A 57,379-nucleotide genomic window follows, 5' to 3' on the forward strand; every position below is an offset into this window, starting at 1 on the left:
CGCCTATGCGAGCCTGGACGTATTCGTTCACCCCGGCGAGCACGAGACCTTCTGCCAGGCGGTCCAGGAAGCCCTCGCGAGCGGTGTGCCTGTCGTCGGACCGGACGCCGGCGGACCACGTGACCTGATCTCGCATTGCCGCAACGGCTACCTCCTGCCGACGGACAGGTTCACCGAACTCCTGCCAAGCGCGGTCGACGCACTTCGTCAGCGTGATCTGCGGGTGCAGTTCGGCTCCGCGGCGAGGCGCTCGGTGCTGCACCGGACCTGGCCGGCAATCTGCGAAGAGTTGCTCCGTCACTACGAGGACGTGCAGGGCCTCGGGCGGCGAACGGGTGCCAGAGCAGCCTGAACGCCCTCGCTGCCCGAGGGTTGGTAGCGTTTCGGGTGTGGCCACTACACACGGAACCCGAGCAACTCTCGAGAAGCAACCGCACGAAGTCGCGTCGATGTTCGACGACGTCGCGGAGCGATACGACCTCACCAACACCGTGCTGTCCTTCGGCCAGGACAAGGGTTGGCGCAAGGCCACCCGCGAAGCCCTCGACCTCAAGCCGGGCGAGAAGGTACTCGACCTCGCCGCCGGAACCGGAGTCTCGACCGTCGAACTGGGGCGCTCCGGTGCCTGGTGCGTCGCCACCGACTTCTCCAAGGGAATGCTCAAGGCTGGAATCTCGCGCAAGGTCCCGATGGTCGCAGGTGACGCGATGTACCTGCCCTATGCCGACAACGTGTTCGACGCCGCGACGATTTCCTTCGGTCTGCGCAACGTCTCCGACTTCGAAGCCGGACTGCGTGAGATCGCCCGCGTCACCAAGCCGGGCGGACGTCTCGTCGTCAGCGAGTTCTCGACGCCCGTTTTCGGGCCCTTCCGCACGGTCTACATGGAGTACCTGATGAAGGCGCTCCCGCAGGTCGCACGCACCGTCAGCAGCAACCCCGACGCCTACGTGTACCTCGCCGAATCGATCCGCGCCTGGCCGACCCAGGAAGAGTTGGCCCGCAAGATCGAGGCTGCCGGCTGGAAGAACGTCAAGTGGCGCAACCTCACCGGCGGCATCGTGGCGCTGCATTACGCCACTGCCTGAACTGCTGTGCGCCTTTATCAACCCCCGGCGGTTAATAAAGGCGCACAGCACTTGCTCAACCGAACAGCGGTCGGGAGTCGATCTTTCTCGACGCGGCCCCCGACGCACGCCATGCCTTCGCCGTCAGATCGGCGTCGGCGTCGGTGACGAGGTTCCCCATCACCCGAACGGCGACCGTCATCAGTGCCCGTGAGCGCATCGCAATCGGGCCCGAGGCGGGCAGGAATTGCGGAACCGTCAGCAGGCCTGCGAGCCGGCGCGCGACCGAGAATGCCTGCCCGTAATGCTCCCGAAGCACGGTCGGCCACAGCTCCGTGAGGTCGTCGGCGCCGAGCTGTTCGACCACCAGACGTCCGCCTTCGAGGCCGTAGTCGATGCCCTCACCGTTGAGCGGGTTCACGCACGCTGCGGCGTCGCCGATCACGGCCCAGTTGCGTCCGGCGATGTTGGAAACTGCTCCACCCATGGGTAGCAAAGCCGAAGCGACGGAATGTATTTCGCTGCTCCACTGCCACTCGCTTCGGCGCTGATCGGTGTAGAGGTCGAGCAAGGGGCGCAGGGCACCTGGAGCCGGGCGCTTGGACGTCGCCAGTGTCCCGACGCCGATGTTCACCTCGCCGGTGCCGAGCGGGAAGATCCAGCCGTACCCCGCCTGCAACGTGCCCTCGGTGTCCCGCAGTTCCAGATGCGAGGTGATCCACGGGTCGGCGCTGCGCGGCGTCGCGACATACGCGCGTGCCGCGACGCCGTACGCGGTGTCCCGGTGCCACTGCCGTCCCAGCTTCTTGCCGAGCGTCGAGCGAACGCCGTCGGCGATGATCAGCGTCCGACAACGAAGGGTGCTTCGTCCCGAGGGGCCGGCGAGTACGACGGCGGCTACTCGATCACCGTCGAGTTCGACGTCGACGGCCTTGGTGCCCTCGACCATGACCGCGCCCGATTCGACGGCGCACCGGCGAATGGCGTCGTCGAGTTCGGTGCGGGGGATCGCACTGCCGATCGGCGGGAACGACGTCCCTGGCCACTCGAGTTCGAGTTCTTGTCCGAAGCCGGACAACCGTAGTCCCTTGTTCGTCGTGTGTGACCGAACCCACTCGCCGAGGCCGAGGAGATCCAGTTCGGCCACGGCGCGCGGAGTGAGTCCATCACCACAAGTCTTGTCTCGCGGGAACACGGCAGCGTCCACCAGCACGACGTCTCGGCCACTGCGGGCGGCCCATGCCGCGGCCGAAGAACCCGCGGGACCTGCGCCGATGACCACAATGTCGGTTTCGGTCGGAAGCGTATCGACGACGGGGGACTGCTCTTCTACGGACACACTCACATCTTCCCAGGCTCGCGATCGCCACCGTGGCGAGGCCGTCCCGAGTGCGAACCGCTAGGTTCACTACCGTGGGAACCGAGCCGTCACTGACGACAGGAATGGGTACTGACATCGTGAGCACCGAAAAGACTGCTGCCGACGCAACCGCATCGAGCACCGTCGTTGCAGGCATCGACCTGGGCGACGAACAGCTCGCCGCAGTAGTGCGTGGTGGACTCTCCGATGTCGAGGAGTTGTTGGTCAGCGAGCTGTCCGACGGAGAAGACTTCCTCACCGAGGCCGCGCTGCATCTCGCGCGAGCTGGTGGAAAGCGCTTCCGTCCGTTGTTCACGATCCTGACCGCGCAACTCGGACCGGTGCCGAACGATCCGTCGATCATCACCGCAGCGACTGTCACCGAACTCGTTCACCTGGCGACGCTCTATCACGACGACGTCATGGACGAGGCGTCCATGCGGCGCGGAGCACCCAGCGCCAACGCCCGCTGGGGAAACAGTGTGGCGATCCTGGCCGGCGACTATCTGTTCGCGCACGCATCACGACTGGTGTCGACGCTCGGACCCGAGGCCGTTCGGATCATCGCCGAAACATTCGCCGAACTGGTCACCGGCCAGATGCGCGAGACGATCGGTGTCAAGAAGGAGCAGGATCCGGTCGAGCACTACCTCAAGGTCGTGTGGGAGAAGACCGGTTCGCTGATCGCTGCTTCGGGACGCTTCGGCGGCACCTTCTCCGGCGCCGACGCAGCTCACATCGAGCGCCTCGAGCGCCTGGGTGACGCCGTCGGCACCGCGTTCCAGATCTCCGACGACATCATCGACATCTCGTCCGTCTCGGCGCAGTCCGGCAAGACTCCGGGCACCGACCTGCGCGAGGGTGTCCACACCCTGCCCGTCCTGTACGCGTTCCGCGAAGAAGGGGCCGACGCAGATCGCCTGCGGGAGCTGCTCGCGGGCCCGGTTACCGAAGATGCCCTGGTAGAAGAAGCTCTCGAACTGCTCGAGCGTTCGCCGGGCATGGTCAAGGCGAAGGCAAAGCTGGGCGAGTATGCCGTCGCGGCGAAAGCTCAGTTGGCTGAGCTCCCGCAGGGACCGGCCAACGAAGCGCTCGTGCGTCTCGTCGATTACACGATCGAACGAGTCGGCTGACACCTCGGCGAATCGGGGCTACCGGGTGGAAACCCCGACAGTCACTGGGTGGGAACCCTGATGACCCTGTCCTTCGTTGACTGAACAGAACCGGTGCATACACCGGGGAGTTCGGGTGAGCCTTCGGCTCCAGCGAGGCAAGAGGTGAGCGGTTTGCACGGCTACGCGAACGGTGCGAAGACATTCGGCTTGTTGGTGGGGATGTCGGCGCTGATCGTCTTCATCGGCTCGCTGTTCAACAGCCCGTTCCTTCTGTGGGGATCCGTTCTGTTTGCCGTCGGCATGAATGCCTACGTGTACTTCAACAGCGACAAGCTGGCGCTTCGATCGATGCGCGCCCAGCCCATCACCGAGGTCGAGGCACCGGCGATCTACCGGATCGTGCGCGAACTCGCCACGACGGCGCACCAACCGATGCCCAGGCTGTACATCAGCCCCACGAACGCCCCGAACGCGTTTGCCACCGGTCGCAGCCCTCGGCACGCCGCGGTGTGCGTGACCAGCGGCATCATGCAGATCCTGAACGAACGCGAACTGCGTGCCGTGCTCGGGCACGAACTCTCCCACGTCTACAACCGGGACATTTTGATCTCGTCCGTGGCCGGCGCGATGGCCAGCGTCATCTCTGGCCTGGCCAACTTCGCGATGTACGCGAGCATCTTCGGCGGCCGAGGGAACGGGCAGGGAAGCAATCCGATCGCGCTGCTGCTCGTCTCCCTACTGGGACCGATCGCGGCAACCGTGGTCAAGCTGGCCGTCTCGCGCTCTCGCGAGTACCAGGCGGATCAATCGGGAGCCGAGCTCACCGGTGACCCGCTGGCGTTGGCGTCGGCGCTGCGCAAGCTCGAGTCGGGCGTGGCAGCCGCGCCGTTGCCGCCTGAGCCCAAGCTCGCGGCGCAGTCACACCTGATGATCGCCAACCCCTTCAGAGCGGGGGACAAGGTGAGCAAGCTGTTCTCGACGCATCCGCCCATGGCGGATCGTATCGAGCGTTTGGAGAAGATGGCGGGGATGTAGGGGCCTTCGGCCCCTGTGAGCCTTTCTGGTCGTCGGAACTACCAAAAAGGCGCACAGGGGCGCAGCCCCTACTACCGGTAGTTCACGAACTGCAGGGCGATCCCGAAGTCCTCACCCTTGAGCAGGGAGATGACGCCCTGGAGGTCGTCGCGCTTCTTGCTGCTCACACGAAGTTCCTCACCCTGGATCTGCGCCTTGACGCCCTTGGGGCCCTCGTCGCGAATCTTCTTGGTGATCTTCTTCGCGTTCTCGCTGCTGATGCCCTGGACCAAGGTTCCGGACAGCTTGTAGATCTTTCCGGACTGCGCCGGCTCGCCGGCATCGAATGCCTTCAGCGAGATGTCGCGACGGATCAACTTCTCCTTGAACACGTCGAGGGCGGCCAGCAGTCGCTCCTCGGTGTCGGCGTTCAACGTGATCGTCTCTTCACCAGACCACTCGATCGACGCTCCCGTGTTTCGGAAGTCGAAACGCGTGGTCAACTCCTTGGCAGCCTGATGCAGGGCGTTGTCCACCTCTTGACGGTCAACCTTGCTCACCACGTCGAAGGACGAATCAGCCACTTCACACTCCCGCTTTCCGGTAGTTCACGAACATCGAGTTCCGCCCACCTTCCATACCGGTGGACACCTCGACGTTATCGGGTCGGCACCGCCCGTTACCACCCGGTTTGCAAAATGGGGGTGTGTTCGTTGTATTCTTCTCACCGCACCGAGGAAGCCGTTTTCGGCCGCCGCACGTCGCGATATACTTGCGAATGCGCCGGATCGAAGCCTGGTGCAAGCACGGCAGATTGCCCGAGCGGCCAATGGGAGCGGACTGTAAATCCGTCGGCTTATGCCTACGTAGGTTCGAATCCTACATCTGCCACACCAAGTCAGCCCCGATTCTCTTCGCGAGAGTCGGGGCTGACTTTTTTGTGCGTGTACCGAGGTCGAACGCGCGTTGGCGACGCAGGCGCCGGCTTCGGCTCAGGGGTGTCGGGGGCTCAGGGGCCTCGGGATGGGCCCCGGGGGATGGTTTCAGGGGGAGTGCAGGGTCGAGCTGGTTCCCGCAAAGCCCTCGCCAGCGGCCCCGATCGGTGCAACAATGGGCTCCGGCACCATTTTTGCCCCGATGACCAGCGGATTTGGTGCTGGCGCTCGTTCGTGTGTAATCTTTCGGAGGCTTCAAGAGAGCGGCAACGCGCTCCTGAGCCACGCCCCCTTAGCTCAGTCGGTAGAGCGTTTCCATGGTAAGGAAAAGGTCAACGGTTCGATTCCGTTAGGGGGCTCGCTGGATTGTGGTGCCGTGCTTTCCGCGCGACACTCGACACCGAGGCGGTGTAGCTCAGTTGGTAGAGCAAACGACTCATAATCGTTGCGTCGCCGGTTCAAGTCCGGTCACCGCTACACAATATGCATGATCCACCCTGATTGCTCGTAATCAGATACACCCGAAAGAAGGCATCCCGTGGCCTCCTCGACCGACGTTCGGCCCAAGATCACCTTGGCCTGCGAGGTATGCAAGCACCGCAACTACATCACCAAGAAGAATCGGCGCAACGACCCCGATCGCCTGGAGCTCAAGAAGTTCTGCCCCAACTGCGGAACCCATCAGTCGCATCGCGAGTCGAAGTAGTAAGTCCTTAACAGGACGACGATTTTCGCGGAAGACCCTCTCTGGGCCTGCGTCTTCGGGTCCTAGCTAGAAGAGAGTCTCACCGCGTGACAGATTTGCAAGAGAACCAGGCAGCGGCCGAGGTCCCTACGGACCCGGCCGCTCATGCCGTCCAGATGGTCGGTCACCACTATCGTGTCGAAGACTTCTACGAGGTCGGACGCGAGAAGGTGCGCGAGTTCGCTCGCGCCGTCCAGGACGCCCATCCCGCGCACTACGACGAGTCGGCAGCCAAGGGCCTCGGATACGACGGCCTGATCGCTCCCATCACGTTCGTCGCCATCGTGGGTGCCATTGCTCAGCGACGTCTGTTCGAAGAGATCGTCACAGGCTACGACCTGAGTCAGATTCTTCAGACCGATCAGCGCTTGGTGCTGCACAAGCCCATGCAGGTCGGTGACCGACTCTTCTGCGACGTCTTCCTGGATTCGTTCAGGCAGGCCGCAGGTAGCGACATCATCGTGACCAAGAACATCATCACCGATCAGAACGACGAAGCCGTCGTCACCACGTGGACGACGCTTGTTGCTCGAACGGGTGGGGAAGTGGACGAGAACATCGCCCACGCAGTCAAGGACGTGATGATGCATGTCGCTTCGTAAATTTTCCGACGTGAGTGTCGGCGAACTTCTCCCCGAGAAGTCCGTCACTCTGACGCGTGGAAACCTCGCCAACTACGCGGGTGTTTCGGGAGATCCCAATCCGATTCACTTCAGTGACGAGGTCGCACGACTTGCCGGCTTGCCGGACGTCGTCGCGCACGGCATGCTCTCCATGGGCATCGGTGCCGGCTACGTCACCGAATGGCTGGGAGATCCGGGCGCAGTGACCGAGTACAACGTACGGTTCACGAGCCCGGTGATCGTGGCAGCCGACAAGGCTGCCGAGATCGAGTTCACCGCCAAGGTGAAGTCGATCGACGAAGAAAGCAAGACCGCAGTACTGGCAATTGTGGCCAAGTCCGAAGGTAAGAAGATCTTCGGTCGTGCCACTGCCACGGTCCGTCTAGCCTGATCGCAGGGCGGATTGTGTTTGTTCCGGGGCTTTGAAGTACACTGAGATTTCTGGGATTCCTCAGCGCTGCGCGCTGCCCTGAATGTTGCAAGACATTCACCTCGGGTAGCGCGTATGTTGTGTGATCGCAGAACGGTTGATTCAGGCAGGGTCTACCTGTCGAGGTCAACCAAAGGGGCGTAGCTCAACTGGCAGAGCAGCGGTCTCCAAAACCGCAGGTTGCAGGTTCAAGTCCTGTCGCCCCTGCCCCCGGATGCCAGCGACTGAGAGGAACGACGTGAGCGAGGAGCGCGCCAAGCGCGACGCCGACACTTCGGATGCGGAGACTTCACCGTCTGCCGATTCGACCGGTGTCGACGACACTGCAGCTGACGCGACTACGCGTTCCGATCTTTCGTTGGACAAGGACGGTGCCGAGAAGGCTCCCTCCGCATCCAGTGGGGTTTCCAACAAGCCGACCGGCAAGCGCGCTGCACGCGGCGCCTCGGTCAGCGCGTCCACCGTGAAGACTCCGGCCCGGACGGCATCCCGGACATCTTCGGCCAAGCCGACTGCACCGAACCCCGGCAAGAAGCCCAAGGCGAAGAAGGACAACATCTTCAAGCGCCTGCGCAAATTCTTCCGCGAGGTCATCGCAGAACTCCGTAAGGTCATCTGGCCGAACCGCAAGCAGATGATCACCTACACCAGCGTCGTGCTGACGTTCGTGGTCTTCATGGTCGCTTTCATCAGCGGCGTCGATATCGCTGTGATCAAGGGTGTCACCTGGCTGTTCGGCTGATCGCCGTAGCAGTCGGGCGTCTTTGCCTGCGAGCGCGACAAGACCCGACCCGGGTCCGAGTAACGAGAGGAAGCGAGTGCCCCAGTGAGCACCCCCGAGAACGACACGAATGAGGCTTTGGCCGAAGAGCGTGTTTCTGCCGAGGCGGCAGCCGAAGTAGACGTCGTGGTTGCCGAAGGCACCGATGCAGACGTTGCCGAAGGCACTGATGCAGACGCTGCAGCGACCGAGGACGTCATCTCCGACGATGCCGAGAACTCCGACGAGGCCGCTCCCGCCGCCGAGCTCGAGGTCGAGGATCCCGTTGCCGAACTCAAGGCTGCGCTGCGCCGCGCCCCGGGTGACTGGTACGTCATCCACTCGTACGCCGGTTACGAGAACAAGGTCAAGACCAACCTCGAGACTCGCGTTCAGAACCTCGATGTCGGCGACTACATCTTCCAGGTGGAAGTTCCCACCGAAGAGGTCACCGAGATCAAGAACGGCCAGCGCAAGCAGGTCAACCGCAAGGTTCTGCCCGGATACATCCTCGTTCGCATGGAGCTCAACGACGAGTCGTGGGGCGCCGTGCGCAACACGCCTGGTGTCACCGGTTTTGTCGGTGCCACGTCGCGTCCCTCGCCGCTGACCCTCAACGAGGTCGTCAAGTTCCTGCTCCCGCAGCAGGAGCAGAAGAAGCAGCAGGCTGCAGCGGCCGCCGTCGCAGCAGGCGAGGCACCGTCCGAGTCCTTCGGCAAGCCCCTCATCGAGGTCGACTTCGAGGTCGGCGAGTCGGTCACCGTCATGGACGGCCCGTTCGCAACCCTTCCGGCCAGCATCAGCGAGGTCAACGGCGAGCAGCAGAAGCTCAAGGTTCTCGTGTCGATCTTCGGTCGTGAAACCCCGGTTGAGCTCAACTTCAACCAGGTCGCGAAGATCTGACCACCCCAAAACTTGCAATTTGTTCGACGCAAGACACACACCCAAGCTAGAAACTAGGAACTAGAGATGCCCCCAAAGAAGAAGAAGCTCGCCGGGCTCATCAAGCTGCAGATCCAGGCAGGTCAGGCTAACCCTGCACCTCCCGTGGGTCCCGCGCTCGGTCAGCACGGCGTGAACATCATGGAGTTCTGCAAGGCCTACAACGCGGCGACTGAGTCCCAGCGCGGCAATGTTGTGCCGGTCGAGATCTCGGTCTACGAAGACCGGACCTTCGATTTCAAGCTGAAGACCCCTCCCGCCGCCAAGCTGCTCCTCAAGGCAGCCGGCGTCGCCAAGGGCTCCGGCGAACCGCACAAGACCAAGGTTGCCTCGGTGACCATGGATCAGGTGCGCGAAATCGCGAAGACCAAGGCTGAAGACCTCAATGCCAATGACATCGAGCAGGCCGCGAAGATCATCGCCGGCACCGCTCGTTCCATGGGCATCACGGTCCAGGGCTGATAGTCCGCTCCACAGCATTACGTGGGAGGGCCGGCCAGGCCCCGACCACAACTGAACCATTCACCACTGCACAGGTAATTCGCTGCAGTGACAAGTAAGGACAGAACAAATGGCAAAGCGCAGCAAGGCGTACCTCGCCGCCGCTGAGAAGATCGACGCAGACAAGCTCTACAGCCCGCTTCAGGCTGCAAAGCTCGCCAAGGAGACGTCGTCCACCAAGATGGATGCAACCGTTGAGGTTGCAGTTCGTCTGGGCGTCGACCCCCGTAAGGCTGACCAGATGGTCCGCGGAACGGTCAACCTGCCCCACGGCACCGGTAAGACCGCTCGCGTCATCGTGTTCGCTGTTGGCGAGAAGGCAGCAGAAGCCGAGGCTGCAGGCGCTGACGTAGTCGGTGCAGAAGACCTGATCGAGCGCATCCAGGGTGGATGGGTCGATTTCGACGCCGCAATCGCGACTCCTGATCAGATGGCCAAGGTCGGCCGCATCGCCCGTGTCCTCGGACCCCGTGGCCTGATGCCGAACCCGAAGACGGGCACCGTCACGGCCGATGTCACCAAGGCTGTCAACGACATCAAGGGTGGAAAGATCAACTTCCGCGTCGACAAGCAGGCCAACCTGCACTTCGTCATCGGCAAGGCATCGTTCGACGATGAGAAGCTGGTGGAGAACTACGGCGCAGCCCTGGACGAGATCCTGCGTGCGAAGCCCTCGTCGGCCAAGGGCCGCTACGTGAAGAAGATCACGGTCTCGACCACCACCGGTCCGGGCATCCCGGTGGATCCGAACCGTACTCGCAACCTCCTCGAGGATGCTGCAGACGCGTAAGCAGTCCGCATACGAACAAGAAGGCCAGCAGGGATCACTCCCTGCCGGCCTTCTTGTCGTTTCGGGAGAGGGTGATCCCTGCCGGTGGTATCGGTCCAACGGTGGTATCGGTCCAACGGTGGTATCGATCTAACGGTGGCATCATCGGGGTATGCACGAAGCGTTCCAGTTCCTCGGAAACTTTTGGTGGCTGATCTTCGTTTTCGGCGGCACCATCGGTGGGGCGCTGAAGGGTGTCGCGGTTGCCAACGAAAGGCGGATCGAGCGCCGGCAAGAGCGCTTCCGGCTCAAGCAGCAGACCAAGGTCGCCATCGCGCAGGCCAACGCGCAACATCACGCCGACGAAGAAACACAGCGCCGAGAGCTGGCCAAGGCCATCGAGCAGCACGATGCGGTCGACGTCCGATGGTTCGCGTACGAGCTCGACCCGGTCACACTGCTCGACACCCCGATGATGACGGACATGCGCGAGCCTTTGACCGCCGAGTTTCATAGAGCCAAATATCGTGCCGATCTGCTTCGCCCAGGCAATCCGGAGACGATGATCGGCAACCAGCAGGCACAAACCGAGTACCGCGAGGCGGTGCACGCTTACGCGATCGCCTTCGAAATCGCGGAAGCTGAGACGAAGCGCCGCCGACGGAGCGGATTCACCCTCGACGAACAAGAGCGCCTGGTAAGGGCGCAACGTCTGCTGCGACTGGCCATGGACGAGGGCGCGACGCCACAGGAACGTCAGAGTGCGTATCGGAAGGCCCACAAGGAACTCGATGGACTGCTGGTGTTGCCGGACCGAGCTCGGGCAGCAATCGAACACAAGATCGCCAGGGCCATCGGTGCTTGAAGAAACCGGGTGCGTGACGAACCCGATTTGGTTATGCAGCGAGCAGTCAGGTAGTCTTCGACGCGGAGTTCAGTGCTGGATATGAACTTCACCCCAAAATCATGTTCTACCCAAGACCGTTGGTGATTGCACTCAGTGATGGGTGTGGTTGAAAGTCCGGGAGTGCCCGGCGGCCCACGTAGGTGAACGAGGTAGGGGGATAGCTTGATGTAGTGGTTCTACAGTTTGCCTGGTTATGCACTGCCTCGCTTTGCATCGTTACGCTGATTCGTAAGCCTCTTCTTCATGTTTCCTCTGTACGCCCCGTGCGCTTGCGCCGGGGCGTTTTGCATGTCGCGGACTGTGTCTTCTCGGGTTCACCCCGATGAGGTGCAGCGGTTCCTGAGTGGGACAACGACTGTCACGAGAGGAGGCGAAGTATGGCAAAGCCTGAGAAGGTTTCCGCAGTTGCGGAAATCACCGAGCAGTTCAAGGGTTCGACCGCCGCTGTGGTCACGGAATACCGTGGCCTTTCGGTTGGCAACATCACGACACTGCGACGCGCTCTCGGAGAAGGTGCCACCTACTCCGTCGCCAAGAACACCCTGGTCAAGCGTGCCGCCGCAGAGGCTGGCATCGAGGGCCTTGATGACCTGTTCGTTGGTCCGACCGCCATTGCATTCATCAAGGGCGAACCGGTCGACGCTGCGAAGGCTCTGAAGAACTTCGCTAAGGACAACAAGGCGCTCATCATCAAGGGCGGCTACATGGACGGCGCTGCGCTGTCCGTGGAAGAGGTCAACAAGATCGCGGATCTCGAATCCCGCGAAATCCTGTTGGCAAAGCTTGCCGGCGCGATGAAGGGCAACTTGGCAAAGGCCGCAGGCCTGTTCAATGCTCCCGCTTCGCAGATGGCCCGTCTGGCCGCTGCCCTGCAGGAGAAGAAGGCTGCAGAAGGCGGAGCCGCAGAGGCCCCCGCAGAGGCTGCCACCGAGGCTCCGGCCGAGGCCGAAGCCGAAAGCTGATCCGCACCCGCGCATCACTGCTATAACCCCGCCCGGTCGCGGATCAGCGACATGGGACTTACAGGAAGGACCGCCACAATGGCGAAGCTCAGCACCGAAGAGTTGTTGGACCAGTTCAAGGAGCTCACCCTCCTCGAGCTCTCGGAGTTCGTTAAGGCATTCGAGGAGACCTTCGAGGTCACCGCTGCTGCTCCCGTCGCCGTCGCCGCTGCAGGCGCACCGGCTGCCGGCGCAGAAGCTGCTGAAGAGCAGGACGAGTTCGACGTCGTCCTCGAGTCGGCTGGCGACAAGAAGATCCAGGTCATCAAGGTCGTCCGTGAGGTCGTTTCCGGCCTCGGCCTGAAGGAAGCCAAGGATCTCGTCGAGAGCGCTCCGAAGGCCATCCTCGAGAAGGTTGCCAAGGACGCCGCAGAGGCTGCCAAGGAAAAGCTCGAAGCTGCCGGCGCAAAGATCGTCATCAAGTAAGACGGTTTTCCCGCTGCTCTTCGCGAGTAGTAACGAAGAGGGCCACTCCCCAGGGGGAGTGGCCCTCTTTTTTTGAACTTTTTTCGCGGGTGATATGCCGGAATTCATGCAGGTGGGAGGGGTGTCCGAACTAGGCTGTGATCTGAATTATGCTTCTTCCCTACTCGTTAGTAGTATTCGCAGTCACGGGTACCACTCCCATGCGATAGAGTGACCCAACCCACACGGGTGCATGCATGCAACGGACGTCGCGGAGGTAATGGTGGGAGTCGAGGTAGCGGTACAAGGACTGACAAAGTCTTTCGGGTCGCAGAGGATTTGGCAGGACGTGTCGTTGACACTTCCCGCGGGTGAGGTCAGCGCACTGCTCGGGCCTTCGGGTACCGGTAAGTCGGTGTTCCTGAAGTCCCTGATCGGACTGCTCCGCCCTGAACAAGGCTCCATCGTCATCGACGGCACGGACATCCTGCAGTGCTCCTCCAAGGAGCTCTACGAGATCCGCAAGCTGTTCGGCGTTCTCTTCCAGGACGGCGCACTGTTCGGCTCGATGAACTTGTACGACAACATCGCCTTCCCGCTTCGTGAGCACACCAAGAAGTCGGAATCCGATATCCGCAAGATCGTGATGGAGAAGTTGGACCTCACGGGTCTGGTCGGCGCCGAGGACAAGCTTCCCGGTGAGATCTCCGGCGGTATGCGCAAGCGTGCCGGTCTGGCGCGTGCACTCGTTCTCGATCCCGAGATCATCCTCGTCGACGAGCCCGACTCCGGTCTGGATCCGGTGCGTACGACGTACATCAGCCAAACGCTGATCGACATCAACGCCCAGTCGGACGCGACGATTCTGATCGTCTCGCACAACATCAACCTCGCACGCACGGTGCCGGACAACATCGGCATGCTCTTCCGTCGTCAGTTGGTGATGTTCGGTCCTCGTGAGGTGCTGCTCACCTCGGACGAGCCCGTCGTCAAGCAGTTCCTCAACGGAACGATGATCGGTCCGATCGGTATGTCGGAGGAGAAGGACGAGGCTCAGATGGCGCACGAGCAGGCGCTCGTCGACGCCGGTCACCACGCCGGTGGTGTCGACGACGTCGAGGGCATCGTGCCGCAGATGAAGGCCACCCCCGGAAACCCGGAGCGGCAGGCTGTTCGTCGTCGCCAGGAGCGCGTCCGTCAGATCATGCACACCCTCCCAGCTAACGCACAGGCGGCGATTCAGGACAGCCTCGACGAGGTTGACGGAACTGGGCAGTACGATCCCCAGTACGCCGAAGCGAGCGGCTATCAGGGGGAGTGGAACGACAACTCGCAAGACACGCAGGTCATTCCTGCATACGAGGGCGATCCCTACGGAAACACGACACACGGGCAAGGGTAGGCATATCGGATGGGGGTTACCCGCAACTCGGTTCTGAGTCCGGTCAACGGAGCATTAACTCAGGCCGGAAACATCGTCGAACTGTTTGTCGACGTCGTCAGGAATACGTTCCGGCGTCCATTTCAGTTCCGTGAGTTCATCGAGCAGGCCTGGTTCATCGCCAGCGTGACAATTTTGCCGACGGCATTGGTAGCCATCCCTTTCGGCGCCGTCGTCTCACTGCAGACCGGTTCGCTGATCAAGCAGTTGGGTGCAGAATCGTTCACCGGCGCTGCCAGCGTCCTGGCGGTGATCCAGCAGGGTAGCCCCCTGGTGACAGCGTTGCTGGTCGCCGGTGCGGCCGGATCGGCCGTGACGGCCGATCTCGGTTCTCGAACCATCCGTGAAGAGATCGACGCGATGGAAGTCCTCGGAATCAATCCGATTCAGCGCCTGGTGGTTCCGCGTGTACTCGCGATGGTGCTGATCGCTGTTCTGCTCAACGGACTGGTGTCCGTCGTCGGTATCGCGGGTGGTTACTTCTTCAACGTGATCCTGCAGGGCGGTAACCCCGGTGCCTACATCTCGTCGTTCTCAGCTTTTGCGCAGCTACCGGACATTTGGAGCGGTGAGATCAAAGCCGCGGTGTTCGGTGTCATCGCTGGTGTGATCTCCGCGTACAAGGGACTCCACCCGTCCGGTGGCCCGAAGGGCGTCGGTGAGGCGGTGAACCAGGCCGTCGTCATCACGTTCCTGCTGTTGTTCTTCGCCAATCTGATTCTGACGATGGTGTACCTCCAGATCGTGCCGGCGAAGGGATCTTGACCTAAATGACCATCGCACGAGGCCGCGGCGATCAGTTCCTGCTGAAGAGTCGCAAAGTAGCCAGAATTCCAGTGAACGCGTTGGACCGCGCGGGCGAGCAGATGTCGTTCTACGCGCGCGCCATCGCGTGGACCCCGCGCACCCTGCATCGGTATCGGAAGGAGACGCTTCGACTACTCGCCGAAGTGACCTTCGGTAGCGGTGCGCTCGCAGTGATCGGCGGAACCATCGGCGTCATCGCGATGATGTCCGGATTCACCGGTGTCGTCGTCGGCCTCCAGGGCTTCGCCGCTCTGGAGCAGTTGGGTAGCTCGGTCCTGACCGGCTTCCTCTCCGCATACGTCAACACCCGTGAGATCGCTCCGATCGTTGCGGCTCTTGCGCTCTCGGCCACGGTTGGTTGTGGCTTCACCGCCCAACTCGGTGCCATGCGTATCTCCGAAGAGATCGACGCGCTCGAGGTCATGGCAGTTCCGTCGGTGCCGTTCCTGGTCACGACGCGCATGATCGCCGGCTTCGTCGCCGTCATCCCGCTGTACATCGTGGGTCTGCTTGCGGCGTACCTCGCCTCGAGAGTGATCAGCACGGTCTTCAACGGGCAGTCGACGGGTTCCTACGACCACTACTTCAACCTGTTCCTGCCACCGCAGGACGTGCTGTATTCGTTTGCGAAAGTCCTGGTATTCGCCTTCGTGCTGATCCTGATCCACTGCTACTACGGGTTCCATGCCTCAGGTGGTCCCGCAGGTGTCGGCGTGGCCGTCGGCCGCGCTGTTCGCGCCGCAATCGTGACGATCGCCGTTCTCGACTTCTTCCTCAGCCTCGCAATCTGGGGCACCACGACGACAGTGAGGGTGGCCGGATGATCGAGGCTCCGTCAGTCCTGCGCCGCCGTGTGCTCGGACTCGTGTTCTTCGTGGTGTTGGCATTGTTCCTGGCCTTCACCATCGGAACCTTCAACAAGACGTTCAAGGACGTCGTGAAGATCGACCTCGTGACCGACACAGTCGGAAATGCGTTGCCACCCAACGCGGACGTCAAGGTCCGTGGGCTGCTGGTCGGCGAGGTGCGATCCGCGTCGACGAAAGACGGCCAGGTCACCTCGGTCCTCGCGATCGAGCCGGACAAGGCTGATCTCATTCCGTCCAACGTCACGGCGCGTCTTCTCCCGAAGACGCTTTTCGGTGAGCGCTACGTCTCCCTGATCATTCCGGAGGGAACCACCGCGACCCCGATTTCCGCGGGAACGGTGATCCACCAGGACAAGAGCGGCAATGCTGTCGAGGTCGGCGACGTTCTGGACGGACTGCTCCCACTTCTGCAGGCGATTCCGCCGCAGGATCTGGCGAACACTCTCGGTTCTCTCGCGCAGGGTCTGACGGGACGCGGCGCCGAGCTCGGTCTGACGGTCGATCGTCTCGAGGAGATCTTCCGCGGCGTCAATACCGAACTGCCCGCGGTGCAAGAGGATCTGCGCAAGTTCGCGGACTTCTCCCAGACGTACTCGGACGCTGCGCCCGATCTGATCAACGCTCTCGACAATCTGCGGACCACGGGTAACACGGTGGTGCAGAAGCAGGACCAGTTGCGGACACTGCTGGCGTCGCTCACCGTGACATCGTCGGACACCGCAGCCTTCCTCGAAGCGAACTCGTCCTCGATCATCACGCTCGCTGCGGATTCGAAGGAAGCTCTCCAGCTTCTGGCCCAGTACTCTCCGACCTTCGGGTGCACGTTCAAGGGCTTCTCGGACACCGCTCCGGAAGCTGCCAAGATCCTGTCCACCGACGCGCCCAATCCTGGTGTGCGTGCGAGTATTCAGATCGTGAACCCCAAGGGTCGCTACCTGCCCAACCAGGACGAGCCACGGCTCGTCGACAACCGCGGCCCGGTTTGCTACGACAACGTCACCGAGCCCGGTCGTCCGTTCCCGCAGTACCCCGGCGGTTCGTACGGTGACGGTTCCTACCAGGTTCCTTCCCGCAATCCAGGTCCCGCCACCATGGAATTCCTGCCTGCACCCGAGGGCTCCGGACCTCAGTTGTTCTCGACCAACAACAGCGGTCCTGCGCAGCAGGCCGGCTACGCGGGCTCGAAACTCGAAGAGGATACGTTGAAGGTGATCTACGGACAGGCCAACGGTGTTGCGCCGGACGATGTTCCGGCGTGGACCACGATGGTCAGCGCTCCGGCATTCGCAGGTGCGGAGGTGAGCGTCCAATGAGAGGACTCGCAGCTCCGCTGACAAAGCTCATCATCTTCGTTGTGGTGACGGTCCTGGCGACAGGACTGCTGGCAGCCAGTATCGCCAACCTCGGCGGCGGTGGCGGCACCAAGTTCAACGCCGTCTTCTCCGACGTCACTTCGTTGAACGAGGGCGACGAGGTTCGCATTGCAGGTGTTCGTGTCGGCCAGGTCGAGAAGATTGCCATCGTCAACGACAACCAGGCCGAGGTCCAGTTCTCGGTATCCGACCGTGATTGGTTGCCGGCCAGTTCCATCGCCACCATCCGGTTCCGCAACCTGGTGGGGCAGCGGTACATCTCGCTCTCGCAAGGTGAAGGCAGCCAAGGCAAGAAGATCACCGGCGGCGATACCCTGCCGCTGTCTCAGACGCGCCCGGCAGTCAACCTCACGACACTCTTCAACGGCTTCAAGCCGCTGTTCACCACCCTGAGCGCGGACGACGTCAACAAGCTGTCGTACCAGATCATCCAGGTCTTCCAAGGCGAATCGGGCACCATCAGTGAGCTCGTGCGCAACACCGCGAGCCTGACCAACACCGTCGCGGACAAGGACGCGGTCATCGGCGCGGTGATCAAGAACCTCAACGACGTTCTCGACACCGTCAACGCGAACGACAAGAACCTCGATTCACTGATCGTCAACACCCAGCAACTCGTCACCGGGTTGGCCAACGAGCGTGGGGTGGTCGGTTCGGCCGTCACCTCACTCGCAGGCCTGACCGACGCGACGGCAGACTTGCTCGAGCCGACGCGGCCGTCGATTCAGGGCTCGATCACGGCACTCAACACGCTGGCGACCACACTCAATCGTCGGAGTGACGACGTCAACGCGGTGCTCGAGACCTTGCCGGTCAAGCTCGAGAAGCTCGCACGCGTAGCGAGCTACGGTTCCTGGTTCCAGTTCTATCTGTGCGGAATCGACATCGTTGCCGGTCCAGGACAGTCTGCGTCGCTGAATCTGCCCACCGGCCTGCCGACGGTCAATCAGCCGATTTACACCAACGCGGCCACGCGATGCACTCAAGACGGTATGAGGGAGTTGCAAGGTCGATGAGTAAACGTCGCAGTCCGGCAATGGCCGGAGCCATCGGTATCTTCGTGGTGCTGCTGGCCACTTTGTCCGCGTTCTTCCTCGATTCGCTTCCGTTCGTGGGAGCAGGCTCGTCCTATTCCGCCGAGTTCTCCGAAGCCGCGGGTCTCAAGCCTGGTAACGAGGTTCGTATCGCCGGCGTGAAGGTCGGCAAGGTCACTTCCGTCGATCTCGACGGTGACCGTGTTCTCGTCGACTTCAAGGTCAGTGACGCGTGGGTGGGAGATCAAACCTCTGCGTCCATTCAGATCAAGACCATTCTGGGACAGAAGTACCTCGCACTAGATCCGCGCGGAACCGACAACCTCGATCCCAAGGATCGGATTCCGCTAGAGCGCACCACCTCTCCGTACGACGTCGTTCAGGCCTTCTCGGCCGCGGCGGACACAGTAGGCGACATCGACACCGACCAGTTGGCGAAGAGCATGGAGACGTTGTCCCAGGCATTTTCCGAGACACCTGGCGATGTCCGCGCTTCGCTCGACGGTGTCAGTCGGCTGTCGCAGACGATCGCGAGCCGCGATCAGGACTTGCAGAAGCTCTTCGCCGCCACCGGGAAGACGTCGCAGATTCTTGCTGACCGCAACAAGGAATTCACCCAGCTGATCCGAGACGGCGGACTTTTGGTGCAGGAACTCAACAATCGCCAGCAAGCGATTTCGCAGCTGCTCACCGGAACTCAGCGCGTCTCTCAGCAGCTCACCGGTCTCGTTCGTGACAACGAGGCGGCAATCGGGCCGGCGCTGACGCAGCTCAACGGCGTCATCGACATCTTGAAGGCCAACAACGAGAACTTGGACAAGGCACTGAAGCTCTACGAACCCTTCATTCGCTTGTACGCCAACGTGGTCGGCAACGGCCGTTGGTTCGACCAGGTCGTCGTGAACCTCCTTCCGCCGGGTCTGCCGGACATTCCGGGCTACCGTGACCCCGTTCGTACGTTGGGAGGCAACTGATGGCTGATACTGCCGAAGCCGGAATCGGCTCCAAGAAGCGCTCGGTCGCGATCATCGCCGCTGTTCTGATCGGGTTACTCGTAATCGGTGGTGCGCTGTGGTGGGTGTTCACTCGCGCCGGAACCACCAAGATCACCGCCTACTTCGACAAGTCGGTGGGTATCTACGACGGCTCCGACGTTCGTGTTCTCGGTGTCAAGGTCGGCACCGTCGAATCCGTCGAACCCCAGGGAGATCAGGTCAAGGTCGAGCTGCGTGTCGATCGTGGGATCGACATTCCCGCGGGTGCCAGTGCCGCTCAGATCACGCCGTCGGTGGTTGCCGACCGCTACATCCAGCTGACACCGGTCTTCACCGGCGGCGACAAGATGGCCAGCGGTGCAGTCATTCCGATCGAGAAGACGGCGACGCCCGTCGAGGTCGACCAGTTGTACTCCAGCATCGACGAACTCGCGTCGGCTCTCGGTCCTGAAGGTGCCAACAAGAACGGAGCACTGTCCGATTTCGTCGAGACAGGTGCGGCCAACCTCGAGGGCAACGGTGAAGCGTTGGGAGACAGCATCACCAACCTCTCGGATGCCGCACGGACGCTCAACGATTCGCGTGACAACATCTCGCTCACCATCAAGAACCTGGATACTTTTGTGGGCGCTCTCGCGGCCAACGATCAGCAGGTGCGCCAGTTCAACACGCAGTTGTCGGACCTGACCGGATTCTTGGCAGGTGAGCGCGACGATCTCGGTGCCGCTCTGAACCAGCTCTCGATTGCGCTCGGCGACGTCGCGAAGTTCGTGGCCGACAACCGCGATCAACTGGTCCAGACAACCGAAGGTCTCGTCGAACCGACACAGACATTGGCGAACAACAAGGAAGCACTGGCCAACACGCTCACCATGCTTCCGCTGGCGATCTCCAACTTGGTCAACTCGTACGACGCCGAATCAGGTGTGCTGGCTTCACGTCTGGCGTTCCCTGATCTTCAGAACCCGGCCGGAGTGCTCTGCAAGTTGATGGACCTCGGCAAGCTGTTGCCCGGTGATCCGCGGTTCGAGGCATTGGGAAGGCAGATGCAACCGGCCATCGACCAGTGCGCAAACGTCGCAGCGATGACCGACGCAGCCAATCAGGCTGCAGGCCTGAACCTTCCCTTCGGCATCCTTGCCGGTTCCGAACGACAGATGCAGGTAGTTCCGGGCACTGTGCCCGGCGTCGTGTCACCGCGACTGACCAGTGGAAACGGGGAGGGCGAGTGAAGCGTTCATTGATAGTCGGCGCCGGATTGTGCGCCGTCCTGATCTCGGCAACCGCCTGCTCGTCCGAGGGGATCTACGCTGTCCCGCTTCCCGGCGGTCCTGATGTGGGTTCCGATCCGATGCACTTGACCATTCAGTTCGACGACGTGCTCGACTTGGTTCCGCAGTCCGCTGTGAAGGTCGACGGCGTTCCCGTCGGTCGCGTCGACGACGTGTCGGTCGGACCGGACGGATGGACCGCGGACGTCGGCATCATCCTCGACTCGTCGGTTGATCTGCCCGCCAACGCAATTGCCGCGGTCGAGCAGACCAACCTGCTCGGCGAGAAATTCATCCAGTTGTCGGCCCCGCCGTCCGGACCGGACTCTGCGAAGCTGGCCGACGGTGACCTCATTCCGCTCGATCGCACTCGCCACGCCACGGAGATCGAGCAGGTTCTCGGCGCATTGTCGCTGCTGCTCAACGGCGGCGGTGTGGGCCAGTTGCAGCCCATCGTCGAAGAACTCGGGGCCGCATTCGACGGTCGCGAGGGCAAGACGAGAAGTCTTCTGGAGCAGGCGAACACACTCATCGGTGGACTCAACGAACAGCGTGACGACATCACCCGCGCGCTCGACGGCCTGGATGTGCTCTCGACCCGCGTCAACGATCAGAACGAGAAGATCGGGAAGATTCTCGAGGAACTCCCCGTTGCGACACAGGTTCTCAACGAGCAGCGTCCGCAGCTGACGCAGATGCTCGCTCAGGTGGATCGACTCGGAACAGTGGGAACCGACGTCCTCACACAGTCCAAGGACGATCTGATCGCTGATCTTCAGGCTCTGCGTCCGACGCTGCAGGCGCTCGCAGACTCCGGTGACGACTTCGTGGGGGCACTTCCGTTCCTTCCGACGTTCCCGTTCCCGGACGGTGTCGAGAAGATTGCACAGGGTGGTTCCGTCAACCTCTTCCTGAGTGTCGACCTGCAGATCGGCAATACACTCTCGGGTCTCGGTGTCGGGCAGGGAGAACCGGAATACCGCCAGCCCAAGTTCGGCAATCCCAAGCCGGTGGTCGACCCCTCCAACCCGTACTACAACGGCAACGGACCGCGACCGGGCTGGCCGACAGTGTCACTGCTGCCGATCGCTCCGATCCTGCCGCAGGTTCCCGTTGTCGCCGGCCTTCCCGCCACAACAGCGGGTGACCCGGCAACGCCGGCGCCCGCGGCGAACCCACTCAACCCCATCCAGGGAATGCTGGAACAGTTCGGAATCGGCGGTGATGGACAGTGAGATCAGCTCTGGTCAGATGGCAGCTCGTCGGCTTTGTCGTGGTTGCGCTCCTGGGTCTCATCTACGTCGGCGCCAAGTACGTGCGCCTGGACAACCTCATGGGGTTCGGTCAGTACACGGTCAAGACCGAATTGGCCACGTCCGGTGGAATTTTCACCAACGCCGAGGTGACGTATCGCGGCGTGCCGGTCGGGCGAGTGGGCGACATGTCGTTGACCGAGGACGGAATTCAGGTCGACCTGAAGATCGACAACAGTGCTCCGGAGATTCCCGCGTCGGCCCGTGCCGTCGTGGCCAACCGCTCCGCCATCGGTGAGCAGTACGTCGACCTTCAGCCCGATACCGACCAGGGACCGTTTCTCGAGGACGGCTCGGTGATCGCGGTGGGGGACACCACAACTCCGATCCCGATCGAGGATGTGCTGACCAGTGCCAACGGCTTGGTCAAGTCCGTGCCCGTCGACGCGCTCCACACCGTCGCCGTCGAACTCGGTGCAGCGTTCAACGGCAAGGGCGAGGACATTCAGGTCCTGGCCGATTCGCTGTCCGGTCTCTCGCAGTCCGGGCTCGACACTCTGCCTCAGACGCTCGCGCTGATTCGGAACAGTGAGACGGTATTGACGACGCAGTCGGATCAGTCCTCCGCGATCAAGCAGTTCAGTACCGATCTCGATGCTGTCACGGCGCAGTTGCGGACCAGTGATCCGGACATCCGTCGCTTGATCGACAACGGCATCCCGGCCAGCGATCAGATCGGTGCCCTCATCAACGAGGCGGGCCCGAGCCTGACGACTGACCTGACCAATCTTGCCGCGACCACCAAGACGCTTGCGCCGCGAACGATCGCGCTGCAGCCGTTCCTGATCTTCCTTCCCGGTCTGGCCGCTGCCGCACCGACGGTTGCTCCCGGCGACGGAACGGTCCATCAGGGCTTGGTGCTGGAGACCAACAATCCGCTCTCGTGCACGGTGGGTTACGAAGGCACCATGGCGATCCTGGACGAGATGAAGCGTCAGAATCCCAATTTCGACGACACCCAGCAGGACTTCCCGCTCAACACCGCCGCGTCGTGTGAGACGCCGCTGGGCAGCGAGACGGGCGTCCGCAGTGCCAACCGCGTGGTGTACGCCGATCCCGACACGATCCAGCCTTGGGACTTCAAGCCGAAGGTCGATCCGGACAAGTTGAACCTCAACCCGATCGCGACGCAGTTGGCGCCGTTGCTCGGAGTGACACCGAAGTAGACCGATCCGAATGTGGTCGAGTTTGTGCAGTTCAGGCTACTGAGTTGTGGCAGTTGACGATTCGCGGCCAGAGGCTGGGCAAAACAGGTAAGTAGGGTAGTGAGTGTGATTCAGAGAAACAGTTCCCCGCAGTCCGGCGGGCCCGAGCAAGTCGAATCGGGAGCGCCGACAACCGGTAGACCGAAGGGGCTGACAGCGTCTCTGATTGCGGTCGGTGTCTTGCTTCTGGCGGCAGTGGTTGCGCTCGGTGTGTTCGGCGTCCCGTACGTTCGGGCGCTCACCACCGACCGCACCACCGCCGAGATGCGTGACGACGCGCTTATCGGTGCGCAGCAAGTCGCGATCAACCTCAACAACGCGGATTCGGCCAATCTCGACCAGTCGATCGAGAACATGCGTTCTTCGGTGACCGGTGACGAGATGACGACGTATCTGCAGACCGTTCAGGATTCCATCACAGACGAGTTGCGTAACTCGGGCTCGAAGGCTGACACCGAAGTCGTTCAGTCCGCGCTGACCGAGCTCAATACCGATGACCGGACCGCCACGGCACTGGTCGTCGTTCGAGTCACCACGACCCAGGGCAACCAGTTCGTCAAGAATCAGCTCGGCATGCGGCTGGGCATGGTCGAGGTCGACGGGGTCTGGAAGGCTCAGTCGGCTGATCCGATCGGCTCTCGGCTCGATCTCGGCTCCGGCACCCTGCCGGCCACCGACGGCTCCACGCCTGCTCCTGACGCAACGCCCGCACCCGGTTCGGGGACCGAGGCACCTGCCTCCGGTGCTCCTGCACCGACAACCGAGGGTGGTGATTCCGGTGGCCAGTAGTTCGTCGAACCTGCACACCGACATCCCTCGAAGGAGAAGCGCGTAATGCCACCCAAACGTCGTACCGGCGGACCGTCCTCCCCGCAGAACCGTCGGCCGAAGATCGCCGGAAGCGCTCGCTCGCTCAACGTCCCCGCGGGGACGTCCGATTCGGATCCGGTCGAGCCCACGATCGAACAGCCGGAAGAGGAAACACAGGAGGCTGTGAAGCCGGAGGTTGCGAAGCCGGAGGTTGCGAAGCCGACGCTCACGAAGGCAGAGTCCGGAGACATCGAGCCGCCGAAGACGGAAACCGACGCTCCGGAATCCACACCGGGCCCCGATCTGACCAAACCGGCGAAAACCGTCGCAGACGAGCCCAAGACCCCTGCTACCCCGGAGACGGGTGCGGGGGAGTCGGCGACAACACCTACACAATCCAAGGCCGGTTGGCGCCTGGTCGCGATCCTGGGGGCCGCAGCGGTCATCGTCGCGATCCTCGCCGGCATCGCCTTCTTCAAAGTCGGCGCGAAGACGGACGACATCGCCTGGGTGGACGAAGGCGCCACGGCTGAAGTTCTTCGTGTGACGCCGTCGGCGTTGGCTGCAGTCTTCACGTTTTCTCCCGACACGTTCGACGCCGATTTCGACAAGGGTGTCCAGGGCCTGAACCAGTCGATGCGCGATCAGCTGACGCAGTACAAGGACACGCAGAAGGCCGGCGTCGAACAAACCCAGACGGCAACGACCGCTGATGTCCCGCTGATCGGGATCACACGGCTCGAGAAGGACCGAGCACAGTTGCTCGCCCAACTGAACGTCAGCTCGACGCAGAACGGCGTGGCGGCAGACTCTCGCTCCGGAATGGTCATCGTGAGTCTGGAGAAGCAGGACGGAAACTGGCTGATCTCGGAGATCCGCGACCAGTAGCTCGGAGATTCGCGACCAGTAGCACCTGCGCACCAGCGCGAAGATCTGGATCGACGCACGATGTCGGTCCAGATTTTTCGTATGTGACGCCGTTGCTGGCTACACTCCCGGTGGCAGTGTTCGAATGCGCGTCACGAATGTTCGAATGCTGCGACACGCGCTCTCGCCCTTGACGGAGCGGTCCGCAAGGTCCACTCTGATCGGTGAACATGCACGGACGAGTGATCGGCAGTCTCACGTCAGTATCTGAATTCGACCCTCAGTTACACCCGACTCGACATTTCCAGAGTAAGGGTGTACTTTTGGACGTTGCGCTGGCTGCCTCCTGTCCACCCCTCGTCTCAACCGCTGCGAAGTCAAGTACTTCTTGCTTTCTGCGACGGGTTTCGTTCGGGTTGTAACCAGCGAAATTCGAAGCAGATACAGCGGCGGTCGCAACAGCACGGAGCGGCCCGCGTGAGGTGCTGGAAGGACGCATCTTGGCAGTCTCTAGCCAGACCAAGGCAGTTTCCGGAATCCCCGGAGCCCCGAAGAGGGTTTCGTTCGCGAAAGTTCGCGAACCCCTCGAAGTTCCCGGGCTTCTTGACGTACAGACAGATTCGTTCGAGTGGCTGATCGGCGCGCAGAGTTGGCGTGAACGAGCAGCGGCACTCGGCGACAATGCAGTGTCCGGTGGTCTCGAGGACATCCTCGCGGAGCTTTCTCCGATCGAGGATTTCAACGGCACTATGTCGCTGTCCTTCTCCGACCCTCGATTCGACGAGGTCAAGGCCTCGACGGACGAGTGCAAAGACAAGGACATGACCTACGCGGCGCCGTTGTTCGTCACCGCGGAGTTCATCAACAACAACACTGGTGAGATCAAGAGCCAGACGGTCTTCATGGGAGATTTCCCGATGATGACCGACAAGGGCACCTTCATCATCAACGGCACCGAGCGTGTGGTCGTCTCGCAGCTCGTGCGTTCCCCCGGTGTGTACTTCGACATGAGCGTCGACAAGAGCACCGAGAAGGATCTGCACAGCGTCAAGGTGATCCCGGGTCGCGGCGCATGGCTCGAGTTCGACGTCGACAAGCGCGACACCGTTGGTGTCCGTATCGACCGCAAGCGTCGTCAGCCTGTCACCGTCCTGCTCAAGGCACTCGGCTGGACCACCGAGCAGATCACGGAGCGCTTCGGCTTCTCCGAGATCCTCATGGCCACGCTGGAGAAGGACAACACCGCCGGCACCGATGAGGCGTTGCTCGACATCTACCGCAAGCTGCGTCCGGGCGAGCCCCCCACCAAGGAGAGCGCGCAGACCCTGCTGGAGAACCTGTTCTTCAAGGACAAGCGCTACGACCTCGCTCGCGTGGGTCGTTACAAGATCAACAAGAAGCTCGGCCTGAACGCGGGTCAGCCGATCGTTGCATCCACGCTCACCGAAGAAGACATCGTCGCCACCGTCGAGTACCTCGTGCGTCTGCACGCAGGTGACACCTCGATGACGGCTCCGGGCGGCGTCGAGGTTCCCGTCGAGGTCGACGACATCGACCACTTCGGCAACCGTCGTCTGCGTACCGTCGGCGAGCTCATCCAGAACCAGATCCGCGTGGGCCTGTCCCGCATGGAGCGTGTGGTTCGTGAGCGCATGACCACACAGGACGTCGAGGCAATCACGCCTCAGACGCTGATCAACATCCGTCCCGTCGTCGCTGCGATCAGGGAGTTCTTCGGAACCTCCCAGCTGTCGCAGTTCATGGACCAGAACAACCCGCTGTCGGGGCTGACGCACAAGCGTCGTCTGTCCGCCCTCGGCCCGGGTGGTCTGTCCCGTGAGCGCGCCGGCCTCGAGGTTCGCGACGTTCACCCGTCGCACTACGGCCGCATGTGCCCGATCGAGACCCCGGAAGGCCCGAACATCGGCCTGATCGGTTCGCTGTCGGTCTACGCCCGCGTCAACCCGTTCGGTTTCATCGAGACCCCGTACCGTCGCGTCGTCGACGGACAGGTGACCGACGAGGTCGACTACCTGACCGCTGACGAAGAAGACCGCCACGTGGTCGCGCAGGCCAACTCGGCCATCGACCGCGAGGGTCGCTTCACCGACTCGAAGATTCTCGTCCGCCGTAAGGGTGGCGAGGTCGAGTTCGTCGCGTCCTCCGACATCGACTACATGGACGTTTCGCCGCGTCAGATGGTGTCCGTCGCAACCGCGATGATTCCGTTCCTCGAGCACGACGATGCAAACCGTGCCCTGATGGGCGCGAACATGCAGCGTCAGGCTGTCCCGCTGGTTCGCAGCGAGGCACCTCTCGTCGGTACCGGCATGGAGCTGCGTGCAGCTGTGGATGCCGGCGACGTCATCATCACCGAGAAGACCGGTGTCGTGGAGGAGATCTCCGCGGACTACGTCACGGTGATGGCTGACGACGGAAGCCGCAAGACGTACCGGATGCGCAAGTTCGCGCGTTCCAACCAGGGCACGTGCGCCAACCAGCGTCCGATCGTGGACGAGGGACAGCGTGTCGAGGCCGGCCAGGTTCTGGCCGACGGTCCTTGCACCGAGAACGGTGAGATGGCGCTGGGCAAGAACTTGCTCGTCGCGATCATGCCGTGGGAAGGCCACAACTACGAGGACGCGATCATTCTGTCGCAGCGTCTCGTGGAAGAGGACGTCCTGACCTCGATTCACATCGAGGAGCACGAGATCGATGCCCGCGACACCAAGCTCGGTGCCGAGGAAATCACTCGCGACATCCCGAACGTCTCCGACGAGGTCCTCGCCGACCTCGACGAGCGCGGCATCATCCGTATCGGTGCCGAGGTTCGTGACGGCGACGTGCTGGTCGGAAAGGTCACGCCGAAGGGCGAGACCGAGCTGACCCCCGAAGAGCGCCTCCTTCGCGCCATCTTCGGCGAGAAGGCTCGCGAGGTTCGTGACACGTCCCTCAAGGTTCCTCACGGTGAGACCGGCAAGGTCATCGGAATCCGCGTGTTCTCGCGTGACGAAGACGACGATCTGCCTCCCGGTGTCAACGAGCTGGTCCGCGTGTACGTGGCACAGAAGCGCAAGATTCAGGACGGCGACAAGCTCGCCGGCCGCCACGGTAACAAGGGCGTCATCGGCAAGATCCTGCCGCAGGAAGACATGCCGTTCCTCTCGGACGGCACGCCTGTCGACATCATCTTGAACACGCACGGCGTCCCGCGTCGTATGAACATCGGTCAGGTCTTGGAGACCCACCTCGGGTGGATCGGCAAGACCGGCTGGAACGTTCAGATCGCGTCCGACGGCTCTCGTCCCGACTGGGCTGCGACCCTGCCGGAAGAGATGCTGTCCGCTCCGGCCGACTCGAACATCGCCACCCCGGTGTTCGACGGTGCGAAGGAAGACGAGCTCACCGGTCTCCTCGGCGCGACGCTGCCGAACCGTGACGGCGAGCAGATGGTCGGACCCGACGGAAAGGCCACCTTGTTCGACGGCCGCTCCGGCGAGCCGTTCCCGTACCCGGTCTCGGTCGGTTACATGTACATCATCAAGCTGCACCACTTGGTCGACGACAAGATCCACGCTCGTTCGACCGGTCCGTACTCGATGATCACGCAGCAGCCTCTCGGCGGTAAGGCCCAGTTCGGTGGCCAGCGCTTCGGTGAGATGGAGTGCTGGGCGATGCAGGCCTACGGCGCGGCTTACACGCTGCAGGAACTGCTGACCATCAAGTCTGACGACGTGGTCGGTCGAGTCAAGGTGTACGAAGCCATCGTCAAGGGCGAGAACATCCCCGAACCCGGCATCCCCGAGTCGTTCAAGGTGCTCCTCAAGGAGCTCCAGTCGCTCTGCCTCAACGTGGAGGTGCTGTCCTCGGACGGCGCGGCCATCACGATGGCGGACGGCGACGACGAGGACTTGGAGCGGGCCGCAGCGAACCTGGGCATCAACCTGTCCAGGAACGAAGCTGCGACGGTCGACGACCTCGCGAACTAGGTTTCGGTCCCCGGGTTGCTCTTGAAAGAGCGGCCCGGGGGCGTAGTTCACATTTGAATTGGCAGTCAGGTTGCCGGGTGACCGGCAACCGTAACCCCAACGGGGAAAGGAAGTTACGTGCTCGACGTCAACTTCTTCGATGAACTCCGCATTGGCTTGGCCAGTGCAGAGGACATCCGCAATTGGTCCTACGGCGAGGTCAAGAAGCCGGAGACCATCAACTACCGCACGCTCAAGCCCGAGAAGGACGGCCTCTTCTGCGAGAAGATCTTCGGCCCCACTCGGGACTGGGAGTGCTACTGCGGTAAGTACAAGCGTGTCCGCTTCAAGGGCATCATCTGTGAGCGCTGTGGCGTCGAGGTCACTCGCGCCAAGGTTCGTCGTGAGCGCATGGGTCACATCGAACTGGCCGCACCGGTCACGCACATCTGGTACTTCAAGGGTGTTCCGAGCCGTCTCGGTTACCTGCTCGACCTGGCTCCGAAGGATCTCGAAAAGATCATCTACTTCGCTGCCTACGTCATCGTCGGTGTCGACGAGGAGCTCCGTCACAACGAGCTGTCCACCCTCGAAGCCGAGATGCAGGTCGAAAAGAAGACCGTCGCAGATCAGCGCGACGCCGATCTCGAGGCACGTGCGCAGAAGCTCGAAGCCGACATCGCCGAGCTCGAGGCAGAGGGCGCGAAGTCCGATGTCCGCCGCAAGGTCAAGGACGGCGGCGAGCGCGAAATGCGTCAGCTCCGTGACCGCGCGCAGCGTGAGCTGGATCGTCTCGACGAGATCTGGACCACCTTCACCAAGCTGAGCGTCAAGCAGCTCATCATCGACGAGCTCCTGTACCGCGAGCTGGTCGACCGTTACGGCGAGTACTTCACGGGTGCGATGGGCGCAGAGTCCATCCAGATCCTGATGCAGAACTTCGACCTCGACGCCGAGGCAGAGTCTCTCCGCGAGACCATCCGCAGCGGCAAGGGCCAGAAGAAGCTGCGTGCACTCAAGCGCCTCAAGGTGGTTGCGGCATTCCAGACCAACGGCAACTCGCCGATGGGCATGGTCCTCAACGCTGTTCCGGTGATCCCGCCGGAGCTTCGCCCGATGGTTCAGCTCGACGGTGGACGTTTCGCGACGTCCGACCTCAACGACCTGTACCGCCGCGTCATCAACCGCAACAACCGCCTCAAGCGACTGATCGACCTCGGTGCTCCCGAGATCATCGTCAACAACGAGAAGCGGATGCTGCAGGAGTCGGTCGACGCCCTGTTCGACAACGGTCGTCGTGGACGTCCGGTCACCGGACCGGGTAACCGCCCGCTGAAGTCCCTGAGCGATCTGCTCAAGGGCAAGCAGGGTCGCTTCCGTCAGAACCTGCTCGGTAAGCGCGTCGACTACTCGGGTCGTTCCGTCATCGTCGTCGGTCCTCAGCTCAAGCTGCACCAGTGTGGTCTGCCCAAGCTGATGGCTCTCGAGCTGTTCAAGCCGTTCGTGATGAAGCGTCTGGTCGATCTGAACCACGCGCAGAACATCAAGTCGGCAAAGCGCATGGTCGAGCGCAAGCGCGTCCAGGTGTGGGACGTCCTCGAAGAGGTCATCGCCGAGCACCCCGTGCTGCTCAACCGTGCACCTACGCTGCACCGTCTGGGTATCCAGGCATTCGAGCCGCAGCTCGTCGAGGGCAAGGCCATTCAGCTCCACCCGCTGGTGTGTGAGGCCTTCAACGCCGACTTCGACGGTGACCAGATGGCTGTTCACCTCCCGCTGTCGGCAGAGGCTCAGGCCGAGGCACGCATCCTGATGCTGTCCTCGAACAACATCCTCTCGCCTGCTTCGGGTCGCCCGCTCGCCATGCCGCGTCTGGACATGGTCACGGGTCTGTTCCACCTGACCCGTCTCGACGAGGGTGTCACCGGTGAGCTCGTTGCTCCGACCAACGACGAGGCAGAGCAGGGCGTGTACTCCTCGCCCGCCGAGGCTCAGATGGCAGTCGACCGCGGCGCGCTCTCGGTTCAGGCTCAGATCAAGGTGCGTCTGACGCAGCAGCGTCCGCCGCGCGACCTCGAGAACGAACTGTTCCCCGAGGGCTGGAACTACGGTGACGGTTGGACCGCCACCACGACACTCGGCCGTGTGCTCTTCAACGAGCTGCTTCCGGCGGACTACCCGTTCGTCAACGAGCAGATGCCGAAGAAGCGCCAGGCGACGATCATCAACGATCTCGCCGAGCGGTACCCGATGATCGTGGTTGCTCAGACCGTCGACAAGCTCAAGGACGTCGGGTTCTACTGGGCCACCCGTTCGGGTGTCACGGTCTCGATCTCCGACGTGCTCGTGCCGCCGGAGAAGCCTGCCATCATCGAGGACTTCGAGGCTCAGGCCGACAAGATCGAGAAGCAGTACCAGCGTGGTGCTCTGGACAAGAAGGAGCGCAACAGCGCTCTGGTCACCATTTGGCAGGAAGCGACCGACAAGGTCGGCAAGGCCATGGAGGCTCACTTCCCCGACAGCAACCCGATCCCGATGATCGTGAAGTCCGGCGCAGCCGGCAACATGACTCAGGTTCGCTCGCTCGCCGGTATGAAGGGCCTGGTGACAAACCCGAAGGGTGAGTTCATCCCGCGTCCGATCAAGTCTTCCTTCAAGGAAGGCCTGACCGTTCTCGAGTACTTCATCAACACGCACGGTGCTCGTAAGGGTCTGGCCGATACCGCACTCCGCACCGCCGACTCGGGTTACCTGACCCGTCGTCTGGTGGACGTTTCGCAGGACGTCATCGTCCGCGAGGTCGACTGTGGAACAGAGCGCGGCATCGTCACCACGATCGCCGAGAAGCAGGCCGACGGCACGATGATCCGCGATGCTCACGTGGAGACCAGCACGTACGCCCGTACCTTGGCGGCCGATGCAGTCGACGCGAACGGCACCGTCATCGTCGAGCGTGGCCACGATCTCGGTGACCCCGCGATCGATGCTCTGCTCGAAGCCGGCATCACGACGGTCAAGGTCCGCTCGGTCCTGACCTGCACCACCGGCACCGGCGTTTGCGCCACTTGCTACGGCCGCTCGATGGCCACCGGCAAGCTGGTCGACATCGGTGAGGCTGTCGGTATCGTCGCCGCACAGTCGATCGGTGAGCCCGGTACTCAGCTGACCATGCGTACCTTCCACCAGGGTGGTGTCGCAGGAGATGACATCACCGGCGGTCTGCCGCGTGTCCAGGAGCTGTTCGAGGCACGTGTGCCCAAGGGCAAGGCTCCTATCGCGGACGTCACCGGTCGGGTACAGCTCGAAGACGGCGATCGTTTCTACAAGATCACCATCGTTCCGGACGACGGCGGCGAAGAGGTTGTCTACGACAAGCTCAGCAAGCGTCAGCGTCTGCGTGTCTTCAAGCACGCCGACGGTCGCGAAAGCCTCTTGGCTGACGGTGACCACGTCGAGGTCGGACAGCAGCTCATGGAAGGTGCTGCCGATCCCCACGAGGTCCTGCGAGTCATGGGTCCGCGTCAGGTTCAGATCCACTTGGTCAACGAGGTCCAGGAGGTGTACCGGAGCCAGGGTGTGTCGATCCACGACAAGCACATCGAGGTCATCGTGCGCCAGATGCTTCGTCGCGTGACGATCATCGATTCGGGTGCCACCGAGTTCCTGCCCGGTTCGCTCACCGAGCGCGCCGAGTTCGAGTCGGCAAACCGCCGCGTTGTCGCCGAGGGTGGCGAGCCCGCAGCCGGCCGTCCGGTGCTCATGGGTATCACGAAGGCGTCGCTCGCGACGGATTCGTGGCTGTCCGCGGCATCGTTCCAGGAGACCACTCGTGTCTTGACCGACGCGGCTATCAACTGCCGCTCGGACAAGCTGATCGGTCTGAAGGAAAATGTCATCATCGGCAAGCTGATCCCTGCCGGTACCGGTATCAACCGTTACCGCAACATCCAGGTTCAGCCCACCGAAGAGGCACGCGCCGCTGCTTACGCAGTGCCGTCGTACGACGACCAGTACTACAGCCCGGACGGCTTCGGCCAGAACACCGGTGCTGCAGTTCCGCTGGACGACTACGGCTTCAGCAACGACTACCGCTAAGCGTTAGTTCGTAGAAATCCCCCCACTTCGAAAGAGGTGGGGGGATTTTTCATGTCAGGAGTGGGACGTTTTCAGGAGTTGCTGCCGCTGAGGTCCGGGATGACGATCTCCTGGACGGCCCACTTGTTCCCGTCGGGGTCGGCGAAGTAGATGAACCGCCCCCAGGCCTGGTCGTCGATCGGGCTGATGTCGATGCCGCGGCTCTTGAACTCGCGCTCGGCCTCTTCGATGTCCTTGACCACTACCTGCATGCCGACGACCGAGCCGGGCTCGGCGTCGGTGATTCCCTTGCCGATGCAGATCGAGCAGGCCGAACCGGGAGGGGTCAGCTGGACGAATCGCAGGTCTTCGCTGACCGTGTGATCGTGGTCGGCATTGAATCCGAGGCGGACGTAGAAGTCCTTGGCGCGGTCGATGTCGGTGACGGGAATGGCGACCAGTTCGAGCTTGATGTCCATGACGTGCCCTTCATGTGATGGTGAATTCCGGCGACAGGTCCAGTGTTGCGGGTATTGCGGTCAGAAACGGTCCTCGTTCGGCGTCCGGATGAAACTTTCCGAATTCCTTGTTGCTCCGAGGGTGCTTCTCTCACTGCTCGACCGATCCCGAACCAGGAGCGGATACCCCGACTCCGCAGCTCTGACGCATTCCGTCGAACGTGCCGCGCACGCCGACGCTCTCGGCTACCACCGGTTCTGGGTCGCCGAGCATCACGCGGTGCCCGGGATCGGGAGCGGGTCGCCGGCAGTACTGCTTGCCGCGATCGGCGCGCATACGCGCGATATCAGACTCGGCAGCGGTGGAGTCATGCTGCCGAATCACCAACCGCTGATCGTCGCCGAGCAGTTCCTGATGCTGGAGGCTCTCTACCCGGGGCGAATCGATCTCGGCCTCGGCCGATCGCTGGGATTCACGGAGCCCGTACGTCAGGCACTACGACGCAGCAAGGACGCTCCGGACACGTTTGTGTCGGACCTGGACGAGGTGAGGCGTTACCTGGACGGATCCGCCGCAGTGACGGCACGGCCGGCGTCGCAGACTGGGGTGCCGATCTTCGTGCTGGCGACGCGCACAGGTCTGAAAGTGGCAGCGCAGCTGGGGCTTCCGGTGGTCGTGGGTGGGCCGATACTGGGAATCGGTAGCACCGATCGGGTGGATGCGTTGGACGAGTACCGCCGAGCTTTCCAGCCCACCGACACACACCCCGAACCCTATGTGGTGGTTTCCCTCGAGGTGGCGGTTGCCGATACCACCGAGGCGGCCCGTGAGTTGCTGATCCCGGAGGCGTACGCGCTCGCAGAATCGTCACGGACAGGGGAGTTTCCGCCGCTCGTGTCGCCGGACGAGATCAGGCGCGCCCCGCGCAGTGATCGAAACGCCAGGCGCATCGAGTCGTTCACGGCTTCGGCGCTGCACGGCACACCCGTCGAGGTGAAACAGCAACTTCACTCTCTCGCCGAACGGACCGGTGCCGACGAAGTGTTGGCGTCGACATCGACGTACGACCGTGACGCGCTTGCACTTTCGGACCGCCTGCTACGTGAGGTGGTTTAGCGGTGTGGTTGATCTAACGAGGCACGTGAAACTCGAGCAGAGTGGCGACGGAGTCGTCGAGTTCGGTCCACGGCACCGGTACGGAGAGGACGGCGATCGCCGAAGTCGGGAACTTGTCGCGGATACGTTGGGCCGCTTCGGAGTTTTCGTTCGATGCGAGATCGAGTGCAGTCCAGGGAATTCCGGGTTCGTGTCCGACGATCAGGAGCGTCTTGACGTGGTCGGACGTGGTTCGCGCAGCTGCAATGACGTCTGCGGGTGAGCCGCCGTAGATGGACTTCTCGAACCCGGCGGGAGCTTCGATTCCCGTCGAGGCAAGGGTTTCGACGGTCCGCCGGGAGGTGGAGCACAGAACGGCGTCGACGGGCGGGACGTTTTCGCGGATCCATTCGCCGCCGATGCGGGCCTCGCGCAGGCCCCGTTCGGCGAGCGGACGCTCGTGATCACGGATGCCCTCGGGGTAACTGGACTTGCCGTGTCGCATGAGGACGAGGGTGCGGTGGTCGGCCATGCGTTCACGGTATCCGCTTTGTGCCCGTCAGTCCGGTTACTCTGGATGGTCAGGACCTTGAAGGAGGTTTTCGATGGCCGGTAAGAAGCTCGATCGAACTAATGCCCGAACTGCACTCGAGGTGGTACGCGAAAGCCCCACCATCGCTTTCATCACCGTTGCCCCGGCAGTGGTCGTGTTCGGCGTGGTGTGGTGGCTCTTCGGTTTCTGGGCCGCGATTCTTCTTGCGTTGGTGTTCGGTGTCGCGGCTGTCGCGACCCAGAAACTGCGTTAGAGGGCGCTCACCTGCGCAACTGCGCGGAGCGCTTCGCCGACCAGGAACCAGACCGTGACGGTCTTGTCGTCGACGCGGCTGCGCAGGACGACGTCGTCGCTGGAGACGATGGGGGAGAGGTACTCGATCAGTGCTCGATGCGGAACTGTCCGTAGTTCGGTGCGAGCGCTGAGGACCTCTTCGACTGCCTGCCAGTAGACGGCGTTGTTGACGTGGTCGAACGGGTCGATATCCGTGGCGCGCAGAGCGAACGGCGTGTCCAGAACACCGGCGTCGTCCGCCTCCGGTGCGTTCTCGGCGAGGACACGCTTCCACTTCAGGCGATGCTCGTCGGTGGATTCCTCCAGTGGCCGCATGAAGTCGTCACTCATCCGCGTGGGCATGCCCGACTCGGCGCTGATGTTGATCCAGAAGCCTTCGGTTTCCATCAGCGCGCCGTTGCTGCCGTCGAAGCGCACACGCATGTTCGCCCATCTCGTGGAGAAGCCGGAGCACCAGCGAGTCATCGTCAACTCTTCCGGCCAGATCGCCGGGCGTACGACGTCGACGACCGTACGACGCACTATCCAGAGCGGATGGGTGTCGATGGCTCCCGCGGCCTCGATGTTGTCGTTGCCGATGTCCTGCAGGTAGCGGGCGACGGCGTCGAGCCTGACCTGCTTGGCGACGTCGATGTCGCCGGTGCGGACCGGGCGGGACTTGACGAAGATCGGTCCTCGGTCCGGCTGTTGCGCGAGCGTGAGATCTGGGTTCACGTGAGATTCCTGTTCGCTGGAGTGAGCCGATTCTGTCAGGCTTTTCAGCGAGTGGCGATTATCTGCTTTCCGCAGCCGGAGCCGTCGACCATTCGTGCCACGGCGACGGCGGTGTCGGCAAGGGGGTGAACGGAGTCGATCACCGGGGTGATGTCACCTGCGTCGATCATCTGCGTCAGGACCTCCAGATCGTCGGCGTTCTCCGAAGCGATGAAGGTGCCCATTTTCTGAGATATGAACGGAGACAAGCACTGTGCGCGTATTTGGCGATCGGTTCCGCCGAGCCACCGTCCGCCGTTCTCGCCGCCGACGATCACCAGCGTTCCGGTGCGTGTGAGCGCCCGTCGAAGATCTCGCAGTCGGCGGTTGCCGCCGGTGTCGATGATGACGTCGTACCGATGCGATCCGTCGGTGGCGTCGTCGACGCGGTAGTCGAGAACCTCGTCGGCACCGATGGAGCGGACGGTATCGGTTTTCGAGGTGCTGCACACGCCGGTGACGTGAGCGCCCATGGCTTTTGCCACCTGCACCGCGTAGATACCGACGCCACCGGATGCGCCGAGTACGAGGACGGATTGGCCCGCCTGCACGCGGCCGTGGTCGCGCACGGCTTGCAACGCTGTGAGGGCGGAGACCGGCACCGCTGCTGCCTGTGCGAACGACAACCGGGCAGGTTTTGCGGCAATCTTCGTCTCGAGTGCGCGTGCGTACTCCGCGAACGAACCGACCGCGATCCCGTACACCTCCTGGCCGACTGCCACGCGGGTCACCGAACTGCCGACGGCCTCGACTCGGCCGGACACGTCCAGTCCGCGAACTCGGTTCCTAGGTCTGCGCAGCCCGAAACCCGCGAGGCGCAACGGATATGGCAGTCCGGCCATGAGATGCCATGCCCCGCGGTCGACGGACGCGGCCTCGACGCGTATCAGCACTTCGTTGTCGGCGACAGTGGGGCGCGGAATGTGGTCGACGTAGAGAACGTCGGCCTCGCCGTAGCGATCCTGTACGACGGCGGTCATCAGTTCCTTCGGCATGCGAGTCTCCGTTCATCGAATGCTTACAGCGTAAGTATTGCACTTACGGTGTAAGTTCTGTCAACGTGGAGAAGCGCGCAAGATTGACCCGAGACGACGTCGTACACGCTGCTGTCGCGCTTGCCGATTCCGTCGGAATCGATTCGATGACCATGCGGAAGCTGGGCACCGAACTGGGCGTCGAAGCGATGTCTCTGTACAACCATGTTTCGGACAAGGGGGATCTGCTCGACGGAATGGTCGATGCGGTCTTCGCGGAGATCGATCTGCCGACGCCGGGACGCCGGTGGCGCACGGAACTTCACGTGCGAGCGGTATCGACAAGGGAAGTGTTGGGGAGGCACCCGTGGGCAACTCCGTTGATGGAGTCCCGAACGACGCCTGGTCCCGCGACCCTGCGCCACCACGATGCCGTCATCGGAACGCTACGCGCCGCCGACTTTCCCGTCGCCCTTGCTGCGCATGCCTTTTCGATCATGGATGCGTACATCTACGGCTTCGTGCTGCAAGAAGTGAGCTTGCCGTTCGAAACAGCGCAGGAAACGACGGAACTGGCGAAGGCGATCATGGGCTCGTTCGAGAGCGGTCAGTATCCGCACCTGGCCGAGTTGACCACCGAGCACGTCCTTGCTCCGGGATACAGCTACGCCGCCGAATTCGCTTTCGGTCTCGATCTGATTCTCGACGGACTCGAACGTCTGCACATCGGGAGCGAACGATGATCTGACGTGAGTACCGGGTTAAAGTCGAGAAAACCGGGTTACCGGTCCAGACTTCAGATGTCCCGAAGAGGAGCTTTCTGTGCGCGCCATGGTGGTTACGGAACTGTCCGGTCCCGAAGGAATTGTCGCGCAGGAGGTTCCCGAGCCCGCAGCCGAAGGTCTTGTTCTCATCGATGTGAAGGCAAGTGGCGTCTGCTTTCCGGACCTGCTCATCACCTACGGCAAGTATCAGATCCGCCCGGAACCGCCGTTCATTCCCGGCGCGGAGATCTCGGGCGTCGTGGTCTCCGCGCCGGAAGGGTCGGGTTTCGCTCCGGGCGATCGTGTTCTCGCGGCCGCGTATCTGGGTGGGTATGCAGAGCGGATTGCCGTCAACCCGGCGCAGGTACTCCGAATTCCGGACGGACTCGCCTTCGACGAGGCGGCTTCGCTGATCATCAACTATCAGACGATGGAGTTCGCGCTCGCTCGTCGCGCGAAGATCGTCGCGGGGGAGACAGTCGTCGTGCTCGGCGCTGCAGGCGGAGTCGGAACGGCAACCATCCAGCTGGCCAAGGCGCACGGTGCCCGGGTGATCGCCGTGGTACGACGCGAGGGCGTCGATGACTTCTTGCGTGAGCTCGGTGCCGACGAGGTGGTCGCGCTGGCTCCGGGATGGGGAGAGCGGATTCGGGAACTGACCGACGGCGTCGGCGCTCAGATCGTGGTGGATCCGGTGGGCGGCGATGCGTTCGACGACGCGGTCCGGGTTCTGGCACCCGAAGGACGACTCGTGGTGATCGGATTCGCCGGCGGCGGTATTCCCGAGATAAAGGTGAACCGGGTGCTGTTTCGCAATATCAGCATTGTCGGCGCGGCATGGGGTGAGTTCACGCGTACCAATCCCGAGGCGGTAGCCGAGATACACGCATCGCTGGTAGAACACGTCCGAAACGGCTTGCGTCCGCTGGTCAAGGCACGGTATCCGCTTGCCGACGCAGCAGTTGCCCTGGCTGATCTCGAAAGCGGCAAAGTTCTCGGAAAGGCCATCTTGCTGCAGGAATGATTCTTCGCAACGTGATGGTGGTCACCAAATAATAAGTTGCAACATGTTTTCATTTGGGCAATAGTTGCAACCGCACTACCATTTGCCAGGTGATCGCTTCCGATTCTGATGACCTGTATGGAGCACTCGACGAGTTGTTCACTCGCCTGATGAGCGCCGGTGATTCGGAGTCGATCGATGCGTTGATCGAACTGGATCTCTCGTTCTCTCAGGTGCGTGTGCTGTTCGTACTTGCACAACGTGATGCGGCGATCCCGATCAACGAGGTTGCCGACGAGCTTCGGCTCTCGGTGGCAGCTACGGGGCGTAACATCGATCAGCTCGTGAACATGGGTCTGGTCGATCGCCGTGAAGACGAGCGGGACCGACGCGTCAAGCGGGTTTCCTTGTCGGAGGCCGGTCGTAAGGTGACGACCAACCACATCGAGTGCAAGCGCGGCCAGCTTCGCGAATTCGCGTCGCGTGTTCCTGAGCCAGAGCGGATTCGTTTGTTCGAGGCTCTCAAGCCCATTCTCGCGGGTGACTATCTGCGAGCACTTAACCAGGAGACTTCGCGATGACATCGCCGAACGCGCCGGCACCGGCGTCCGACAAACTTGACGGGGCGGTCCTCAAGATCGCTTCCGTGGTGGTGCTCGGCGCCATCATGTCGATTCTCGACGTAACCGTGGTGAGCGTCGCGCTCACCACCTTTGCCGAGGACTTCGAAACTTCGTACGCCACCGTCGCGTGGACGATGACGGCCTACACCCTCGCTTTGGCGACGGTCATTCCGGTTACCGGTTGGGCTGCCGACCGTTTCGGCACCAAGCGCCTCTACATGACGGCCCTGGTGCTCTTCGTGCTCGGTTCGGTCGCTTGTGCGATGGCGTGGGACATCACCTCGCTCATCGGCTTCCGCGTGCTCCAGGGTCTCGGCGGCGGCATGTTGATGCCGCTCGGTATGACGATCATGACCCGGGCCGCCGGTCCGGACCGTGTCGGTCGTGTCATGGCAGTTCTCGGTATCCCGATGCTGCTCGGTCCTATCGGCGGCCCGATTCTCGGTGGTTGGCTGATCGAGGCCGCGAGCTGGCACTGGATCTTCCTGATCAACTTGCCGATCGGCATCATCGCTCTGGCTGCTGCGTTCATCATTCTGCCGTCCGACAAGGCGAAGCCTTCGGAGTCCTTCGACTTCCTCGGCATGATCCTGCTGTCGCCCGGCCTGGCGCTGTTCCTGTTCGGTGTGTCGTCCATCCCTGAGGTGGGAACCGTCGCGTCGGCTCGGGTTCTGGTGTCGGCCGGTATCGGTCTGGCGCTGATCATCGCCTTCGTGTTCCACGCGCTCAACAAGGATCACCCGCTGATCGACCTGCACCTGTTCAAGAACCGTCAGTTGACCACCGCCGTCATCACGACGTCGCTGTTCATCGTCGCGTTCATGGGCGCCGGGTTGCTGTTCCCGAGCTACTTCATCCAGGTCGGCGGTCACACCACGCTCGCGGCCGGATTGTTGATGGCTCCGCAGGGTCTGGGCGCTATGGTCACCATGCCGATCGCTGGTCGACTGGTCGACAAGATCGGCCCGGGCAAGATCGTCCTGACCGGTTTGCCGCTGATTCTCATCGGTTTGGGTGTGTTCACACAGGTTGCCTCGGATTCCCCGACGTGGCTGCTGATGGGTGCCTTGTTCGTCATGGGCCTCGGTATGGGTTGCACCATGATGCCGCTGATGACCGCAGCTATCGTGACGCTCTCCAACGAGCAGATTGCTCGCGGCTCCACCCTGATGAACATCGTTCAGCAGACCGCAGGTTCGATCGGTACCGCCGTGATGTCGGTGGTCTTGACCAACCAGCTTCTCGATCGTGGCCTCGACACGACGATGGTCGGTGCGGCCTCGCACATTCCGACCGAACCGGGAAGTCCGCAGGAGTCTGCTGCGAATTCGATTCTCAGTGCGGCGTCGGATGCCTTCGGTAACACCTTCCTCGTTGCCACTGTGCTGATCGTCCTGACCCTCATCCCGGCGTTCTTCCTGCCGCGGAGCAAGACCACCAGGCCGGTGGCCGAGGGCGAGACGGCAACGCCGATCGTTATGCACTGACCGCTTTTCGGTAGATCGTTCGTCCAGGTGAGGGCGGCACACATCTTGTGTGCCGCCCTCACCTTTTTGCCGTGGAATACAGCTGGATGGTTGAATGTTTGATCAGTTACATGCAAACGCATGGATCTAGTTCGCGGAGGAGCAACCATGCAGTTCGGAATCTTCACGGTCGGTGACGTCACCACTGATCCCACGACGGGGGCGACCCCGACAGAGCACGAGCGCATCAAGGCCATGACGACCATCGCCAAGCACGCCGAGGAAGTCGGTCTCGACGTCTTCGCGACCGGCGAGCATCACAACAAGCCGTTCGTGCCGTCATCTCCGACCACGATGCTCGGATACATCGCGGCCCAGACCGAGAAGATCACGCTCTCCACGTCCACGACGCTGATCACCACCAACGACCCGGTGAAGATCGCCGAGGACTACGCGATGCTCCAGCACCTCGCCGAGGGGCGCGTCGACCTGATGATGGGTCGCGGAAACACCGCGCCTGTGTACCCGTGGTTCGGCAAGGACATTCGCGCCGGAATCCCGTTGGCGCTCGAGAACTATCAACTTCTTCGCCGGCTCTGGGACGAGGAGGTCGTGAACTGGCAAGGGGAGTACCGCACACCGCTGCAGGGATTCACGTCCACACCGCGCCCGCTGGACGGTATCGCTCCGTTCGTGTGGCACGGCTCGATCCGCAGCCCCGAGATCGCGGAGATCGCGGCGTATCACGGCGACGGATTCTTCGCGAACAACATCTTCTGGCCGAAAGAGCACTACATCGAGCTGATCAATCTTTACCGCCGGCGTTACGAGCACTACGGCCACGGGTCCGCGGATCAGGCGATCGTCGGCCTCGGCGGTCAGGTCTTCATGCGCAAGAACAGTCAGGACGCGGTCAAGGAATTCCGTCCGTATTTCGACAATGCCCCGGTGTACGGCCACGGGCCCTCACTCGAAGAGTTCACCGAGCAGACGCCGCTGACCGTCGGTTCCCCCGAGCAGGTCATCGAGAAGACGTTGGCGTTTGCCGATTTCTTCGGTGACTACCAGCGCCAGCTGTTCCTGATGGATCACGCCGGACTGCCGCTGAAGACGGTGCTCGAGCAGCTCGATCTGCTCGGTGAGGAAGTTGTTCCGGTTCTGCGCCGTGAGTTCGCGGCCAGGCGGCCAGCACATGTGCCGGACAACCCGCCCACTCACGCGTCGATGAAGGCGGCTCGTGAGGCAAGCAGTGTCACTGCCTGACGAGCAACCGCCTGAGGTTCCGGTCAGCACCACCGAACTCGCCACCGACGCCTGGGAAGCCTTGTTTCGCGCCCAGGTGTCGGTGATGCGGCGGCTCTCTGCCGATGACGTCTGGGATCAGGTGTCGATGCGCGAGTACGACGTGCTGTTCACGCTGAGTCTTGCGCCGAGTAGTTCCCTTCGCCTGCATGACCTGAATCGGGAGATATTGCTGAGCCAGCCTTCGCTCAGTCGCCTGGTGGAACGGTTGGAGGGCGAAGGTCTGGTAACGAGAAGTGTTGATCCACAGGATCGCCGCGGGACGATCGTGCAACTCACCGAAACGGGTGCAGCGCTGCAGAAATCAGTGGGTCGCCGTCATGCCGCGAGCATCCGCCGCCACGTCGGACCGGCCCTGGACGCTGATGAACTTCGACTGTTGGCCGAATTGTGCACGCGTCTGCGTCTCGCGCAGTCATGACTGGAGGCAGGATGGACGATATGAGCAACCTCGAAGCGCAGCCCGTCGAGCAGGAATGCGAAGGCCATCCGGCGGAGAGCGAGATTCAGATCCTCACCCCGCGCGACGTACCGCTCGGTGGCCCGCGGGCCATGCGAGTGCGACGCACCCTCCCGCAACGCGAGCGTTCGCTGATCGGGGGATGGTGTTTTGCAGATCATTACGGTCCGGATGACGTCGGCTCAGGACCGGGCATGCATGTGCCGCCGCATCCGCATACCGGTTTGCAGACGGTGAGTTGGCTGTTCACCGGAGAGATCGAGCACCGTGACAGCATCGGTTCCCATGCGATGGTACGGCCGGGTGAACTGAATCTGATGACGGCCGGGAGTGGGATCGCGCACTCCGAGGTGTCGACGCCGAATACGAAGGTTCTGCACGGGATGCAGTTGTGGGTGGCGCTGCCGGATGCGGCGCGCGATACCGCACCCGCGTTCGTTCACTATCGACCGGAGCCGGTGACCACCGATGGTGTCACGCTCAGTGTGTTCCTCGGTTCGCTCGCCGGTGAAACGTCTCCGGTGTCTACCTTCACCGAATTACTCGGTGCCGAGGTGATTCTCGATCCTGGGGCCGAGATCGCCCTCGATGTCGATCGTTCACATGAGCACGGCGTGATCGTCGATCAAGGATCGGTTGTTCTGCGTGGTACCACTGTCGGCTGGGCCGAGTTGGGTTATCAAGCACCGGGTTTCGGAAAACTGACTTTGCGCAATCCGGGATCCGAACCGGCTCGACTGCTACTTCTCGGCGGGAAACCGTTGGGCGAGCAGGTCATCATGTGGTGGAACTTCATGGGCCGTACACACGAAGAGATCGTCGAGTATCGACGCAAGTGGCAGGCCGAGCTTGCCTCCGGATTCGACGGCAGCGTCCCGGACCGGCGTTTCGGCGTCGTGCCGGGATACGACGGTCCGGCGCTCCCGGCACCCGAGTTGCCGAACAGTACGTTGCGGCCCCGAGGCTAGTCGTTGCTCTTGCTGCTACCGGCCGCGAGCGTCGTTTCGATCAGGCTTGTTCGATGTCCTGGTGAGCCTTCGCGAGCATGATGTAGCCGGCGCCGTTGGCGGTGATACCGGCCTTTTCGCCTTCGGAGAGTTCACGTTTGACTTTGGCGGGCACGCCGGCGACCAGTGATCCAGGCGGGATTTGCATCCCCTGAGACACGACGGCACCGGCTGCAATCAGTGACCCCGAGCCGATGTGTGCGCCGTTGAGCACCACGGCACCCATGCCGACGAGAACGTCGTCTTCGACGGTGCACCCGTGCAGCACTGCGTTGTGGCCGACCGAGATTCGTTCGCCCAGCACTGCGGGGAACGTCGGGTCGGCGTGCACGGTGCAGTTGTCCTGAATGTTGGTGTCAGCGCCGATGGAGATCGATTCTGCGTCGCCGCGGATAACCGCGCCGTACCAGATGCTGGCTCCCGCAGCGATGGTCACCGCGCCGATAACGGTGGCGTTGGGTGCGATGAACGCACTTTCGTCGATCTGCGGGGTGTTACCGAGAACGGTGGCGATGATCGGGTTGGTCATGGTTCTCCTGTGCGTTGGAATGACGTGCTCTGACGGTACCTGGACTACTTCGCTGTGGGTTTTCGATTCATGACGACTGTGCCGACGCCCGCGGCCACCACCAGTGCGATGGCCACGAGTGTGAACGCGTCGAGCGTTTGCCCGATCACGAGGACTCCGGCCAGTGCGGCCGCTGCGGGTTCGAGGGCGATGAGGACGGCAAAGACTTTCTTGGCTAGAGAGCGCAGCGCCCACATTTCCAAGCTGTACGGGATGACGGACGAGAGGACGGCGACGGCTGCGCCTGCGGCGAGCATCGTCGGATCCAGCAGTTCACTTCCGCCCGAGACGACGCCGAAGGGCAGCGTCAATACGGCCGCGACGATGCTTGCGCCTGCCAACCCGTCGGCGCTCGGGAGCGTCGCGGCCAGGTGGGAACCGGCCACGATGTATCCGGCCCACGCAGTAGCGGCGATCAACGCGAACATCACCCCGATCGGGTCCAAACCGGATTCGCCGTGATCGCCCAACCCGAGCAGCAACACTCCGCCGAAGGCGAGCAGCACCCATGCTCCGTCGGCCCACCGACGAGACAGAACTGCGGCCAGGGTGAGCGGTCCGAGGAACTCGATGGTGACGGCCGTTCCGATGGGCACCGTGTCGAGGGCGAGGTAGAAGGCGCCGTTCATCACGGCGAGGGCGATGCCCAGCGCGAAGATGCCTTTGCGCTGCCGGTTCGACCATCTGCTCCATCGCGGGCGGACGATGACGCCGAGGATGATCGCGGCGATCGTCAGCCGCAGCGTCGTGGCTCCGGCCGGCCCGATCTGCGAGAACAGTGTCGTCGCGAATGCCGCTCCGAACTGGAGCGACAGTATCGACGTGAGGACTGCTCCGACCGGCAGTAGCTGACTGCCGGCCTTCATTCTCCGGTGAACTCGGGACTTCGACGCTCGAGCATCGCGGCGACGGCTTCGTGGTGATCTCGGGTGTGGTGGGCGATCGACTGCATGGCGGCCGAGAGTTCGAGCAAGCTCTCGAGGCTCTGGTGCTGGCCCTCGCGGAGGAGCTTTTTGGTCATGCGGAGTACCTGCGGGGGATTGGCGGCTACTCGAGCTGCCAAAGCGTGCGCAGCGGAAAGCAATTCCTCGGGCTCGGTCACCTGCGAGACCAGACCCCAGTCGAGTGCCTTCGCAGCATCGATCGGTTCACCGGTGAACGCCATCTCGGCCGCGCGGGCGTTGCCGATCGCGCGGGGGAGCAGCCACGCTCCGCCGTCGCCGGGAATGAGTCCTACCTTGACGAAACTCTCGGCGAAGACTGCGGCGGTCGAGGCGATGCGGAGGTCGCACATGAGTGAGAGGTCGCAGCCCGCTCCGATGGCCGGGCCGTTGACCGCCGCGATGGTCGGCACCTCACACGTGTACAGCGCGAGCGGGATGCGTTGGATGCCGTGCCGGTAGCCCTGGCGGATCTCGCCGGGTGCGCCACCGAACATGCCCTCCTTGTCTCGCATGTGCTTGACGTTGCCGCCGGAGGAGAAGGCCGATCCGGCCCCCGTCAGAATGACCGTGCGCACACTCTGATCTCGGTTGACCGCGGTGACTGCGTCTTCGAGGGCCTCGATCATGTCGATCTCGGAGATCGCATTGCGGGTGTCCGGGCGATTGAGGGTCCACGTGACCACATCGCCGGTTCGCGAGATCAGTACGGCGTCGCTCATGGGTGCTCCTGGTTGTCGATGGCAGTTGAGCTCAGTCTCTCACCACAGGATTTCGCAATAACAATCATTCGTGCTTGATTTTTATGGATGTGAGTGTGATGCTGGTCGCATGGCCGAACTTCAGACGTTCATCGATGACTTGCGGGCCGAAGGCGAGAGCCTCGACGCCCTGGTTGCGGATCTGCCCGAGGAGAAGTGGGCGACAATGACGCCTGCGGAAGGGTGGACCATCGCACATCAGATCGGGCACCTGCACTGGACGGACAGTGCAGCGATCCTGGCGATCACCGACCCGGACGGGTTCGCGGAGCAGTTGAAGGCGGCGTTCGTGAACCCGGCAGGGTTTGTCGACGACGGTGCTGCCGAACAGGCGGCCCGCCAGCCGGCGGAGTTGCTCGCCGATTGGCGAGCGGGGCGCACCGCTCTCGTCGAGGCGCTCACCGCCGCCCCGGCCGGAACCAAGTTCCCCTGGTACGGCCCGCCCATGGGCGGTGTCTCCATGGCTACCGCGCGACTGATGGAGACGTGGGCGCACGGGCAGGACGTTGCCGACGCACTCGGCGTCGAACGCGCTCCGACGGCGCGCATCAAGAACATCGCTCACCTGGGTGTGCGGACGCGAAACTTCGCGTACTCGGTCAACGAGAAGACGCCGCCCGCCGACGATTTCCGGGTTGAGTTGACCGCGCCGGACGGGTCGCTCTGGACCTGGGGGCCGGAAGATGCGCCGCAGAAGGTCACCGGGCCGGCGTTGGACTTCTGCTTGCTGGTCACCCAGCGTGCCAATCGCGCCGATCTCGATCTGGTCGCCGTGGGTGCCGATGCGGACGAGTGGCTCGGGTTCGCGCAGGCCTTTGCCGGACCCAGCGGTGAGGGACGAGCCGCCGTCGGATCCAGCGGTGAGGGACGAGCATCGAAGGTGGGCAAATGAGTTCGGTACGGATTGGTAACTGCTCCGGGTTCTACGGCGACCGCGTCTCGGCGATGCGCGAGATGCTCGAGGGCGGCGAACTCGACTACCTGACCGGCGACTACCTGGCCGAACTGACGATGTTGATCCTCGGGCGGGATCGGATGAAGGACCCGTCGCTCGGCTACGCGAAGACGTTCCTGCGGCAGGTGGAGGACACGCTCGGCCTTGCGCTCGACAAGGGGGTGAAGATCGTCGCGAATGCAGGCGGTCTCAATCCCGCCGGACTGGCCGACGCGTTGCGCGAGGTCAACACCAAGCTGGGGTTGAACGCGAAGATCGCCCACGTCGAGGGCGACGATTTGATCTCTCGGGCAGACGAACTCGGACTCGGCTCCCCACTGACGGCCAATGCGTACCTCGGCGCCTGGGGCATCGTCGAAGCATTGTCGGCCGACGCCGATGTCGTGGTCACCGGACGGGTCACCGATGCGTCGGTGATCGTCGGTCCGGCCGCTCACCATTTCGGTTGGAAGCGAGATGATTTCGATCAGCTTGCCGGTGCTGTCGCGGCGGGCCACGTCATCGAGTGCGGAACCCAGGCCACCGGCGGCAACTACGCGTTCTTCACAGAGATTCCCAATCTGGGCCGGCCTGGCTTCCCGATCGCCGAGATCAACGCGGACGGAACCTCGGTCATCACCAAGCACGCCGGAACGGACGGCGAGGTGAGCGTCGGCACGGTGACGGCGCAGCTGCTGTACGAGATCACCGGTGGACGCTATGCAGGCCCGGACGTGACGACCCGCATCGACAACGCAGTGCTCACCCAGGAAGGCCCGGACCGGGTGTTGATCAGCGGCGTCACGGGCGAGGCTCCGCCGCCGCAGTACAAGGTCTCCCTGAACACGCTGGCCGGGTTCCGTAACGAGGCCACCTTCATCCTCACGGGTCTCGACATCGAGGCCAAGGCCGATCTGGCGAAGACTCAGCTCGAATCCTGGCTGACGAAGAAGCCCGCCGAACTGGTCTGGACTCTCGCTCGCACGGATCATCCGGATTCCGACACCGAGGAAACCGCGAGTGCGTTGCTGCGCTGCGTGGTTCGCGATTCCGACCCCAAGGTGATCGGTCGCCCTTTCTCCGCGGTTGCGGTGGAAATGGCACTTGCCAGCTACCCCGGCTTCTCGCTGACGGCTCCGCCGAGCAACGGCCAACCGTACGGAGTGTTCACCCCCGGCTACGTCGACGCGGGATCGGTGCCGCACGTGGCCGTACTGCCGGACGGCACGCGCGTGGACATCGCTCCGTCCACGTTGACGCAGGACCTCGAACCCGTCGGCGAACCGGAGCGTCCGGAGCCGTTGCCGCCACAGACGTCGCTTTCAGTACCACTCGGCACGATCGCCGGTGCCCGTAGCGGCGACAAGGGCGGAAATGCCAACGTCGGCGTCTGGGTTCGCACGGACGATCAGTGGAAGTGGTTGGCGCACACACTGACCGTCGAGATGCTCAAGGAACTGCTACCGGAAGCAGCAGACCTGAACGTCACTCGCTACCAGCTTCCGCACCTTCGTGCCGTCAACTTCGTGATCGAGGGAATTCTCGGTCAGGGTGTCGCCTCGCAGGCGCGGTTCGATCCGCAGGCCAAGGGAATTGGTGAATGGCTGCGTTCGCGCCACATCGACATCCCGATTTCGCTACTCCCCGTAACTGACGAGAAAGAGGATTCACGGTGACCGTGTGGACCACACCGGAAAGGCTTGCGCTTCGCGAGACCGTACGCGGATTCGTGAACCAGGAGATTCTGCCGCATCTGACGCAGTGGGAGCGAGACGGCGAGATTCCGCGCGAATTGCACCGCAAGGCAGGCGCTCTCGGACTCCTCGGGGCCAGCGCACCCGAATCGGCCGGTGGTGAGGGCGGCGACGCCGTCGACTCCATCGTGATCTGTGAGGAGATGCATCAGGCAGGTGCGTCGGGCGGGCTGTTCGCATCGCTCTTCACCTGCGGCATCGCGGTGCCGCACCTGATCGCGGCCGGCGACGAGGCGCAGATCGAGAAGTGGGTCAAGCCGACCCTGCGCGGCGACAAGATCGGCTCGCTCGCCATCACCGAGCCCGGCGGAGGCAGCGACGTCGGGCACCTGACAACTACAGCCAAGCGCGACGGCGATCATTACGTCGTGAACGGCGCCAAGACGTTCATCACCTCCGGCGTTCGAGCGGACTTCGTCGTTACAGCGGTGCGCACCGGTGGTCCCGGCGCGGGTGGTGTCTCACTGCTCGTGATCGAGAAGGGCACACCGGGATTCACCGTCTCGCGCAAACTCGAGAAGATGGGCTGGCGCGCATCCGATACCGCGGAACTCTCCTTTGTCGACGCCCGGGTTCCGGTGGAGAATCTGGTCGGTGCAGAGAACAGCGGCTTCGCGCAGATCGCCCAGGCATTTGTCTCCGAGCGGGTAGCGCTCGCCGCGCAGGCGTATGCCAGTGCAGAACGTTGCCTGGAGCTGACGCTCGAATGGTGCCGCGCCCGTGAGACTTTCGGTCGCCCCCTGATCAGTCGGCAGGCCGTCCAGAACACCGTCACCGAGATGGCCCGCAAGATCGACGTCGCCAAGGTGTACACGCACTCGGTGATCGAGCGGTACATGGCCGGTGACGGCGATCTGATCGCCGAGGTGTGCTTTGCGAAGAACACGGCAGTCGAGACGGGCGAATGGGTTGCGAACCAAGCTGTTCAGCTGTTCGGCGGCCTCGGATACATGCAGGAAAGCGAAGTGGAGAGGCAGTACCGGGACATGCGAATTCTGGGAATCGGTGGCGGAACCACCGAAATCCTCACCGGCCTCGCGGCCAAGCGATTGGGGTATCAGTCATGAGTGTCATCCGGTCAACACTGGACACCAATTCCGAGGTGTACAAGACCGCAACTTCGACCATGAACACCAAGCTCGCCGAGATCGAGGTCGAGCACGCCAAGGCGTTGGCGGGTGGCGGCGAGAAGTACACCGAGCGGCACCACAAGCGGGGAAAGCTCCTGGCACGCGAGCGGATCGAACTCCTGCTCGATCAGGATTCACCGTTCCTCGAACTGTGTCCCCTCGCTGCGTGGGGGAGTGACTTCCCGGTCGGCGCCAGCACCGTGGTCGGTATCGGCGTCGTCGAAGGTGTCGAATGCCTGATCGTCGCCAACGATCCCACCGTGCGCGGCGGCACCAGCAACCCGTGGACGCTGCGTAAGGGTTTCCGCGCCAACGACATCGCCATGCAGAACCGACTCCCGGTGATCTCCCTCGTAGAGTCCGGCGGCGCAGACTTGCCGACGCAGAAAGAGGTGTTCATCCCGGGCGGGCGTATGTTCCGTGACCTCACTCAGCTGTCCGCAGCCGGAATCCCCACCATTGCACTGGTCTTCGGTAACTCGACGGCCGGCGGTGCGTACATCCCGGGCATGTCCGACCACGTCGTGATGATCAAGGAACGCTCCAAGGTGTTCCTCGCAGGCCCGCCGCTGGTCAAGATGGCCACCGGTGAGGAATCCGACGACGAGGCACTCGGCGGCGCCGAAATGCACGCTCGCAAGTCCGGGTTGGCCGACTACTTCGCCGCCGACGAGCAGGACGCGATCCGCATCGGGCGCTCGATCGTCAAGCGGCTCAACTGGACCAAGAAGGGGCCGGCGCCGCGCGCGGAGATCATCGAACCGCTCGAGGATCCGGAAGAGTTGCTCGGCATCGTTCCGGCCGACCTGAAGATCCCGTTCGATCCGCGTGAGGTCATCGCCCGTATCGTCGACGGTTCCGACTTCGACGAGTTCAAGCCGCTCTACGGTTCCTCCCTCGTGACCGGGTGGGCCGAGCTCAACGGCTACCCGATCGGCATCCTGGCGAACGCACGTGGAGTGCTCTTCAGTGAGGAATCACAGAAGGCCACGCAGTTCATCCAGCTCGCCAATCGTTCCAACACGCCGTTGCTGTTCCTGCACAACACCACCGGCTACATGGTGGGTAAGGAATACGAGGAGGGCGGCATGATCAAGCACGGATCGATGATGATCAATGCGGTTGCCAACTCCAAAGTTCCGCACATCTCGATCCTGCTCGGAGCGTCGTACGGCGCCGGTCACTACGGCATGTGCGGACGGGCGTTCGATCCGCGATTCCTCTTTGCCTGGCCCAGTTCCAAGTCCGCCGTCATGGGCGGTGCGCAGCTCGCCGGCGTCATCTCCATCGTGGGACGCGCTGCTGCCGAGGCGCGCGGCCAGGTCTTCGACGAGCAGGCCGACGCCGGCATGCGCGCGATGATCGAGAACCAGATCGAGGCCGAGTCACTTCCGATGTTCCTGTCGGGTCGTCTGTACGACGACGGCGTCATCGATCCCCGAGACACCCGCACCGTGGTGGGAATGTGCCTGTCGGCCATCGCCACCGCCCCGATCGAAGGCACCGAGAACTTCGGCGTCTTCCGTATGTGAGGCACGCCGTGACAATCACTTCAGTACTGGTCGCCAATCGTGGCGAAATCGCCCGCCGTGTCTTTGCAACCTGCCGCAAGAACGGAATCGGCACGGTCGCGGTATTTTCCGACGCAGATGCCGACAGCCCGCACGTCGCCGAAGCCGATGCTTCGGTTCGCCTGCCGGGTAACACGCCTGCCGAGACCTACTTGCGGGGTGAGCTCGTCATCGCCGCCGCCAAGGCTTCGGGCGCCGACGCGATTCACCCCGGATACGGATTCCTCTCCGAGAACGCGGAGTTCGCGCGCAGCGTCATCGACGCGGGACTGACGTGGATCGGCCCGCCCGTCGAATCCATCGAGCTCATGGGGTCGAAGGTCGAGTCCAAGAAGATCATGGACGCCGCCGGAGTGCCGGTGCTCTCCGAACTCGATCCCGCCGCGGTGACCGAGGCTCATCTGCCGGTGCTGATCAAGGCGTCGGCGGGCGGCGGCGGACGCGGAATGCGTGTCGTTCGTGAATTGTCGGCGCTGGACGGCGAACTGGAAGCGGCGCGGCGTGAGGCGCAGTCCGCTTTCGGCGACCCGACAGTCTTCTGTGAGCGGTACCTCGAGACCGGTCGGCACATCGAGGTTCAGGTCATGGCCGACCGCCACGGTGCGGTGTGGGCGGTGGGGGAGCGCGAGTGCTCGATCCAGCGTCGGCATCAGAAGGTGGTCGAAGAGGCACCGTCGCCGCTCGTGCAACGCATCCCCGCCATGCGCGACAAGCTGTTCGACGCCTCGCGGCTCGCCGCCAACGCCATCGGTTACGAGGGCGCAGGAACCGTTGAATTCCTGGCTGACGAAAAAGGCGACTTCTTCTTCCTGGAAATGAACACGCGTTTGCAGGTGGAGCATCCGGTCACCGAGTGCACCACTGGACTCGATCTGGTGGAACTCCAATTGCAGGTCGCTTCAGGTGAAGCACTTCCGGACGAACAGCCGGAGATCCGGGGGCATTCGATCGAAGTGCGCCTGTACGCCGAGGACCCCGCCAAGAACTGGCAGCCGCAGAGCGGAACCGTCCACCACATCGAGTTGCCCGGTGACCCGCAAGAATTCAGTGTTCTGCGTGAGCAGGGCGTTCGCCTCGACTCCGGCGTCGTCGACGGCAGTGTTGTCGGCGTCCACTACGACCCGATGTTGGCCAAGGTCATCTCGTACGCGCCGACGCGGACCGCAGCTGCCCGGCTGCTCGCATCGACGCTGGCGCGCACCAGGATTCACGGCCTGCGCACCAACCGCGACCTGCTCGTCAACGTCCTGGCCCACCCCGCCTTCATTGCCGGAGACACCGACACTGCCTTCTTCGAGACTCACGACCTCGAGAAGCTGTCTACGCCCTTGGCCGATACCGCCGCCGAAAAACTCTCGGCGCTGGCGGCGGCACTTGCCGATGCCGCGCACAACCGGGCGTCGGCCCGCGTCATCGGCCGCTTGCCCAGCGGGTGGCGCAACCTCCCGTCGCAGCCGCAGAGCAAGAGCTATTCCACTGCGTCGGGCGACTACGACGTCCGCTACTCCCTGAGCCGAAGCGGCGTGCTGAGTGCAGAAGGCTTTGACGACGTGCGCCTGGTGTCGGCAACTGCGACCCGGGTAGTGCTCGAGCAGAGCGGAGTACAGCGCTCGTTCGACGTTGCGGCCTACGGGAGTGAGATTTTTGTCGACTCCTCGCTCGGACCCGTCGCGTTGACGGCAGCACCGCGCTTCGTGGATCCGTCGGCAGAAGTCGCCGCCGGTTCGTTGCTCGCTCCGATGCCGGGATCGGTCATCCGCCTCGGTGCCGCACTCGGTGACACCGTCACCGCCGGCCAGCCGATTCTGTGGCTGGAGGCCATGAAGATGGAACACACCGTCACCGCGCCGACTGCCGGTGTCCTGGTGGAACTTCCGGTCGCCGTCGGCCAGCAGGTCGAGGTCGGATCGGTACTCGCACGTGTGGAAGAACCCGCTACAGAAGAGGAAGCATGATGAGTTTCATCGAGACCGAAGAGCAGAAGGAACTGCGGGCATCCGTTTCCAAACTGGGTGAGCGCTTCAACTACGTCGACTACGTGCTGCCCAAGGCGCGAAAGGGGGAGCCGCTCACCGAATTGTGGAACGAGGCGGGCAAACTCGGATTCCTGGGCGTCAACCTGCCGGAGGAATACGGCGGCGGCGGTGCAGGCATCTACGAACTCGCGCTGGTGCAGGAGGAATTGGCGGCGCAGGGTGCCGGTCTGCTCCTGGTTGTCGTATCCCCGGCCATCTGCGGCACCATCATCGGCAAGTACGGCACGGCGGAGCAGAAGCAGCAGTGGCTACCCAGCCTCGCCGACGGCTCCAAGATCATGGCGTTCGGAATCACCGAGGCCGACGCTGGTTCCAACTCTCATCAGATCACCACGACGGCACGCAGGGATGGAGACGACTGGATCCTGAGCGGCAACAAGATCTACATCTCGGGTGTCGATCAGGCTGACGCGGTCCTCGTCGTTGCGCGCACCGAGGACTCCAAGACGGGCAAGCTCAAGCCCGCTCTGTTCATCGTCCCCACGGATTCTCCCGGATTCGTGAAGACGCAGATGGAGATGGACATCATCGAACCGGACCACCAGTTCATCCTCTTCCTCGACGACGTCCGTCTGCCGGCCGACGCTCTGGTCGGCGAAGCCGATGCCGCCCTGATGCAGTTGTTCGCCGGCCTCAACCCCGAGCGCATCCTGGGTGCGTCGATGGCCATCGGCATGGGCCGTTACGCCCTGAACGCCGCAGTGAAGTTCGCCAACGAGCGCACGGTGTGGAAGACGCCGATCGGTGCGCACCAAGGTATTTCGCATCCACTCGCGCAGGTGAAGATCGAACTCGAGCTCGCCAAGCTGATGATGCAGAAGGCCGCGGTGCTCTACGACAGCGGTGACGATTTCGGTGCTGCCGAAGCCGCGAACATGGCAAAGTACGCCGCCGCCGAAGCCAGCATCAAGGCGCTCGATCAGGCGATCCAGACGCATGGCGGCGCAGGACTGACGAAGGAATACGGACTGGCCGCCATGCTCGGTGCGGCTCGTATCGCCCGTGTCGCGCCGGTGAGCCGCGAGATGATCCTCAACTTCGTCTCACAGCATTCCCTCGGTCTGCCACGGTCCTACTAGGAAGAGGCGACTCATGACGGATCAGGACAAGCCATACGTACGGTACGAAGTATCGGGCGGTGCTGCCACGATCACTCTCGACTCACCCCACAACCGCAACGCGATTTCGACGCGGTTGGTCACGGAGTTGCAGGCTGGGTTGACGGCGGCTGCCGCCGATCCGGCAGTTCGAGCGGTGGTACTCACCCACACCGGTGGAACATTCTGTGCGGGAGCCGATCTCAGTGAGGCCTCCGGTTCGTCCGCATCACCGGAGGACGCCGTCAAGGAGCGAGGACGGGGGATGCTGACACTCTTGCGCAGCATTCTCGAGCTTCCCAAGCCGGTGATCGGGCGGATCGACGGTCACGTCCGGGCCGGAGGCATGGGTCTTGTCGGGGCGTGCGACATCGTCGTCGCCGGACCGGCGAGCACCTTCGCGGTGACGGAATCACGGTTGGGTTTGGCAGCGTCCATCATCTCGCTCACGGTCCTGCCGAGGCTCGACCAGCGATCTGCGAGCCGCTATCTGCTCACCGGAGAGAAGTTCGGCCAGCACGAGGCCGAATCCATCGGACTCGTCACCGCCGCGTCGCAGGACACGGGGGAGTCGATCACCGAACTGCTCGGCACCTTGCGCCAATGTTCACCGCAGGGACTTGCCGAATCGAAGTGGATCACGACGCGTTCGGTCCTGGCTGGATTCGACCGGGACGGCGAGGAGATGATCGCGCAGTCGGCTCGGCTGTTTTCCTCCGACGAGGCTCGTGAGGGCATGATGTCCTTCTTGCAGAAGCGTCCAGCGGCCTGGGCGCAGTAGAAACTGCGCAGCTGGGACACAGAAGCGCTGGAACACAGAAGTAGAAGGGATGGCGGCGCGATGACTCGAGAGCCCAAGCAGGACCGAAGTCGAGTCACGCGCTCCCACCTGCTCGAAGTGACTGTGGAGTGTCTCGCCGAACTCGGGTGGAGCGCAACGACGATGAGCGTCGTCGCGCAGCGTGCCGGGGTGTCCAGAGGCGCGATGCAGCATCACTTCCCGACCCGCGAGGACCTCATCACCGCGGCGCTCGAGGTGATGTTCGACGCCCGGATGGATCAGGCACGAAAGGAATCGACCGACCTTCCGGTGGGTGCCGGACGAACCGAGGCGATCATTTCGCGGTTGGTGGAGTACTACACCGGGACTCTGTTCAAAGCAGCACTGCAGGTGTGGACGGCCGCTGCCTCCGACCCCGACCTGCGTGCCCGCGTACTGCCCCTCGAGGAACGATTCGGGCGCATCGCGCACCGCATGGCCGTCGAGAGTCTGGGTGTCGACGACTCCGACCCGGTGACGCACCGCTTGGTACAGGCGACCCTGGACCTGGCCCGCGGGCTGGGGCTGGCTGATGTCTTGACAGACGACTCGCGCCGACGCACCGAGGTGGTCAAACAGTGGGCGGCGCAATTGGATTCCACACTTGTTCGGGTACCGGTGGCAACTCCCTGAATCGGTAGCGGCGGGGCCGGCGCCGGTGCTCTCGACGCGCACGTGGCGTGTGTCGGGGGCCACCGAGAAGTACAGTCGGCTCCATGGCCGCACGCACTCTCACTTCGATCGGGACTTCGGTATTGGTCTCGGCTGCCGTGCTCTCGGCCGTGGTCGGCTGCAGCTCCGGCGACGGGTCCGTCGATCAGCCGGGCGACGGTGCGGGTTCGCAGGCACTCGCACCTACGGATCCGGGCCCGATGTTCGCCGAATGCGGCTCGGTGACCGACGAGGAAGTTGTCAACGCCTTCAATCTCGGCGCTTTTGCGACGACGACGCGCAACGGCGTCGGGTGCCAGTGGGAAGTCGCCGGTTCGAACGGTCCGAGCGTCAGTTTCTCCTGGTACCGCGGTAGCCCGATCGGCCGCGAACGGGCCGGGTCCGACCTGCTCGGACGTCCTGCCGACGACATCACGATCGGTGGACACCAGGGCTTCATCGCGTCCACCGCAGGTTCGTTGTGCGAGTTGGGTATCGCGTTCGGCGGAGACTTCGTGCACTGGTCGATCACCTACGGTTTGCTGCCACCGACCGCGGATCCATGCACGGTGGCGCGGGATCTGATGGAAAAAACAGTTTCGAGGGCACAGTGAAGTTCGAGGGCGCCGTGAAGCGCATAAGGATCGGACTCGCCTTGGCGGGGTCGCTGGTTCTGCTGACAGGCTGCGGCTCGGTGGTCACCGGGACTCCTCGTGCGGAGGGCAGCTACGGCGGTAGTGACAGCCAGGAATTCGCGAACGTCCTCCAAGAATGCGAAGCCGTCACCGACGAGCAGATCGCCGGCGCAGTGGGTGCCGACGCCGTCGGGCGTGGGTTCTTCGGCGCTATCTGCCGTTGGGACGGCATCGGAGCCGCGGGTCCGATCAAGATCACCTTCAACTGGTTCGAGACGGGCACCCTCGATCACGAGCGCGCTGCATTCGAGCACCTGGGATACGTGGTGGCGAAAATCGACATCAACGGCAGTGGCGGGTACCAGGTTCGCCAGCCGGCCGATCCGCAGAGCTGCGGGGTGAGCGCGAGCGCACCGGCCGGGGGAGTGTTCGGTTGGTGGGTCACCGAGCCGCAAGGCGGCGCGGATCCGTGCGAGGCTGCGGCAAAGCTCGGCGCGTTGACGTTGAACCGCAGCATCTGATCGCGACCGGTCCGGCTGCGTGGTCTGAGTGTGCAGCCAGAGTGTCTGGTCAGAGCGTGAGGTCACTATCACCGTGGCCTCGCTTTGACCTCGTGGCGCGCCGACAGGTATCGTTATGGGTCGTGTCCGGCATGCCCGGGCCGATCTGTGTGCCTAGCTAGGTATTGCCGTGCGCGCGTTCGAGCAGAAACTGCTGATGAACGAGCATCCGGCTGCCTGTGTGGGGGTATGCGACACGCCCGACCTCGGGGGCAGTGCGCGGCATGAAAGTGCTGAGTACAGACTCTGAGGTGGGTGAGGAGCAGCAGCTCTCTTGCTCCAACTGCTAGATCCCTAATTTCAGAACAGCCACGTTTTCGAACGGCCCGAGTTCGCTCGAGCAGTCTGTTCGTCACAAGAAAGCCGGTAAATGCCAACCATCAACCAGCTGGTCCGCAAGGGTCGCCGCGACAAGACCGCCAAGGTCAAGACGGCAGCCCTCAAGGGCAGCCCGCAGCGTCGTGGCGTGTGCACTCGCGTGTACACCACCACCCCCAAGAAGCCGAACTCCGCGCTCCGTAAGGTCGCACGTGTTCGCCTCACGACTTCGGTCGAGGTCACCGCGTA

56 protein-coding genes and 4 tRNA genes (2 of these 60 running past the window's edge) are annotated in these 57,379 nt (G+C 62.9%); 51 read left to right on the plus strand and 9 right to left on the minus strand.

Annotated elements, in window-relative coordinates:
- Together ACBG85_RS08505 and ACBG85_RS08510 are read left to right on the plus strand one after the other, a co-directional pair.
- A protein-coding gene (locus tag ACBG85_RS08505; protein WP_197523597.1) for a glycosyltransferase family 1 protein crosses the window boundary here: on the plus strand, nt 1-352 show its final stretch. 794 nt of this gene lie to the left of the window's left edge; 352 of the gene's 1,146 nt are visible here — the last part of the coding sequence; its start codon lies beyond the left edge, outside the window; the stop codon is at nt 350-352.
- Nucleotides 353-389: 37 nt separating this feature from the next.
- Complete coding sequence (locus tag ACBG85_RS08510) at nt 390-1,088, plus strand: demethylmenaquinone methyltransferase (protein ID WP_003941879.1); 699 nt, start codon at nt 390-392, stop codon at nt 1,086-1,088.
- A gap of 55 nt (nt 1,089-1,143) precedes the next feature.
- Here the strand turns inward: ACBG85_RS08510 and ACBG85_RS08515 are convergent, their stop codons facing one another.
- On the minus strand, nt 1,144-2,406 hold the full coding sequence (locus tag ACBG85_RS08515; protein WP_372027066.1) for a geranylgeranyl reductase family protein: 1,263 nt from the start codon (nt 2,404-2,406) through the stop codon (nt 1,144-1,146).
- A 104-nt stretch (nt 2,407-2,510) separates the two neighbouring features.
- Between ACBG85_RS08515 and ACBG85_RS08520 the strand changes: the two genes are divergently transcribed.
- Nucleotides 2,511-3,560: a polyprenyl synthetase family protein gene (locus tag ACBG85_RS08520; protein ID WP_037129929.1), complete on the plus strand. Its 1,050-nt coding sequence runs from the start codon at nt 2,511-2,513 to the stop codon at nt 3,558-3,560.
- Between the two features lie 153 nt (nt 3,561-3,713).
- Nucleotides 3,714-4,577, plus strand: a complete 864-nt coding sequence (htpX, locus tag ACBG85_RS08525) for a zinc metalloprotease HtpX (RefSeq protein WP_029254860.1) — start codon at nt 3,714-3,716, stop codon at nt 4,575-4,577.
- A 71-nt stretch (nt 4,578-4,648) separates the two neighbouring features.
- On the opposite strand, the gene ACBG85_RS08530 is transcribed toward htpX, so the two are convergent.
- On the minus strand, nt 4,649-5,140 hold the full coding sequence (locus ACBG85_RS08530; RefSeq protein WP_003941854.1) for a YajQ family cyclic di-GMP-binding protein: 492 nt from the start codon (nt 5,138-5,140) through the stop codon (nt 4,649-4,651).
- Between the two features lie 224 nt (nt 5,141-5,364).
- Here ACBG85_RS08530 and ACBG85_RS08535 point away from each other — a divergent pair.
- The 27 genes from ACBG85_RS08535 (at nt 5,365) to ACBG85_RS08665 (ending at nt 32,622) form a co-directional block, all read left to right on the plus strand.
- Nucleotides 5,365-5,447: transfer RNA gene (locus ACBG85_RS08535), tRNA-Tyr, on the plus strand.
- Nucleotides 5,448-5,777: 330 nt separating this feature from the next.
- Nucleotides 5,778-5,850 (plus strand) — tRNA-Thr (locus tag ACBG85_RS08540).
- A 45-nt stretch (nt 5,851-5,895) separates the two neighbouring features.
- A tRNA-Met gene (locus tag ACBG85_RS08545) sits at nt 5,896-5,968 on the plus strand.
- A gap of 61 nt (nt 5,969-6,029) precedes the next feature.
- Nucleotides 6,030-6,197, plus strand: coding sequence for a 50S ribosomal protein L33 (gene rpmG / locus ACBG85_RS08550; protein WP_003941903.1), 168 nt, complete (start codon nt 6,030-6,032; stop codon nt 6,195-6,197).
- An 86-nt stretch (nt 6,198-6,283) separates the two neighbouring features.
- On the plus strand, nt 6,284-6,838 hold the full coding sequence (gene hadA / locus ACBG85_RS08555; RefSeq protein WP_019744315.1) for a (3R)-hydroxyacyl-ACP dehydratase subunit HadA: 555 nt from the start codon (nt 6,284-6,286) through the stop codon (nt 6,836-6,838).
- On the plus strand, nt 6,825-7,250 hold the full coding sequence (gene hadB / locus ACBG85_RS08560; protein ID WP_003941909.1) for a (3R)-hydroxyacyl-ACP dehydratase subunit HadB: 426 nt from the start codon (nt 6,825-6,827) through the stop codon (nt 7,248-7,250). The genes hadA and hadB overlap by 14 nt, the downstream gene beginning before the upstream one ends.
- A gap of 173 nt (nt 7,251-7,423) precedes the next feature.
- Nucleotides 7,424-7,496, plus strand: a tRNA-Trp gene (locus tag ACBG85_RS08565).
- A 31-nt stretch (nt 7,497-7,527) separates the two neighbouring features.
- Nucleotides 7,528-8,031, plus strand: a complete 504-nt coding sequence (gene secE / locus ACBG85_RS08570; protein ID WP_372027070.1) for a preprotein translocase subunit SecE — start codon at nt 7,528-7,530, stop codon at nt 8,029-8,031.
- Between the two features lie 84 nt (nt 8,032-8,115).
- The gene (gene nusG, locus ACBG85_RS08575; protein WP_003942049.1) at nt 8,116-8,952 is read left to right on the plus strand and encodes a transcription termination/antitermination protein NusG; all 837 of its coding nucleotides are present in this window, start codon (nt 8,116-8,118) and stop codon (nt 8,950-8,952) included.
- 66 nt (nt 8,953-9,018) lie between these two features.
- Complete coding sequence (gene rplK / locus ACBG85_RS08580; protein ID WP_003941896.1) at nt 9,019-9,453, plus strand: 50S ribosomal protein L11; 435 nt, start codon at nt 9,019-9,021, stop codon at nt 9,451-9,453.
- Nucleotides 9,454-9,562: 109 nt separating this feature from the next.
- Complete coding sequence (rplA, locus tag ACBG85_RS08585; RefSeq protein WP_003941982.1) at nt 9,563-10,282, plus strand: 50S ribosomal protein L1; 720 nt, start codon at nt 9,563-9,565, stop codon at nt 10,280-10,282.
- 151 nt (nt 10,283-10,433) lie between these two features.
- Nucleotides 10,434-11,126 carry a hypothetical protein gene (locus tag ACBG85_RS08590; protein WP_372027073.1) on the plus strand — a complete coding sequence of 231 codons (693 nt, stop codon included), beginning with the start codon at nt 10,434-10,436 and terminating at the stop codon, nt 11,124-11,126.
- Between the two features lie 419 nt (nt 11,127-11,545).
- Nucleotides 11,546-12,130 carry a 50S ribosomal protein L10 gene (gene rplJ / locus ACBG85_RS08595; RefSeq protein ID WP_003942074.1) on the plus strand — a complete coding sequence of 195 codons (585 nt, stop codon included), beginning with the start codon at nt 11,546-11,548 and terminating at the stop codon, nt 12,128-12,130.
- A gap of 78 nt (nt 12,131-12,208) precedes the next feature.
- Nucleotides 12,209-12,595, plus strand: a complete 387-nt coding sequence (rplL, locus tag ACBG85_RS08600; RefSeq protein ID WP_003941857.1) for a 50S ribosomal protein L7/L12 — start codon at nt 12,209-12,211, stop codon at nt 12,593-12,595.
- Nucleotides 12,596-12,854: 259 nt separating this feature from the next.
- Nucleotides 12,855-13,976 carry an ABC transporter ATP-binding protein gene (locus ACBG85_RS08605; protein ID WP_007728450.1) on the plus strand — a complete coding sequence of 374 codons (1,122 nt, stop codon included), beginning with the start codon at nt 12,855-12,857 and terminating at the stop codon, nt 13,974-13,976.
- A 9-nt stretch (nt 13,977-13,985) separates the two neighbouring features.
- Nucleotides 13,986-14,780: an ABC transporter permease gene (locus ACBG85_RS08610; protein ID WP_003942038.1), complete on the plus strand. Its 795-nt coding sequence runs from the start codon at nt 13,986-13,988 to the stop codon at nt 14,778-14,780.
- Nucleotides 14,781-14,785: 5 nt separating this feature from the next.
- The gene (locus ACBG85_RS08615) at nt 14,786-15,646 is read left to right on the plus strand and encodes an ABC transporter permease (RefSeq protein ID WP_003941894.1); all 861 of its coding nucleotides are present in this window, start codon (nt 14,786-14,788) and stop codon (nt 15,644-15,646) included.
- Complete coding sequence (locus ACBG85_RS08620; RefSeq protein ID WP_003942007.1) at nt 15,643-17,004, plus strand: MCE family protein; 1,362 nt, start codon at nt 15,643-15,645, stop codon at nt 17,002-17,004. Before ACBG85_RS08615 ends, ACBG85_RS08620 begins: the two co-directional genes overlap by 4 nt.
- Nucleotides 17,001-18,080 (plus strand): MCE family protein, encoded by a 1,080-nt coding sequence (locus tag ACBG85_RS08625; RefSeq protein ID WP_003941932.1) that lies wholly within the window; start codon nt 17,001-17,003, stop codon nt 18,078-18,080. Before ACBG85_RS08620 ends, ACBG85_RS08625 begins: the two co-directional genes overlap by 4 nt.
- Nucleotides 18,077-19,072 carry an MCE family protein gene (locus tag ACBG85_RS08630; protein ID WP_003942053.1) on the plus strand — a complete coding sequence of 332 codons (996 nt, stop codon included), beginning with the start codon at nt 18,077-18,079 and terminating at the stop codon, nt 19,070-19,072. The genes ACBG85_RS08625 and ACBG85_RS08630 overlap by 4 nt, the downstream gene beginning before the upstream one ends.
- Nucleotides 19,072-20,325 carry an MCE family protein gene (locus tag ACBG85_RS08635; RefSeq protein ID WP_372027076.1) on the plus strand — a complete coding sequence of 418 codons (1,254 nt, stop codon included), beginning with the start codon at nt 19,072-19,074 and terminating at the stop codon, nt 20,323-20,325. The genes ACBG85_RS08630 and ACBG85_RS08635 overlap by 1 nt, the downstream gene beginning before the upstream one ends.
- The gene (locus ACBG85_RS08640) at nt 20,322-21,599 is read left to right on the plus strand and encodes an MCE family protein (protein WP_003941859.1); all 1,278 of its coding nucleotides are present in this window, start codon (nt 20,322-20,324) and stop codon (nt 21,597-21,599) included. The genes ACBG85_RS08635 and ACBG85_RS08640 overlap by 4 nt, the downstream gene beginning before the upstream one ends.
- Complete coding sequence (locus ACBG85_RS08645) at nt 21,596-22,843, plus strand: MCE family protein (RefSeq protein ID WP_003942085.1); 1,248 nt, start codon at nt 21,596-21,598, stop codon at nt 22,841-22,843. Before ACBG85_RS08640 ends, ACBG85_RS08645 begins: the two co-directional genes overlap by 4 nt.
- 99 nt (nt 22,844-22,942) lie before the next feature.
- Complete coding sequence (locus tag ACBG85_RS08650; protein ID WP_007728440.1) at nt 22,943-23,671, plus strand: hypothetical protein; 729 nt, start codon at nt 22,943-22,945, stop codon at nt 23,669-23,671.
- 45 nt (nt 23,672-23,716) lie between these two features.
- Entirely contained in the window at nt 23,717-24,580 is an 864-nt protein-coding gene (locus ACBG85_RS08655) for a hypothetical protein (protein ID WP_372027078.1), read from the plus strand.
- A gap of 461 nt (nt 24,581-25,041) precedes the next feature.
- Nucleotides 25,042-28,548: a DNA-directed RNA polymerase subunit beta gene (rpoB, locus tag ACBG85_RS08660; protein WP_003942068.1), complete on the plus strand. Its 3,507-nt coding sequence runs from the start codon at nt 25,042-25,044 to the stop codon at nt 28,546-28,548.
- Between the two features lie 117 nt (nt 28,549-28,665).
- Nucleotides 28,666-32,622: a DNA-directed RNA polymerase subunit beta' gene (locus ACBG85_RS08665; RefSeq protein WP_003941914.1), complete on the plus strand. Its 3,957-nt coding sequence runs from the start codon at nt 28,666-28,668 to the stop codon at nt 32,620-32,622.
- 71 nt (nt 32,623-32,693) lie between these two features.
- Here the strand turns inward: ACBG85_RS08665 and ACBG85_RS08670 are convergent, their stop codons facing one another.
- Nucleotides 32,694-33,080 (minus strand): glyoxalase superfamily protein, encoded by a 387-nt coding sequence (locus ACBG85_RS08670; RefSeq protein ID WP_003942070.1) that lies wholly within the window; start codon nt 33,078-33,080, stop codon nt 32,694-32,696.
- Nucleotides 33,081-33,168: 88 nt separating this feature from the next.
- Here ACBG85_RS08670 and ACBG85_RS08675 point away from each other — a divergent pair, with 88 nt between their 5' ends.
- Entirely contained in the window at nt 33,169-34,176 is a 1,008-nt protein-coding gene (locus tag ACBG85_RS08675) for an LLM class flavin-dependent oxidoreductase (protein WP_054827492.1), read from the plus strand.
- Between the two features lie 13 nt (nt 34,177-34,189).
- Here the strand turns inward: ACBG85_RS08675 and ACBG85_RS08680 are convergent, their stop codons facing one another.
- Nucleotides 34,190-34,687, minus strand: coding sequence for a histidine phosphatase family protein (locus ACBG85_RS08680; protein WP_007728426.1), 498 nt, complete (start codon nt 34,685-34,687; stop codon nt 34,190-34,192).
- Between the two features lie 73 nt (nt 34,688-34,760).
- On the opposite strand from ACBG85_RS08680, the gene ACBG85_RS08685 reads away from it, so the two are divergent.
- Nucleotides 34,761-34,961 (plus strand): hypothetical protein, encoded by a 201-nt coding sequence (locus tag ACBG85_RS08685; RefSeq protein ID WP_003941897.1) that lies wholly within the window; start codon nt 34,761-34,763, stop codon nt 34,959-34,961.
- Here ACBG85_RS08685 and ACBG85_RS08690 read toward each other — a convergent pair.
- Nucleotides 34,958-35,716 (minus strand): acyl-[acyl-carrier-protein] thioesterase, encoded by a 759-nt coding sequence (locus tag ACBG85_RS08690; RefSeq protein ID WP_007728423.1) that lies wholly within the window; start codon nt 35,714-35,716, stop codon nt 34,958-34,960. The two genes, ACBG85_RS08685 and ACBG85_RS08690, sit on opposite strands and share 4 nt — an antisense overlap.
- A 44-nt stretch (nt 35,717-35,760) precedes the next feature.
- Complete coding sequence (locus ACBG85_RS08695) at nt 35,761-36,750, minus strand: NAD(P)-dependent alcohol dehydrogenase (protein ID WP_007728421.1); 990 nt, start codon at nt 36,748-36,750, stop codon at nt 35,761-35,763.
- Between the two features lie 65 nt (nt 36,751-36,815).
- On the opposite strand from ACBG85_RS08695, the gene ACBG85_RS08700 reads away from it, so the two are divergent.
- The 7 genes from ACBG85_RS08700 to ACBG85_RS08730 all read left to right on the plus strand — a co-directional run bounded on the left by ACBG85_RS08700 (nt 36,816) and on the right by ACBG85_RS08730 (nt 43,315).
- Complete coding sequence (locus ACBG85_RS08700; RefSeq protein WP_372027082.1) at nt 36,816-37,472, plus strand: TetR/AcrR family transcriptional regulator C-terminal domain-containing protein; 657 nt, start codon at nt 36,816-36,818, stop codon at nt 37,470-37,472.
- A 79-nt stretch (nt 37,473-37,551) separates the two neighbouring features.
- Nucleotides 37,552-38,517, plus strand: a complete 966-nt coding sequence (locus ACBG85_RS08705) for an NADPH:quinone oxidoreductase family protein (protein WP_064074184.1) — start codon at nt 37,552-37,554, stop codon at nt 38,515-38,517.
- A gap of 89 nt (nt 38,518-38,606) precedes the next feature.
- Nucleotides 38,607-39,077 carry a MarR family winged helix-turn-helix transcriptional regulator gene (locus ACBG85_RS08710; protein ID WP_003941890.1) on the plus strand — a complete coding sequence of 157 codons (471 nt, stop codon included), beginning with the start codon at nt 38,607-38,609 and terminating at the stop codon, nt 39,075-39,077.
- Nucleotides 39,074-40,606: a DHA2 family efflux MFS transporter permease subunit gene (locus ACBG85_RS08715; RefSeq protein ID WP_003942006.1), complete on the plus strand. Its 1,533-nt coding sequence runs from the start codon at nt 39,074-39,076 to the stop codon at nt 40,604-40,606. Before ACBG85_RS08710 ends, ACBG85_RS08715 begins: the two co-directional genes overlap by 4 nt.
- Nucleotides 40,607-40,753: 147 nt before the next feature.
- Nucleotides 40,754-41,848: an LLM class flavin-dependent oxidoreductase gene (locus tag ACBG85_RS08720; protein WP_116058189.1), complete on the plus strand. Its 1,095-nt coding sequence runs from the start codon at nt 40,754-40,756 to the stop codon at nt 41,846-41,848.
- A complete protein-coding gene (locus ACBG85_RS08725) occupies nt 41,835-42,308 on the plus strand; it encodes a MarR family winged helix-turn-helix transcriptional regulator (protein ID WP_007728410.1) in 474 nt (157 codons plus the stop codon). Before ACBG85_RS08720 ends, ACBG85_RS08725 begins: the two co-directional genes overlap by 14 nt.
- Nucleotides 42,309-42,328: 20 nt before the next feature.
- Entirely contained in the window at nt 42,329-43,315 is a 987-nt protein-coding gene (locus ACBG85_RS08730; protein ID WP_039972959.1) for a pirin family protein, read from the plus strand.
- A 40-nt stretch (nt 43,316-43,355) separates the two neighbouring features.
- Here the strand turns inward: ACBG85_RS08730 and ACBG85_RS08735 are convergent, their stop codons facing one another.
- The 3 genes from ACBG85_RS08735 to ACBG85_RS08745 are packed head-to-tail and all read right to left on the minus strand — an operon-like array spanning nt 43,356 to nt 45,585.
- Entirely contained in the window at nt 43,356-43,883 is a 528-nt protein-coding gene (locus tag ACBG85_RS08735; RefSeq protein WP_063314747.1) for a gamma carbonic anhydrase family protein, read from the minus strand.
- A 44-nt stretch (nt 43,884-43,927) separates the two neighbouring features.
- Complete coding sequence (locus tag ACBG85_RS08740; protein ID WP_007728407.1) at nt 43,928-44,788, minus strand: DMT family transporter; 861 nt, start codon at nt 44,786-44,788, stop codon at nt 43,928-43,930.
- Complete coding sequence (locus tag ACBG85_RS08745; protein WP_047268912.1) at nt 44,785-45,585, minus strand: crotonase/enoyl-CoA hydratase family protein; 801 nt, start codon at nt 45,583-45,585, stop codon at nt 44,785-44,787. Before ACBG85_RS08745 ends, ACBG85_RS08740 begins: the two co-directional genes overlap by 4 nt.
- Nucleotides 45,586-45,694: 109 nt before the next feature.
- Here ACBG85_RS08745 and ACBG85_RS08750 point away from each other — a divergent pair, with 109 nt between their 5' ends.
- From ACBG85_RS08750 to rpsL, 11 genes are all read left to right on the plus strand, one after another.
- A complete protein-coding gene (locus tag ACBG85_RS08750; protein ID WP_003941918.1) occupies nt 45,695-46,516 on the plus strand; it encodes a TIGR03084 family metal-binding protein in 822 nt (273 codons plus the stop codon).
- Nucleotides 46,513-48,234, plus strand: coding sequence for an acyclic terpene utilization AtuA family protein (locus ACBG85_RS08755; protein ID WP_047268913.1), 1,722 nt, complete (start codon nt 46,513-46,515; stop codon nt 48,232-48,234). Before ACBG85_RS08750 ends, ACBG85_RS08755 begins: the two co-directional genes overlap by 4 nt.
- Nucleotides 48,231-49,379, plus strand: a complete 1,149-nt coding sequence (locus tag ACBG85_RS08760; RefSeq protein ID WP_007728404.1) for an acyl-CoA dehydrogenase family protein — start codon at nt 48,231-48,233, stop codon at nt 49,377-49,379. The genes ACBG85_RS08755 and ACBG85_RS08760 overlap by 4 nt, the downstream gene beginning before the upstream one ends.
- Nucleotides 49,376-50,974, plus strand: coding sequence for an acyl-CoA carboxylase subunit beta (locus ACBG85_RS08765; protein ID WP_003941989.1), 1,599 nt, complete (start codon nt 49,376-49,378; stop codon nt 50,972-50,974). The genes ACBG85_RS08760 and ACBG85_RS08765 overlap by 4 nt, the downstream gene beginning before the upstream one ends.
- 8 nt (nt 50,975-50,982) lie before the next feature.
- A complete protein-coding gene (locus ACBG85_RS08770; RefSeq protein ID WP_047268947.1) occupies nt 50,983-52,968 on the plus strand; it encodes a biotin carboxylase N-terminal domain-containing protein in 1,986 nt (661 codons plus the stop codon).
- Complete coding sequence (locus tag ACBG85_RS08775; protein WP_003942033.1) at nt 52,968-54,128, plus strand: acyl-CoA dehydrogenase family protein; 1,161 nt, start codon at nt 52,968-52,970, stop codon at nt 54,126-54,128. The genes ACBG85_RS08770 and ACBG85_RS08775 overlap by 1 nt, the downstream gene beginning before the upstream one ends.
- Before the next feature lie 13 nt (nt 54,129-54,141).
- Nucleotides 54,142-54,927: an enoyl-CoA hydratase family protein gene (locus ACBG85_RS08780; protein ID WP_047268915.1), complete on the plus strand. Its 786-nt coding sequence runs from the start codon at nt 54,142-54,144 to the stop codon at nt 54,925-54,927.
- 60 nt (nt 54,928-54,987) lie between these two features.
- On the plus strand, nt 54,988-55,599 hold the full coding sequence (locus ACBG85_RS08785; RefSeq protein ID WP_003942008.1) for a TetR/AcrR family transcriptional regulator: 612 nt from the start codon (nt 54,988-54,990) through the stop codon (nt 55,597-55,599).
- A gap of 83 nt (nt 55,600-55,682) precedes the next feature.
- Nucleotides 55,683-56,231 carry a DUF3558 domain-containing protein gene (locus ACBG85_RS08790; protein ID WP_003941874.1) on the plus strand — a complete coding sequence of 183 codons (549 nt, stop codon included), beginning with the start codon at nt 55,683-55,685 and terminating at the stop codon, nt 56,229-56,231.
- Complete coding sequence (locus ACBG85_RS08795) at nt 56,228-56,773, plus strand: DUF3558 domain-containing protein (protein ID WP_003942022.1); 546 nt, start codon at nt 56,228-56,230, stop codon at nt 56,771-56,773. The genes ACBG85_RS08790 and ACBG85_RS08795 overlap by 4 nt, the downstream gene beginning before the upstream one ends.
- A 409-nt stretch (nt 56,774-57,182) precedes the next feature.
- On the plus strand, nt 57,183-57,379 hold the 5' portion of the coding sequence (rpsL, locus tag ACBG85_RS08800) for a 30S ribosomal protein S12 (RefSeq protein WP_003941908.1). It continues 178 nt past the right edge of the window; only the first 197 of its 375 coding nucleotides appear in the window; it begins with the start codon at nt 57,183-57,185; the stop codon falls past the right edge of the window.

This window comes from Rhodococcus sp. NyZ502 (assembly GCF_041464245.1).
Classification (GTDB): domain Bacteria; phylum Actinomycetota; class Actinomycetes; order Mycobacteriales; family Mycobacteriaceae; genus Rhodococcus_F; species Rhodococcus_F qingshengii.

Bases quoted from the DNA above. Each gene is read 5' to 3' on its own strand.
- ACBG85_RS08785 (WP_003942008.1), top strand. From the start codon at position 54,988: ATGACTCGAGAGCCCAAGCAGGACCGAAGTCGAGTCACGCGCTCCCAC.
- ACBG85_RS08780 (WP_047268915.1), top strand. From the start codon at position 54,142: ATGACGGATCAGGACAAGCCATACGTACGGTACGAAGTATCGGGCGGT.
- ACBG85_RS08625 (WP_003941932.1), top strand. From the start codon at position 17,001: ATGAGAGGACTCGCAGCTCCGCTGACAAAGCTCATCATCTTCGTTGTG.
- ACBG85_RS08720 (WP_116058189.1), top strand. From the start codon at position 40,754: ATGCAGTTCGGAATCTTCACGGTCGGTGACGTCACCACTGATCCCACG.
- rplJ (WP_003942074.1), top strand. From the start codon at position 11,546: ATGGCAAAGCCTGAGAAGGTTTCCGCAGTTGCGGAAATCACCGAGCAG.
- ACBG85_RS08590 (WP_372027073.1), top strand. From the start codon at position 10,434: ATGCACGAAGCGTTCCAGTTCCTCGGAAACTTTTGGTGGCTGATCTTC.
- ACBG85_RS08740 (WP_007728407.1), bottom strand. From the start codon at position 44,788: ATGAAGGCCGGCAGTCAGCTACTGCCGGTCGGAGCAGTCCTCACGTCG.
- ACBG85_RS08620 (WP_003942007.1), top strand. From the start codon at position 15,643: ATGATCGAGGCTCCGTCAGTCCTGCGCCGCCGTGTGCTCGGACTCGTG.
- ACBG85_RS08630 (WP_003942053.1), top strand. From the start codon at position 18,077: ATGAGTAAACGTCGCAGTCCGGCAATGGCCGGAGCCATCGGTATCTTC.
- rplK (WP_003941896.1), top strand. From the start codon at position 9,019: ATGCCCCCAAAGAAGAAGAAGCTCGCCGGGCTCATCAAGCTGCAGATC.
- ACBG85_RS08695 (WP_007728421.1), bottom strand. From the start codon at position 36,750: ATGCCGAAGGAACTGATGACCGCCGTCGTACAGGATCGCTACGGCGAG.
- ACBG85_RS08610 (WP_003942038.1), top strand. From the start codon at position 13,986: ATGGGGGTTACCCGCAACTCGGTTCTGAGTCCGGTCAACGGAGCATTA.
- ACBG85_RS08715 (WP_003942006.1), top strand. From the start codon at position 39,074: ATGACATCGCCGAACGCGCCGGCACCGGCGTCCGACAAACTTGACGGG.
- ACBG85_RS08615 (WP_003941894.1), top strand. From the start codon at position 14,786: ATGACCATCGCACGAGGCCGCGGCGATCAGTTCCTGCTGAAGAGTCGC.
- ACBG85_RS08735 (WP_063314747.1), bottom strand. From the start codon at position 43,883: ATGACCAACCCGATCATCGCCACCGTTCTCGGTAACACCCCGCAGATC.
- rplL (WP_003941857.1), top strand. From the start codon at position 12,209: ATGGCGAAGCTCAGCACCGAAGAGTTGTTGGACCAGTTCAAGGAGCTC.
- ACBG85_RS08655 (WP_372027078.1), top strand. From the start codon at position 23,717: ATGCCACCCAAACGTCGTACCGGCGGACCGTCCTCCCCGCAGAACCGT.
- ACBG85_RS08775 (WP_003942033.1), top strand. From the start codon at position 52,968: ATGAGTTTCATCGAGACCGAAGAGCAGAAGGAACTGCGGGCATCCGTT.
- ACBG85_RS08730 (WP_039972959.1), top strand. From the start codon at position 42,329: ATGAGCAACCTCGAAGCGCAGCCCGTCGAGCAGGAATGCGAAGGCCAT.
- ACBG85_RS08750 (WP_003941918.1), top strand. From the start codon at position 45,695: ATGGCCGAACTTCAGACGTTCATCGATGACTTGCGGGCCGAAGGCGAG.
- ACBG85_RS08675 (WP_054827492.1), top strand. From the start codon at position 33,169: ATGAAACTTTCCGAATTCCTTGTTGCTCCGAGGGTGCTTCTCTCACTG.
- ACBG85_RS08520 (WP_037129929.1), top strand. From the start codon at position 2,511: ATGGGTACTGACATCGTGAGCACCGAAAAGACTGCTGCCGACGCAACC.
- ACBG85_RS08755 (WP_047268913.1), top strand. From the start codon at position 46,513: ATGAGTTCGGTACGGATTGGTAACTGCTCCGGGTTCTACGGCGACCGC.
- ACBG85_RS08670 (WP_003942070.1), bottom strand. From the start codon at position 33,080: ATGGACATCAAGCTCGAACTGGTCGCCATTCCCGTCACCGACATCGAC.
- ACBG85_RS08605 (WP_007728450.1), top strand. From the start codon at position 12,855: ATGGTGGGAGTCGAGGTAGCGGTACAAGGACTGACAAAGTCTTTCGGG.
- ACBG85_RS08635 (WP_372027076.1), top strand. From the start codon at position 19,072: ATGGCTGATACTGCCGAAGCCGGAATCGGCTCCAAGAAGCGCTCGGTC.
- ACBG85_RS08745 (WP_047268912.1), bottom strand. From the start codon at position 45,585: ATGAGCGACGCCGTACTGATCTCGCGAACCGGCGATGTGGTCACGTGG.
- ACBG85_RS08685 (WP_003941897.1), top strand. From the start codon at position 34,761: ATGGCCGGTAAGAAGCTCGATCGAACTAATGCCCGAACTGCACTCGAG.
- ACBG85_RS08790 (WP_003941874.1), top strand. From the start codon at position 55,683: ATGGCCGCACGCACTCTCACTTCGATCGGGACTTCGGTATTGGTCTCG.
- rplA (WP_003941982.1), top strand. From the start codon at position 9,563: ATGGCAAAGCGCAGCAAGGCGTACCTCGCCGCCGCTGAGAAGATCGAC.
- ACBG85_RS08765 (WP_003941989.1), top strand. From the start codon at position 49,376: ATGAGTGTCATCCGGTCAACACTGGACACCAATTCCGAGGTGTACAAG.
- hadB (WP_003941909.1), top strand. From the start codon at position 6,825: ATGTCGCTTCGTAAATTTTCCGACGTGAGTGTCGGCGAACTTCTCCCC.
- ACBG85_RS08680 (WP_007728426.1), bottom strand. From the start codon at position 34,687: ATGGCCGACCACCGCACCCTCGTCCTCATGCGACACGGCAAGTCCAGT.